Genomic DNA, 57,671 nt, shown 5'->3' on the forward strand with positions numbered 1-57,671 from the left:
TTTTACAACGCTCGTTATTACGATCCGGGGATCGCAAGGTTTACCAGTGCGGACACGGTCATCGATGGGGAGTGGGACACACAAGGGTGGAATCGATTCTCGTATGTGAAGGGAAATCCGATTGGGGCGAAGGATCCGACGGGGCATGATGCGATTGTTTTCCTTTGGGGAGCACAAAATGGTGTCGATGTAGGTCATGCTGGCATTGCTGTCGAAGAATATGATAGACAAAACAAAAGCAAAGGAACATATAAATATTACGGACTATGGCCAAAAAAGGGATATCAAAAAACAGACGACACAAGAATCACCCGAGAAGCGCAAATTGCGGAAATGACCCTTGCAAAGGATGATAAATCCCTTAAAGATTTTACAGAAAGAGAAGGGAGATCTGCCGATGCAATATATAGAATTAAAAGCAATCAGTCAAAAGATCGAATGACATTAAATACTCTTAACGCTTTTATTAAAAAGAACGAGGGTTACAATGCTGAAACCCAAAACTGTACAACATTCTGCGCGCTGGGTGCCAATAAAGCACTTGGAAAAACCTTAGTCACAAAAGAAACGATTGAACCTAACCAAAAGGGAGAATTAATACTTAGACTTCAAGGCCAAACAGGTAGAACATCCATTTCATTTGATAGCCCGACAAAGCTTAATGAATCTCTTAGAAATTCAAAAAATGTGGAAGTAGTTAAGGATCCAGGAGATAAAATGAAACCAATCTTAGAGACTTTAAGAAAGTAAATGATCAGAAAAAAAATAATAATAGTTTTAGCTCTATTTTGCATCATTATTGTGAATTCAATTGTTTCAGAAAAATTACCTCACGAAAGATTTGAACTCTCCCCTGTTTTCAACCCACTATTGACTACGATGAACTTTTTAAACGCTATAAGAGAAAGCAATATTGACGAAAACAGTTATCTTTTAGACAAGCCTAAGATCTTGAAAGACTTACGTTCGCGTCATACTTATTTAAATCAAATTGAATTTGAAGATAGATTTAATCTTTGTTTACTGGGAGGCAAAATATTTAAAGTACCCTACCCTGTAAAAATTAGAGATACATTGGATGTAACAATCAGCTATGAAGGACACAATGCGAAAGTCACTATAAATATTCATAACCGTCCCTTTGATTTTCTACTATCAAGAATTGATGGTAAAGAACCATGGAAAATTACCGGTGGCACCTACTTTGACTTAATTTGCAAAGAAGATTAATTAAAATTAAGCTAAGTCATCAAAACCTACTAAACCTTAAAGAAATTCTTTAATATATCAATTTTCAATAACGAATAAGCGACAAATATATCTCTCTAAACAAAATTCGTAGTAAGGTTTTCGAAAGAGAAGGGAAACGTGGTGGTGTTAGATAATTTGATTTTAAATAATATTACAAATATACTATGGATTCAAAGAATTTTTTTATTCAAACTGTAAGCCAATTTTTAAGATTTCTTAACAATGATTATAATTTCATAGGTCCTATCGTAGAAGAAAAAAAGGAAATTAATTTCGTAAATGTTTATTTTTTTAAAAAAAACCTTGCTATCGAATTAATTCTAGACTGCCGAGACGAAATCTTTGAATGCAAAATTTCTAAATTAATAGACGAAAGAATTCCAGAAAATTATGCACTTGACGACAAAGGAATGCTTGTTAGACAAAGCCTCAGCCAACTTTTAATGTTTCGCGGAGTAAGAAAGAATCTTCACACAAAGAGAAGCAATTTACCCTTTGATAAACGAATAAAAATCCAACTCCAAGATTATATTAAAATGTTAAAAGAATACGGATCCGATATCCCGGAAGACAAGTTAATTTCATTAGGGAAATAGAAGAAGTCAGGACGGTGCAAAGCTTCCTACCTTTCTCAACCATCCCCTCCCCCAATTCCTTGACACCCCGACGAATCTCTTCTACACATTCCCTATCGTGAAAAAAGTCATCCCGTGTTTGCTCCTGCTATTCGTCTTCTACTTTGTTTTGAGAGAAGGCGCGTCTTATTTGTATCAGTCCAAGGAAGAAGCGAGGGTTTACAACACGGGGTTTTACTGGCTTTCGAAATCCGATCTTTCGTCAAAGTATCAATCCGATTCGTTTCTCTTTCCGTATCTGCTATACAAACTCAATGCCGATTTTACGCCGGCGCAGTTTTCCAGGCTTTGCAATGATATACAAATCGGGGCGACACTTCTGTTGGTTTTTTATTTTGCTTTTGAGTTCGGCTGGCTCGCGGGGGTGTTTATCGGGCTTTTCGTTTTGTTTTCACCGCTCATTTTGATTCAGAAGGTTTGGATCGGATTTCCGGATCACCTAACGTATTTCTTTTCGGCGGCGACTTTGATTTTTCTGGATCGGGTTTCTAAAAATCGGTTTTGGTTCGGAGCCTTGTTCGTTGTTCTTTTGTTAGGCGCTTGGAATCATTTCTATCAGTTCAGTATCATCGTCTGTATGTTGGTCTTGGTCCAGGGGATCGTCGAAAAAAAGATCGAAGTCCGGACGATCGGGCTTATCTTTAGCACGCTGATGATCGCACGTATTCTTTCTCTCCTCTTCTTTTACTTCAAAGGAATTCCTTTCGAGGATTCTCGGTTTTCTACGATCCAGAACGAATCTTTTTCCAAATGGATCGAGATCAACACGACGGTTCCTCACTTGGCCCTATTCTCTTTTTTCTTCGGGAATTTTGTCTTTTTTGCGGAGAGGTTCTTTCGAAAGAATTTTTTAATATTGATTCCTTTCGGAATCTCTTTAGTCGTTACGTTTTTTACATACGATACTACGAGGGTCTTCGTCCACCTCTTCTATCCTTCTTGGATTTTTCTCTGGCTTTTGTCCTTTCGAAAGGAAAGAGAATTTTTTCATAAGAATCTAAAGTATTACTTTGTTCTGATATTGATTTCGCTTATCCTTTTAGTTTTGGTTCCTCGCTTCTTTATCGAGGCCGGCGGTGTAAATTATCTTCTTCCCTGAAGAAGTGTTTTCAAAAAAATCTTTTTTCACAACTCCGAAATTCTTTTTCCTTTTCACTATAAAAAGACCGATTTTAAATAAGAATTTGGGTTCCTCCGAAAAATCCTCCGTTGATTCCGGAGCCTAAGAAATAATTCCTTTTTTCAAAATCAATCACCGGAGAACCGCTTATGCCCTACGTCAATATTCGAATCACAAAAGAAGGAGCGACCAAGGAACAAAAGGCGCAGTTGATCGCAGGGACCACACAGCTTCTCAAGGACGTCCTTGGTAAAAATCCCCAGACTACTTTTGTAATCATCGACGAGGTGGATACGGATAATTGGGGAATCGGCTTTGATCAGGTTACGGAGCTTCGAAAGAAGGGGAATTGATTTCTCTTTTTGAATTCAAATGCGATTTCGCATTTCGGAATATTTTTTTTAAACGCAAGGATCTTTTGCATCTAATATCAACTCGCGTTAGACGACACAGGACAGGATTTTTCGGTTATCACGGGTAAAACATAGAAAAGTGCGTTTATCTTGCGTTATGGGATCGATGCGGAGTCAAAAAATTGCTTTTCGTCTCTGGCTTTCTCTTAGAATGAATTTTCTCAATTTTTTGACTGGAGCGGAGAGCCCGGTCCGAGCGCGTGAATCAAAAGAAAGTTTCGCGAGGAAACGCCCAAATTATTTTCTGCAGTTCATCTGATTTCGAATGATGGAACATTCTTTTTTCTTTTTTCCAATGCTCAAGAAACCTTCAGCACTTTCTCCGTCTTCGTAAAATCTTCCGCTAAAGACGGCGCCGCTTGCAAATCGATAGGTTCCGATTCCTGCTTTCTTATCGTTTTGAAAATTTCCTGAAAATCGGTCCCCGTCTTTGTAGAGAATATTTCCGCTTCCATGTCGCTTATCATTTTTGAAGGATCCGGAATAAACTTCGCCGGATCCATAGACATAGATTCCGTTTCCGTTTTTGCAATCTCCGTTTTTACATCCCTGTGAGGATCCGAGATAAGACGAGGGCGATTTGTTTTCTTTTTTCTTTGGTTCGTATCTTTCCGAAACTTCCGAACTTTCTTCCGGTTCCGAATATTTCTTGGGTTGTCCGAGCGCGTCTTCTTGGAAGAATTTTCTTTCCTTCAATTCGGGCTCCAACTCTAAGTCGTTCTTTTTGGATGCGCTCGTCTTTGGATTTTCTTTCTTGGGGGTCCCTTTATTTTTCTTTCCGCAATCCATTGCCGCAAAAGAAATCAGGAATATCATCCCTATCGTGATCGTAATTCGATTGGTTCCGAAAAGGACCATCGTTCGCCCTCCATTCTAAGTCCTTTCTTAGAATATCGGATTTAAGAATGCTCCGGAAAAGGTTCCTCTTTGAGAATCCTTCTTGGTCCTTTCTTTTTTTTGAGGGAGTTCCTACTTTTCGATTCTTGCAGACGCGCCCATTTTGTGGGAACTCCCTCGCTTTCCAGTCGGGAATCATTTGTTCCGACAAACTGACCCTTCCAAAAACTTCTTGAAGACGGACTTCAAGTCCGCCTCAAGGTACCATCGGAAGGAGTTCCTACTTTTTCGGTCTTTCCTGATTTGAGAATGATCCAACCTTCTTCAAGGCAGAACGTAAATCTTAAGATTCTTTCTTCAGCTGTATCACGCTGATTTCGGACGGAGCTCCGAGACGCAGAGGAGGCCCCCAATAACCGGTGCCCCGACTTACATAGATCCAGGTCGATTCGTGTCTGTGAAGTCCCGCGACAAATTTCTGTGCGAGATAGATCAAAATATTCCCCGGAAAATACTGACCTCCGTGTGTATGACCGGAAAGCTGAAGATCAAAGCCAGCCTTCGCACTTTCAAAAACGCTGTTGGGTTGATGCGCGAGAAGAATCTTGTAATCTCCATTCTCCCCACCACTCATCGCCTTATGAGGATCGGTCTTGTGTTCTTCTATGATCGATCCCGCCTTAAGATCGGTAACACCCGCGAGCGTAAGATGGGCGCCTCCGTGTTTTAGGATTTTGTTTTCGTTTAACAAAACTTGAATTCCGTGACCTCTCAGTTCTCGAATCCAAGAAAGTGCTCCGGAATAGTACTCGTGATTTCCGGTCACAAAAAAAGTCCCGTGTTTGGATTTAAGATCCGCAAGAGGAGTGATATGATGTCCGAGTTTACTCACCGGTCCGTCCACGAGATCTCCCGTGATCGCAATCAAATCCGGTTCGAGTTCGTTGACGGTTCTCACAACGGATTCTAAGAATTCTTTTTTGATCGTAGGTCCGATGTGAATGTCGGAAATCTGAACGATCCGAAAACCTTCCAAAGAAGAATGAAGATTCTTCTCTAAAACATCGACGGAAATCACTTTCAACTTTTTATGAGCCTGATAAAATCCAATCCCGGTCAATCCACCGGCAAGTCCCAAGACGGAAAAACTGAGAACCTGATTTAAAAAATCCCTTCTCTGGATCAGATCCGAGCCGTCTCCATTTTCGGCTCCGGAAACATTTGGAAAAACGCTCGTAAATCCGTGAAAGGAAGCCGTGGTTATGTCTTTCAAAATCACAAGGCTCAAAAGGATCGTAAAAAAACCCAGCCCAGTGAATGCGAGATAAGAAAAAGCGGTCTGAATTCTTTCCTCATTCGATGTAAGACTGATATAATAACTTACGGGAATGCTCAAGGTGAAGAGGAAAATCAATCCCCATGCAAGCCAAGAAACCCAACCCTGAGCTCCAAGCCCGGGAATCAATCGAAAACCCGTGTACGCATAACCCAATGCGATGATCAGGGTAAAGACCGAAAGAAAAACGAGGAACCGAGAAATCTGATTTTCCATTACTTTAATAAGACCGATTCAAATCTCCGAAGTTTCTCCCTTTTAAACTTTATAAAGCGAATCCCCTTTTTTTGAACAAAACGAAACACCTTTCTTCGCTTCCTCATATCGTTAAGCGAATTAAAAATTTTCAGTCTTTCGGAGATTTCCAAACCCTTGACGAACCTTCCATTTCCTGTAGGATTGACAGAAATCTCTATGACTCGCACTGATTTAGAATTTCAAAAATTGAAGAGTATTCTCAACACGAGTACGATCTTAAATGCCAATTTGGATCTTTATCAGCTCTTGCCCTTGATCATGCTCTATTCCAAGGATCTCTTGGAGGCAGAAGCGAGTTCTCTTTTTCTCCTAGACGAAACCGGAGAATTTTTGTTTTGCGAAGTCGCCCTCGGAGAGAAAGGCGAAATCATCCAAAAATACGGACGTTTGGATGTCGGGCAGGGAATCGCCGGCTGGGTCGCAAAAGAGAAAAAAGCCATCATTTTAGAAGACGCGTATTCGGATCCGAGATTCAATCAGGATTGGGATAAAAAGACCGGATACAGAACCCGTTCTCTTGTCTGCGTTCCCCTCTTCGTGGAAGATAAGATCATCGGAACTCTTGAAATTCTGAATAAAACGAAAGAACGGGCCTTTGATTCTTCCGATCTGAATTATCTTTCTTCTTTGTCCGAAGTGGCCGCAATCGCGATTCAGAACGCCAAAATTCACGACAATCTCAAAAAAAGAATCTTAGAGCTTTCCCTTCTCTACGAATTCGAAAAACTCATCGTTTCGGAAAAAAGCATTCACGAACTCGGAAACTGGGTTTTGGAAAAAATCTTAGAATTCTTAGAAGCAAGAACCGGAACGATCTATCTCGCGGACCACAAAAGTAAAACCCTGAGAATCCTCGCGGCCAAAGGAATTCCAAAAGAAGCGGTTCATTCGATCGTAGTACCTTTCGGAGAAGGAATCGCCGGCTGGGTCGCTCAGGAAAGAAAAAATCTTCTCATCCAAAACTTGGAAGAGGACAAACGATACAATCAAGACGCAAAGTATAAGTTCGAAGCGAACTCTTTGATCTCTTCCCCTCTGATCTACAGAGACGAACTTTTAGGAGTGATCAGCGTCAACAGTAAGAATTCCGGTTTTGCCTTTCACGGAAACGACCTCGAAATGTTAGGCGCGATTGCGAACCGACTTTCCGTAACGATTAAGAATGCGGATCTTTTTCACAGAGTTGTCGATTCCGATCGGGAATTGCAAAGAGCCAGAGAAGTGATGTCGAAGGTAATTCCGACCACGATCCCTTACATCAAGGGTTTGGAAGTCGGAGCTCAACATATCCCCTACTCCAATGTCGGAGGGGATTTTTATAGTATCTTTAAATTGGATACGGAGAGAACCGGTTTTCTCATCGCCGATGTTTCCGGTCACGGACTTTCCGCTTCGGTGATCGCCGCCGTGATGAATACGATCATCTCCACTTACGACAAAGAAACTCTTTCCAGTCCTTCCCGCTTTTTTACGGGTCTCAATCACGCTCTGAACAATAAGATGGCCGGGAACTTTGTGACCGCGTTTTACTGCGTGATCGATACCGAAAAAAATTCGATTCTTTTTTCAAACGCGGGTCACAACCACCCTCTTCTTTTACAAAATGCGACGGACACGATGATTCCTCTCGAGACAAAAGGAAAACTCATCGGAGTCATTCCGGATCTTTTCTTTGAGGAGAATTCGACTGCGTTCCGAACCGGAGATCGTCTCGTTCTTTACACCGACGGGCTTTCGGAACATTCTTCCGAAGATAGATCCAAACGATACAGCGAAGAATTGGTTTCTCTTTCGATACGGAAATCGGTTTCCAAAGAAGTAAAAGACGCTTCCGCACAGATCGTCGGAGACAGCGTCGATTACTGCAATCGTCCTAAGTTCGACGACGATGTTACTCTTCTTGTGATCGATCGAAAATAGAATTCTAAACTTCGCTTTCTTTCACAAAAAAATCCCGTTAAAACCTTTGAAAAAAGAATTTTAACTCGAATCCTTGTTTTAGATCTAAAGACTAAAAATTTTTCGTAGGGAATTGATCGCAATTCAGGATCGAAAATTCCGTCCCTCTAAGCCCAAACGAAGAATGAATTCAAATTTCAAAATCCTTTTTGTAAAATTTTTAGCGCTTCACAAAAAGAAAAATCGTGTCTTCTGAACTCGTCTTTCTTTTTCCCAAAAGAGAAAATAACAAATCATATTTTTATAATATTCTTTCTTTGTTTTTTTCCAAGAATTCTTATAACGAACTTCGTTCGCCCGTTCCTTCCGTTCATCCAATCCAAAGAATCGGTTTCTTTTTGAAAATTATTGATTTCAGTTTCAAACACGAAAAAGAGGAGAAACGTCATACGCCTTTGTAGGATCATTTTTTAATCCAAAGTTGTTAGGAGTTAAGTTGAACAAGCATTATATAATATATCGAATAAAATAAAATTCGTGAACCTTTTCGTAATCGTTGAGAACCCCTTCGAGTCTAACTAGATGAAATAAGGAGGGTTCACCATGAATGCAATCACGATCTTTGCGCTTGCGTTGTTGGCAGTTCCTGTTTTTGCCCGTTTTGCTCGGGTGACAAAAGAAGCGATGGGGAGATATCACCTGATCGGCTTGGGAGGTTTGTTTTTGATCTTGGGAGAAGCAACCCGGATGACGGCGGATAAAATCGCGCCGATCGCCACACTTCTTCCTTTCATTGACATTGTCACTGTGGTCTTAGCTTACGCGGGGGTTCTTTTCGGGACACTGTGGTTATCAGTGTATTATATAAAACACCCGAATGAAATTTGAAAATTCTTAAACAAGAATGACATTAAAAAAGGCGGGGCTATCCCGCCTTTTTTAATGTACGAAGAATCCAAGGAGAATTCGAAAATATTTTTTTTGGGGGAAAAGGAATTCTTCCGTGATTTTCTTTCGTTCGGATTTCTAGTTTGATTTTAAGTTTTTTTCCAAGAGCTTTTGGTTTGTCGGAAGAAAGGAAATCTTTCCCGACCTTGGGATCTTTGTTCTTCCCAGATCTTTCTCTGAAAAAGTAGGAACTCCCAAAAAACGAGCCGCCCGAGCTCCAAAAAAATCTCTAAAAAAGGCGAATTTTGCGGGAACTCCCGCACCAAACAGTTCTTCTTTCAAGCAAGGCTTTTCCGCGAAAAATGCGGGAACTCTTCGTTGAAAAGAAATCCTTCGGTGATACAATGAAAGTAGGAACTCCCAAAAAAGAATGGCCTTCCGCGCAATCCGAATCATCCTTTGGAAATCCAAACATTGAGGGAACTCCCTTGAACCAGAACGATTCTCTCCAGCATTCCATACTCTATGCCGCCGATCCTCTCTGCCCTTGGTCCTACGGCTTCGGCCCGGTCTTCGAAAAAATCCAACAAGAATACAAGGACAAGATTCGTTTTTCTCTGGTTCTCGGAGGACTTCGTTTTGGAGAAAGTGCAGTGCCGCTCACGTCCGAATTTTCCCGAGTATTAAAACACGAATGGAAAGACGCCGAGGCTCTCACCAAACAACCGTTTCAACTTGAAATTCTCGAAAAAAAAGAACTGAAATACGACTCTTTTCCCGCTTGTCGGGCGGTGATCAGCGCACAAAAAATCAGACCTGAAATCGCATTCCAATATTTGCATGGACTTTCCAAAAGCTTTTATCATGAGAATCGGGATCCGACTTCTCCGGAAACGTTCCTCGGACTCGCGGAAAAATTTGAGATCTCAAAAAAGGAATTCTTATCGGTCTTTGAAGACAAGGATACGGAGGCGGAAACCCTCAACGATTTCTATTTCGGTTTTTCTTTGGGAGTGAGCGCGTTTCCGAGTTTGGTATTTTCGGACGGAATGGAAAGCGGCATCCTTGCAAGAGGATACCATTCTTACGAACAACTGGATTCTATCTTAAAAGATTATTTTAGAGCGGTTCGATTCTAAATTTTTTTCTTTTCCTTTTTTCTTTCTCTGGACTCCGTCTTTCCCACATAGTTTGCAAGGACGAGAAGAATTCCTCCTAAGAACGCCGACCAAAAACCCGGAACCGAAAGGGTTCCGGGAAACCAATCCCCGATGATCAAGATCACCCAAGCGTTGATGATCAAACCGATCAAACCCAAACTTAGATAATAAAAAACGATTCCGATTCCAAGAGTCATGATGATCAAGATGAGTCTCATAATCGCATTGATAAAAACAAAGGCAAAGACGACGATGATGGAATTGATCCAACCGCCGACGACGTGGAAATTGGGATGAATCAATGGAAAAACGAATTCCACAACGAGAGACATCAGGATGAGAGAGAATAAAAGATGGGTCATAACACTTCCGCTTTAAACATAAACGTCGACATTCTTCCCGATGGAAGGAGGAGGAGAACCCGGAGGCACAACTTCGGAATCGGGGCTCTTCGTCTGATTATCCTGAGTTGCTACGATCTCCCTGGAAGAAGAACCGGTGGAAACCGGAGCAATGGAATCTGAAAACAAAATCTGTCTGGACCCGACCGCCATATAAGACATACCATCCCCCTTCCCTATCTTTAGAATGAATTCTAAAGGTTATTGTTTGAAAAAGCATCCTCTCTTAAAAGGAAAAATGAGGGATTTTTGTAAAAAACTTTCAAAAGAAGAATTCGCGCGATAAAGGATATCGCTCATTTTCTTCCGTAAGCGCCCGTAACGATGCCTCCGTACCAGCTGAATAGATTTACTTGGGAAAAAACCGAACGAAAGTTCGATTCGTCTTTTACGATGCTTCCATAAGAATCGATCGAATGAGACAAATATTTTTTTCCAACAAAGGGAAGTAGGAAGAATTTTCCCAATCCGGGAAGAAAATATCCGAAGTAGAAATTCCAGATAAAAGAAGACAATCCGTCTTTCGGTCTGGATAACTCGGTAAATACAAAAGTCCCCGAAGGTTTTAGAATCCGATACACCTCGGAAAAAAGAATCTTTCTCTCTTCCGCCGATAAAGACTTCAATCCGAACGTACAACTGACCGCATCGCAAGAGGCGGAGGAGACGGAAGAAAAAAGCGCGTTCTCCGCGAAATACGTCACATTGTTTTCTCCAAAACGAATCCTCGCTTTTTGAATCATTCTTTCGGAAATATCCACTCCGAGAATCCGGTTTGTACCGAATTTCTTTCGAATCATTCCGATAGTACTTCCATCCCCGCACATCAGATCACAAACGGTTTCACCTTCGGCTATCTTCAAAGTAGTGAGAGAACGTTTTCTCGTCAATGTCGCCAAACCGAACGAGAAAAAATTCAAAAGATGATAACTCGAAGAAAAACGATCGAAAAACTTTTTTTGAAAACGAACCCGATTCAAAAATCTCATATCGATCCGCCTTTATTCATCTTCATTCTCTTTCTTTTCAAGATTGAGTTTGATCTTTTCTAAAACGTGTTTGTGCATCTCGTCGATCAGATAATCCGACCATAACTTCCAGTAAAGTTTAGGGCCTAGACCGTTGACGTATCTTGTGGTCGCGACAATTTTCACTTCCTCCTCGGAGATGGGAACCAGACTAAATTCTCCGAAAGAAGCCCAGATCTTTCCTCGGATATGTTTCGGTTCCACCTTTCCATAAAAGGAAGTTTCCTTCATCGTAACCTGATGCGAAGGAAACGAAAACTTCATCGTTTTGTTTTCGATAAACTCTTGTATGATTGCGGAAGTGGATCCGTTCGTATAAACACAGTTCAAAAAGAAAACTCCGTTCTTTTGCACCACTTCCATCGATACGGGATACGAAACTCCATTGCGGAAGAAAAAATTCTCCGCCTCTCCGAATGTAAAAGGAGAAGTGATCCGTTTCCATATCTTAGGAGCGGAAGAACGAACTATGATCGAAGTTTTGATTTCATTTGTCCGAGAGGACGAATCGCTCCAATCAAAAACGTGAGCCGATATGTTGCAAAAAAGAACGATCAACACGACAAGATACTTCGACCAAACTCGATTTTGAATTTTATAACCGATCCAAGCGCCGATGAGAAGAGGAAGAAGCGCGAGAGGAAGCGCCATTAGAATACAGATAAAACCTTCCTTTCCGATAAAAAGAAAACCCAAAAGAAGAATCCCAACCGGAAAGACCGTGATCGAAAGAATTTCGCCGAACGTCGCTTTGTTGTGAAAGGCGCGGAGGAAGGCGATAAGAATTCCGATTGAAAAAGGGATCGCGACGAATAAAGCGACTCCGTAGGCTCCGCTCAAAGCAAAAAAAGGAGCCGAAATTAAAAAGAATAAAAGAAAAACGATCACAATTCCAAACATCCAAAAACCCAACTCGCGACGTGCGTAAAACGAGTTCTTCGGCGATTCCATAATACATTCTCCCTTTAAAAAAATTAAATCGAACCTAACGTAAAAAATCTTCCTTGTCAATCCATATTTTTGAACATGTTCAAAAATAAACTATAAAATCGAAGACTCAGCCCATTCTGCTAAAAAGTTTCGTTCCGCCGATTCTCAAAAGGATTTACCGTAGAATTCTTCGGGTGAGAATGGATTTGTCACACGGGATATTTTCTAAAAATGAAACTGCAACAAGCCTTAGAATTCGTAAAAAAGGGAAATCTTCCCGGAGCCAAAGAAGCGCTCGTTCAATATCTCAAAGAAAACCCGGAAGATCCGATCGGGAATTATCATCTCGCGATGTGCCATTCGTATCTGAATGAACTGGAACCCGCGGAAGAACGTTTTAGCAAAGCGATCTCACTCGACGATTCTTTCGTGTCCGCAAGAGTCGGACTCGGCGTTTTGTATGCGAAGAAAAAAGATAAACCGAAGGCGGAAATTCAATTCACAAAAGCGCTTGAGATCGACGAAAACAACGTAAATGCAAAGAAGAATCTGGCTTCGCTTTATACCGGAACCGGAAATTATAAAAAGGCTCTGGATCTATATCTTTCCACTCCGGAATCGGAAAGAAAGGACATCGTATCTTTGTATGCGATTTCATTTTGTTATCTGAAGTCGGACCAACTTCCCCAAGCTCGGAAGTTCTTTCAAGAATTGGAAAAACTCCCCGTACCCGATCCGATGAAAAAAGATATTTCCGAACTCAAAAGTCTGATCGAAGAAAAAAATATCGAATCCGAAGGAATCTGGACTCTTCTCAGGAAACCCGATTCTTCCGGCGAATCGACGTATAACGAGAAATCCTAATTCTTATCAGAAATCGAAAAGAGGACTTCGGTTTAAAAAATTCTTGTATTTTTTTCCGATCCTTTGCAGTCTGAGTTTATATATGTTTCGTAATCTTCTACCGGGCCTCAATAGTCTTGAGCTTCTTCTCCTCCTTAGTTAGGGGGAGCCGGTAGAGTTGTAAAAAAATACACGAGCCTGCTCCTCCTGGAGTGGGCTTTTTTGTTTTCGGAGAATTCTCTTTCGAAAAACCCGCTCCTGGATCCGGCCGGCAAAAGGAGAAAACAATGAATCAAGACTCGAAATCTGGAACCGTTGAATCAGTTCGAGAAATAACCTCTTTCGGAAACAAAAAGGAAATCCAATCCTTTTCCGAAATTTTACAAAACCCTCTTCCGAAACATCCGCCCTTCTTTATGGACGTGACCTTGAGAGACGGCAACCAAGCGCTTCGTAAACCTTGGAATCTTGATCAAAAGGAAACGATCTTTCGTCAGCTTTTGAAACTCGGAGTACAAGGAATCGAAGTCGGGTTTGCGTCCTCCAATGATCAAGAATTCGAAGCTTGCAGTTATCTTTCTTCTATCGCGCCTGAAAACGTAGTCATCTCTTCTCTTTCGAGAGCGGTTGAAAAGGAGATCGAAATTTCTTGGAAGGCGATCCAGAAAGCTCCGAAACCAAGAATTCATATCGTGTATCCGATCTCGGCGTTTACGATTGAAAACGTTTTGAAAACAACTCCGGAAAAAGTTTTGGAAAGAATTTCAGAATCCGTCGCTTACGCAAAGAGTCTCGTCGGTTCTCGCGGTGAGGTTCAATTTTCAGGAGAACACTTCGGCGATTCTCTGGAAAATTTGGATTTTGCCATAGAGGCCTTTCGCACCGCTTTGAACTTCGGTGCCGACGTAGTCAATCTTCCGAATACCGTGGAACGGTATCGTCCTTGGCTTTTTGTTTCGATGGTTAAGGCCGTGACAAACTCTCTTCCCGAAGACACAAAAATCTCCATCCACACTCACAACGACTTGGGAATGGCGACGGCAACCACCGTCGAATCCTACTTTTCAGGAGCCGTTCAACTGGAAACCGCCTTAAACGGATTAGGCGAAAGAGCGGGAAACACCAACACATACGAAGTCGCGATCGCACTTCACAACTGCGGAGTCAACGTTCCTCTGAATTTTTCGGCGATCTATGAAACTTCGCGTCTGGTTTCTTATCTTTCGGACGTACCCATCTACGAAAAAGCGCCTTTGATCGGAGAAGACGTGATCTCTCACAGATCCGGAATTCACCAGGATGGGGTCGCAAAGACCCGGCATCTTCAAAAAGGCGCCTATCGCGCGTTTGACGCCGGTTTAATCGGAAGACCCGAAGGGGATCGAATCGAATTTACGAGTCAGTCTGGGAGAAGCGCGGTATTTTGTATTTTAAGAGACGCCGGAGAAGAAATCACTCTCGAAGATGCGGGAAAACTGCAGCCGATCTTAAAAAAAATCTCGGAAGAATCCGGAAAGGGCGAACTGAGTTTGGAAGAGATTCAAGTGGAATGGAAAAAGATGAAAGCCCTACCTCAAAAAACTTCAGTAGAATGAAAATTCTTACTTCGCGATTTTAGCAGGTTCCGCCACCGAATTCATGATTCCGTAAAAAAGGATATGATGGATTTCCTGCTGTAACTGAATCATCGAGTAAGGAGAGTTGAGAAGAAGTTCCGGAGTCGCGGTCATCTCGATCGCGGAATTGATCAAAGCGGCAAAGATCGTAGTGTTTACGTCGCTCCGGATCTCTCCCCTTTCGATTCCTTGTCTGATTAGGGTTTGGATCGATTTCGAAATGGCTTCGGTCCTTACTTCTCTGATATAAGCGTAGTGGTCCGGAGCCTGGTCTCTGATCTCCAAAATGAACTCGTTGGCGCCTGCGGGGAATTGACTTACCTTGAATTCGTTGATCGCTTTTACTTTTTCATGGACAGACAGGGATTCGTCTTCGCTGATCTCCATGATCTTAGTGCTCATTTTTTTGTGTTTGGCGCTGAGAATTTCAAATAGGAGGTGGTTCTTATTTTCGAAGTGTTTGTAGAGAGTCTTTCTGGAAATTTTGAGAGTTCTCGCAATTTCCTCCATTCTTGTTTTCGCATAACCGTATCTTAGAAAAAGCTCAAGAGCCTTCTCCATGATTCGGAGTTTTACTTCGTCCTGCTCCATCACACTCATTGTTCCTAACTTCCACAATTTGAAACTCTTTTTTATATTCTAAACTTTCAAAAGTTCAACCGAGAATTATTGTGTTCGTGCGCTTTTGTAAACGCCATTTCTCGAATTCTCGGGGCTTTGATTCTTATACATCCGGATTCGGAGAATTTCTTCTCACGAATTGGTTCAACTTCTCAATGTAAGAAAAGGCCGCCGGAACCACTACCAGAGTTAGGATCGTGGAAGATATCAATCCTCCGATGATCGCAACTCCCATACTCGTTCTCTGACGAGAAGCTTCGTTCAGTCCGATCGCAATCGGAAGCATCCCGGCCACTAAGGCAAAGGAAGTCATAAGAATCGGTCGAAGTCTTTCTCTTCCGGCTTCCACGATCGCTTCTTTCATATCCATTCCCTTCTGCAAGAGTTGATTTGTAAAATCCACAAGAAGAATCGAATTCTTCGTCGCGACCCCGATCAACATGATGAGCCCGATCATGGAAAAAATATCCAATGATTTTTGAGTTAGAAAGAGCGCGATAAACGCTCCACAAAGCGCAAGAGGTAATACGAGCATGATCGCGATCGGTGTGATAAAACTTTCATAAAGAGAAGCAAGAACCATATAGATAAACAGTACTCCAAGCCCCATCGCGATCGCCATCGAAGTTCCCATCTCTTTGAAACTTTCAGCTTGTCCCGTATAACCGATCTTAACGCCGGCCGGTAGAGGAAGTTCGGTTTGTGTGATCTTTGCGACCTCTTCCATCGCTCCTCCCATTCCGGAGCCTTGGGGGTTGACGTCGGCGTAGATTTCAACGGACTTGTTTCGATTGAGACGGTTGATCGTCGCGAGCCCTGTGGTTTCTTCCGCCTTTGCAACGTTTTGAATCGGGATGAGTCGATTGTTGAAGTTCGGAACGAAGGAGCTATAAAAGTTTTCTTTGAGATCTCTCTGACCTTCTTTCAAACGAACGCGAATATCGTATTCCACTCCGTTCTCTCTGTAAACCGCGGGGGTCGTTCCTTCCACAAGAGTTCGAAGTTCGGTTCCGATGACGGTTCCGGGAACACCGAGAAGCACTTCCATCTGACGATTCGGAATCACCCTAAACTCGGGAGCTCCGGTTCGATAACTCGTATCGACGTCCAGAAGCGCCGGAGATTTTTGAAGACGTGCAAAAAGTTTTTTTGCATAGTCTTCCACAACTTCTCCTTTTTGCCCGCTTACGATCAGGGTAAAAGGTCGTTGTCCCCCTCCTACATTGTCGATATCTTTGACGATCGGATTCGCATAAGCGAAGATACTCAATTCTTTCCGAAGGAATTCTTTAAACTGCGTTGTGTTCATCTTGCGTTGTTTTGAAGGAACCATCTCAACGAACATATTCGTGTTTCGATTGGTATTAAACATCGCTACGAGTTTAATCTCTTTGTAAGAACGGATCTTTTGATCCACTTCCTGTGCGACTAACGCCATCTTTGCGACCGAAGTACCCGGAGGCATGTCCAGAGTTACCGAGAACTTACCTTCATCCTGTGCCGGAAGAAAGGTCTTCGGAATAAATTTGGTAAGACCCAAACTTACGATAAAAATCAAAACCGCACCCGAAAGAATCAAGATCGGTCGTTTTAGAGTAAATCTTAGAACGGACGCGTATCGATCCTCCAGCCAAGACTGAAATACATTAAAAATGCTTAAAATAGAATCGAGTCCCGTTTCAAGCTTACCAAGAAAGCCGAGGATCGGAGAAAAAATTCCAACAATCCATCCCTTGCTGATCTTATTCTGAGAACGAATTTTAGAATACGCGATTTCTTCCAGAGTAGTGGTCGCGACGCTCGTCTTTCCTTTTTTCTTACCCTTTTCGATCTGAGTCATAATCTCGGGAACTGATTCCGAAGCGGAAGAAGAATGTCCGTGATTTCCGATCTTTCCTCCGAAATAAGCGGACAACATTGGAGCGATGGTTAACGCATCGTAAAGAGAAATGAGAAGCGCGAAACAAACTGTGAGACCGAATTCTCTCAAGAACTGACCGACGACCCCGCTGATGAACGCGATCGGCATAAAGACTGCGATGACGGTCATCGTGGTAGCGACCACGGCGAGAGTTACTTCTTTGGTGCCTTCGATCGAAGCTTCTCTTGCGGTTTTACCCATTTCTCTATGTCTAAAAATATTTTCTCGGACTACGATCGCGTCGTCGATGAGAAGACCGACGGCCAGACTCAATGCAAGAAGAGTCATGATGTTTACCGTAAACCCCGCGATCGCCATAAGAATAAATGCGCCGAGAAGAGAGTTCGGTAACGCAAGACCGGTAATCAAAGTGGAACGGACGCTTCCTAAGAACAATAATACGACAATGATCGTAAGAATGATTCCTATGATGATCGTTTCTTTCACGTCATAGATATTGTTATCGATCGTGATGGAAGAATCGTTTGCGGTCGTGAGCTCAGGAGCCCCGTTTCTTTTGGCGAGATCGACGTTGATTTCGGAAACTCTCTTCTTTACAGCCTGAGCTACTGCGACCGTGTTGGAACCTGACTGTTTATAGACGAGGAGAAAGACCGCCTTCTTTCCGTTAAAGTATGCTCGGGAAGTTTCGTCTTCGACCGTATCTTTTACTTCACCGAGTTGACCGATTCTTATAGGAACTTCGTTTCCAAAAAGTGATATCGGAGTGTCTCTGATTTCTTGAGGAGAATGAAATTCATTGATCGTTCTATAGACGAGTTCTTTGTCGGTCTTGCTGACCTTTCCGGCCGGAATGTTCATTCCTCCCGATGCGAGACGATTGGAAACAACAGATGCGGGAATCATGTGCTCTTTCAACTTCTGACGATCCAATTCCACGTGAATCTCCCGTTTTCTTCCTCCGTAGATGTTTACGTTTCCTACGTCTTTGGTTGTTAGGAGAATTTGTTTGATTTCTTCGTTTGCGATATCGTAGAGTTCGGCTTCCGGAAGTTCGGCTTTGAGGGCGATGATAAGAATCGGTTGATCTGCGGGATCGATTCTTCGAATGACGGGTTCTTTGGCGTCATCGGGAAGTTTCGGTTTTACGCTGGAGACCTTATCTCGAACTTGTTGTTCCGCATATTTTACATCGGTTTCAAGAGTAAACTCCACGACGACGGTTCCCACTCCTTCGTTACAGATGGACTTTACTCTTTTTACTCCGGAAATTGTCGAGAGTTCGTCTTCAACGGGTTTCGCAATGAGAGTTTCGATTTCGTTGGGCGCCGCTCCCGGATAAGGAACCGTCACGGTCACAACCGGAATCGTGATGTTCGGGAATAAGTCCACTCCTAACTTGTTCAGAGAAAGATATCCCGCCACAAGAATCAGCAAAACAGTACAGGTTATAAAAATGGGTCTCTTGATCGAGAGTGAGGCAAAATTCATATTAGGAAACTCCTATCGGTATTGTATAAGTTCTGAAAGTATCAAAAACGAAATGATCCGTTTGTTCGGACTGCTTTAGAATTTCCTTCAGTTCCATCGTCTTTACGATCCCATCTTCACTCATAGAAGCGAGAACGTGTTGTTTTAAAAGAAGGATTCTTTGTATTTTAGAATATTTTATTTTTCTAATATTTTTTGTCAAAAAGGTGAATCCCTTCTGAACCGGTTTTTGTTGGAATCCCAGAACTTCCGAGAATTCAAGTTTTGCTCTCGGACAAGACGAGGATTCGTCAAGACGGAAAGATTTGGATGGAGAGATCTCGAAGAAGAAGCTTATCGTGAGGAAGAGAGAAAGGATATAAGGAGGAGTGCGGGAACTCTTCGGTTTTTGGGGGAGAGTTCGAGCTGGACCAGAAACAAAGAAAGTATATTTTGTTTCCATATTGGAAACAATTTTTGACTATTTTGTTTATAGTCAAGATAAATACACTCAAGGACCAAAGATTTTCAGTGAAAAAGCGGAGAGTTCCCGCGAAATCCCCGTTTCAGGGCGAAAAAAATCTCCTAAGGAGATTTCGAGACACAACGGAGATAACCCGAGGAATTCTTACCGGCCGTCAAATTCGTAGCGCCTGTGCTAAAATTCACCTTCCAAGCAAAGGATGCATTCAAAGGATCGCTTGAACTGGACCAAAACTCGATCGGGCTATTTGTAGGGATTCCCGGAAACCAATCCGTCCGAATCGTAGGAACCTCGAAAGCGTTTCCACAGGTTTGGGTATCCGAAGAATTCTTCAAATCTGTTCCGTTTGAACATGAAACGATCGACTTTAACTCCGAATGCGTGGGAACTCTCCAAGAACCCGTTATACTCGAAGAGCTAAAACCAGCGCAGGCATCAAAAGCAGGCCCGGAAGAAAGAACCCCACCGGAAGAACCTCCATTGCATTGATTGTCCAAGGTGGAACAATAAATGGGAGCCACGGAGATCGTAGAACAGGCATTTGATGAAGAGTCAAACGTTTGCCCCAGGGAACAACGCATCCAAGTAAGTCCGGTCTGGGGGAAAAAAATAACGTCCCCCTTAATCATAGGAGCTCCCGCAAACACCAAAAGAAGACCGAGAGGGGATTCTTTTTCCTCATCGGGAGAAATGAGATCTCTAAAATAGGGATTCAAATAACATCCTGAAAAAGAAAGAAGAAGAAAAAGGTAAAAAAGAATTCTAAAAAATAGATTCTGAAAAGTGAACATAGAATTGAATCTTCCTCAGTCTTGAAAGCGGACTCTCAAAACATCCGCACGTTTAAACGTCTTTTCCTGACCCTTGAAGAAAAGTTTCACACCTTCTCCGTCAATCCGAGTTACTTTTCCTTTCACAACTTCCCCTGATTTTAAGAAGAGGACCGAAAGATTCTTAGAATTTTTGATTTCCTTTTTCCAAATTGATTCCACCTCTGCCTCTTTTTCCGAAAAGAAACGTTCTTGAAATTCGTCTTTCCAATGTTTTTCATTCTGTTTTAGGAATTCTTCCTTCCACTTTGCGTTCTCAACCTTCACCTCGGATTTTTCACCGTCAATTGGAGGAATCTGAATCGGAGAAGAATCTTTTCCATCGCAACTTTCCACTTCAATCGTCTTTCTCGTAACCGAAGCCGCGATTCCTAAAAAAACGCTCAAAAGGCCGTCCAGCCAAGAAGTTCTGAGAGTGACTTTATAAACTTGATTGGAATTCGGAAGAATCTGTCCCGAATCCAATCGATTGATCGGTAAGGAACCGAAAAGAAAATACCATTGTGTCTGCTTCAAGACCGATTTGCAGGGAGAAGAATCCGGAACCTCCGACTCGTTTCTCATTGCGTTAGACGAACTCGCGTGATCCCCTCCCTTAACTCCGTTGAAGACTATACTTTTGCAGGAAAGAAAAAAAATAAGAATTAAGAATCCAAATTTAGAATGTTTCTGAAAATAAGGGTGCAAGCGTTCGAGTAGATTCTTCACTTTGTGATGAGCTCCGACCTTTAGAAATTATAGACACTTCGTATCTTTTTTTAAGAGAGTTCTAAAGGCCAGTTTTTTTCCATTTGAAGTTCCGATTTCAAAATCAAGTTATAAATCCCGAAAACTCTGAAGATAAAAAGAATAGAATTTTGTGATCTAAAAAGGCTTTTCTGAATCATTCCAAAATAACAAATGTTCCTATGTTAGAAAATCTCAGAACCAGAAAATTCAATCCAAAAGGAATTCTAAAATATCCATTTGTACAGACTGCACTTGCATCTCTGGCTTGGAATCTTCCCAAAGAAATGCCTTTTTTAGAAAATTCGAAAAAGCTAATTCTGGATGCGGGGAAGGGGGTAAAATTAGAAGGTTCTTTGAGCAAACAATGGGATGGAAAAAGAAAAGGACTTTTGATCCTTCTTCATGGTTGGGAAGGCAGCATTAATTCAACTTATATTCTGAGAACTTCTAATCATTTCTACAATCAAGGATATGACATCTTTCGTCTGAACTACAGAGATCACGGCGATACTCACCATCTCAATCCGGCGCCATTCAATGGAAGCCTTATAGAAGAGACCTATGAAGCGGTAAGAAAGGCCTCTTTTTTTGCAGAGAGAAATGTTCCCGTTTTTATAACCAGATTTTCGTTAGGCGGAAATTTTACCCTTAGAATTGCGAGAGTCCATTCTCAAACCGAGAAAAAAATAAATCAACTTAAACACTGCATTGCAATTTCCCCTGCCATTCATCCTAAGGATGCTACCGCTTTGATGGATAGAAAATTAATCATCGGTCGCTATTTTCTTAAGAAGTGGAAGCAATCGATCGAAAAAAAGAAGCTTCATTTTCCTACAAGTGTTCCTTATGAAAAAATTCTAAAAGAAAAATCCGTGATGAAAATGACGGAACAATTCATCGAGTCTTCCGATGATTTTCGAGATTTAGACCATTACTTTGGGACATATACTTTAGGAGAGCGGGAACTCTCCGAGATACTAACACCGACTACAATCGTCACTTCTAAAGATGATCCGATCATTCGGGGAGAAAGTTTTCTCTCCCTTCATCCTAACCGAAATGTGAGAATCTCAATCCAGGATTTCGGTGGCCATAACGGTTTTCTTGAAGATTGGAAAGGTTCTTGCTGGTATTTTAAAGTTTTAGAGGAGATTTTTTCTTAAAATTGGAGAGTTGTGGGAACTCCGCACCTTTCCTTTTTAAGAAAGAACTCTATAGATTAAAAAAAAATAAGTTTTTAAAAAAAAAGATCAAATTGCCACTCTTCCAAAACACTCGAAAGAACTGTAAAATGATGTGAGGGGAATCAAAAATCTTGACAAAAACGCAACGAGTTCCTTTTTAAAAGGACCAAAGATTACTTGCAGCCTTTTGATTCCTTCTGAGTTGATAAGAAAACTATCACAATCCGAAAGAAAAAACCTTGGAAAGAATATTGATTTTTTATTAAAACGTTACGGGAAAAAATTTAGAATTAATCAAAAAATTAATCAAAACGCCCTAACAATCAAATATCAAAAAGCAGGAAATTCTTTGATAAAGATAAACTCGAGAATTTTACCTGAGGAATGGGCGACGCTAAGTATATTAGCTTCCGCTCATGGAATTTCAAGGTGCTTTCTTTATTGCATTCTACTTCAGATTTTCATTTCTGATCGATCTAAGGCCTATTCGAAAATGCATCCATATATCCCATCTCTCAAAATAGAATCTTTTATTTGGTCAATGGATCTAAAAACGAAAACGATAAAAAGAATTTTTTATCAGGAAAATTCATTCGATTTCTTATAACAAATTTCCTCATTACGAGATTTCTCTTTTACTTTGTAGATTCTCACTTTATGCGTTAGACTCTTTTTGCTACTGACTTCCTAATATTCTCGCCAAGCTCCAATTTTTGTGAAAACTTTTTTCCATCTCGAAGTTGTCTTTTTTATTGATCGGTAAGATTTGCCACCTTTGTGAGATCAGGATCCTATAATATAGAATCTTTCGAGAAGAGTTCCCGCGAAAATCACTCTATTACGGACCAAACCTGCCGCAGGGATGCGAAGGGCTTGGTCCGTAAGGACCGAGCGGGTCTCCGCGAGCCCGAAGCAAGCCCGACCCTCCTGCGCCTAACTCCGAATCGCGTTCATTACCGTAGAATTCGCAGGAGGGTGCGGCCCAATCCCCTCCCTTCCACGAGAGTTCACACGCAAAAAGAATTGCAAACTCCTCCCCATTCCCAAAATAGAAACTGGAACACTCAAATTCACTAAACAGTTGTTCAATTCAATCGAAAAGGGAATGAATTCACAACGAGGTAAAAAAATGTCAAACGCCTATGTAATCGATGCCGTTCGAACTCCAAGAGGAAAAGGGAAAAAAAGAGGAACTCTTGCTTCCATTCATCCGCAAGAACTTTCCGCCGCAACCTTAAATGCTATCCAAGAAAGAAACGGAATCAAACCGGAAATTGTAGAAGAAGTCGTAATGGGATGTGTATCTCAAGTTGACGATCAAGCGGCATGTATCGCGCGTTATGCGGTCATGGCGGCGCTCTGGCCGAATTCGGTTCCGGGATATACTGTGAATCGCTTCTGCGGTTCAGGACTCCAAGCGGTAAACAACGCGGCCAATCACGTTCAATCCGGTTCCATGCAAGTGGCGTTAGGCGGCGGAGTTGAATCCATGTCCCGAGTGAAGATGGGAGCGGATATGGGCGGAAGAGATTTCAATGTAGGAAATCCTAATATTCAAAAACACTATAACTTAGTGCCTCAAGGAATCTCTGCGGACCTTATCGCGACTAAATTCGGAATTTCCCGCGAAGAAGCGGATCGTTTTGCAGAGTCTTCTCAAATCAAAGCTGAAAACGCGATTAAATCTGGTTATTTCAAAAAATCAATCATTCCCGTAAGAACCGAAGACGGAACGATCGTTGATAGCGACGAGAACCCTCGTATCGAATCCACTTTCGAATGGCTCTCGGAACTCGGTCCGGTTTTTAAAACGATCGGAGAGAAAGAGTTGGATGCAATCGCTCTGAAATCCTATCCAGAAATTTCTAAGATCAATCATATCCATACTTTAGGAAATTCTTCGGGAATCGTGGACGGCGCCGCGTCCGTCCTTATCGCTTCCGACGAAGGAATCAAAAAATACGGACTCAAACCTCGGGCTCGCATCGTAGCAATGGCTTCTACAGGTGAAGATCCAACGATCATGCTTACCGGCCCGGTTTCCGCTTCTAAAAAGGCTCTCGCGATGGCGGGACTCAAAGCGGAAGACATCGATCTTTGGGAAATCAATGAAGCGTTCGCCTCCGTCGTGCTCTACACGCAAAAATCTCTCGGAATCCCTTCCGAAAAGATCAACGTCAATGGAGGAGCAATCGCATTAGGTCACCCTCTTGGAGCAACCGGAGCGATTCTTCTTGGAACTGCGTTAGACGAACTGGAGCGTAGGCAACAACGTTATGCGCTCATGACGCTCTGTATCGGCGGCGGCATGGGAATCGCTACCATTATAGAAAGAATCTAACAGCGATTAAACCCCAAGCGGCCTTTCGCTTGGGGTTCTTGACCCATTCTCCCCTTCATTCCCAATCCTTTGTATTTCATTCCTCTTTTTTTTGACAAATTAATCTTATTTTTTTGAAAAAATAGGCAAGAAATTCCTTCCACCAGGTTATAAATTTCAGAAAGAAAAAGCATCCGTCAGACACAAATTTCTCGGAGGCATGGAACAAAACGATGGAAGATATTACATTAGCACAAATCGTCCTGGAAAAGATTAAGAAGGAAAACGAGAATCATCAACTGCCGACTAACACGGATTTGTTTTATCATTTCCGCTCCACTCTCAATCTCTCTGAAAGGAAAATCTCCAAAATCCTAAGCTTCCTCAAAGAGTCGAATTGTATCTTTATTCTAAATCTAAAAAAACAAAATCCTAACTTTTCCGTCCCTGGTCTCGACGCTTATGTAATTTCCGACGCATATTTAATCGACGCTCTCTTTTCTAAATATCAGAAAAATCTCGAACTCCAATACAATGCGATGTATCGTAAATCTCTCGGTTACCAGCAGATTCTGGCAAAGGTCTTGGATGAAATTTCGACGATTCAAAATCAGACAGTCCTCGAACTTTTCTCTTTTTGTATCATCTTGGAAGACATTAGAAAAATAATGAAAACCAATCCGGAACGTTATGAGGAATCTTCTCGTATCTCCGCTCTAAAAGACCTGATCCGAGAATCAGAAACCCCGCTTTCATTCAATCCGGAAAGAAATTATTCTTCGGCGGAAACGGTTTCTATTTCTACCATTTACGAACCGGAAAGTCAGGAAGAAAAATCGATCGACTTCGAATCCAAACCAAAGTTGAAAACGAAATGGGAATTGATGGCGGAACTCTACTCGGTTCCCTTCCTTCTTAGAATTCACTTTAGAAAAAAAGAATATGCAATCATTCAACAGCTTCTCCTTTCTTCTAAAATCAAAACCTCGGAGGATTTGAAGATGGTCGCGGTGAGCTGTTCCAATCTTCTTTCAAAAAATTCGCTCGAAGCCAGTCTAAGATTAGAACTGAGCAATCTTCGCAACCTCGCGATGAAAAAGTTGCTCGAAGAAGTAAAATCTCCCATCTTCGACGATCTTCAACTCGTAATGTAAGAATTTCTTTACAAGATCGGAATCAGACGATTCCGATCTTTCGATCCTTTTTTTTAAATTTCTTCTTCCACTTTAAACATTGCTGTTCGTTCTTTATAATAGGATTCAAAAAAGAATCTGAGAACACGGATTCTAAAATTTTATTCAAGAATCGGAGGGGAAATTTAGAGGAGCTCCTACAAAAACCGCCGATTTCACAGTTTTTCTTTCTTCTCGAGATGAGCCACCTGAGTCAAAGCTTAGGAGTTCCCGCGTTTTTTCACGTTTTCGGCTAGACTTTACACCTTCCAATAGATCTTCCGTCTGTCCAATAGGCTCAAGATCCCCCACCAGAAAAGAATTTGTATCAAAGCATAACTCAGAGAAGCGTCATAGGAATTAAAAATTAAATTCAATTTCCAATAAAAGAATGTCTTAACCGGAATCGTCTTTCCGTTTTCCGCAGATATCAGCCAGAGATTGAAAATTCGCGCGACCAATCCAGAAGCCGCAAAGACAAGAATCGCATTCTTTCCAAAAACGAGAAAGGGTTGAAAGATATTCTCAAGCGGAACTCTTTGAATCGGATTCCTTCGCGCCCAAACATCCAAGGATTCAAAAAAGAATACCGACAAAAACGCAAGTCCTCCCGTAAAAACCGCGTAACTTCCCGTCCAGAGACTTTTATTCATCGGAAGAAAACGATCCCATACAAGACCGCATAACGTAAAAAGCCCCCCTAACGCCAAAAGAAGCGTGATTTTTCTCGAAGTGTTCTCTTCGTTTAACAAAATTCTTCCGCAAATCATTCCCATCAAAGAACTTGCTACCGCTCCGAAACCGCTGAAAAAACCTTCAGGATCCCATGTTTTTGAAAATTTCCAGATGTGTTTTTCGCCCAAAATTACACGATCCAGCCAGGCTCCGATATCCTTCCCCTCTTCCAGAGAAACGGAGATTGCACCCGGCGGGACAACGTTCGTTAAAATCCAAGAATGAAAAAATAAAACGAAGATCAAAAATGGAAAAATTCTTCCTTCGAAAATTTTCCAAAACGAAGAATCGGGATTCCTTCCTTCGCTCGGATCGGCGTTCGAACTCAAGAACAAATAAAAGGTTGATACGATAAAATAAACGAACGCGATTCTTTGTAAAACTCCTGGAATTCTTAAATTCTCCAAAGACCATTCTCCGAAAAAATTGAGAAAGAGTCCGATTGCAAAAAGGAGAAAACTTCGTTTTAAGATTCGAACCCAAATTCTTCCTTTAGAAGTTTCCTTCTTAGAATTCAACGCGATCGGAATGGATGCGCCTACCGCAAAAAGAAAAAAAGGAAACACTAAATCGGTCGGAGTACATCCATTCCATTTTGCGTGTTTTAGGGGAGCGTAGATAAAGGACCAGGAACCGGGATTGTTTACAAGAATCATCCCGGCCACGGTCATTCCTCGGAAAAGATCCAAGGATAGTATTCTTTTCTTTTTAACTTCTGAGTTTTCCAACGATGGAGCCTTTTTTACTTCAGGAAAATAATTCTAACCTAACTATCTTTCTTTTTCCTAGGATTTCCTAGCTGGATTTTAGGAAATGATTTTGAGTATATAATCGAGACGGATTTTTTCACCATCTTCAAGAACGGCGAACTCTTCGCGGTTCATGGAAGTAAGGTCCAGGATTCTTACGTTCTCCATCTTTCGTGGTTGAGCTTCAGAATTCTCTGAGACTTCCAAGGAAACCTTACGTTGCCTGATGACGAGTTCCTCCAGTCGATCATAAAATTCGCAGGAGACCGGGACATATACATTCATAATTCTTAATATTATTTTCTTTCCGAAAGAATTCTACCAGAGCGATCGATGAAACTCGGTAAAACCGTAGACGTTCCGAAAAGAAACTTCCTTTCCTTTTACCGGTTTGAACCTTCCTGAAAATTTTCCCACAAATTGTCTGAAATACAATTTAGAAAAAATCAGATTCATCTTATCCTTTCTTTCTCCCTCGGGAATAAAATCCAATTCCACCAGACCTTCTTCGTCGTATATCTTCCAAGGTTTGTAAGGATCTTTTTGCGAGAAATCAAAGATCAACCGGGGAACTCTTTGTCTTTCATGATTGATCCAATAGGCGTTCTCTGAAAAGAAAGATTCGTTCACGAGCGCCGCAAAGTTGGCTCCGATCGTGGTTTTATCCGGAAGAATGGAGCTGAAGGCTGCCCAATACCAATTGGTTTCCCTCCTTAGATATCCCCCGGACCAGTCATAAAGAACTGTGACTTTTTTCGGATCAAAAACGAGAGGTCGGTCTTGAAAAGATAGTTCGAGAGAACTCGGCAACAACGGCGAACACTTCTCTGTAAACGTCCAGTGGGTCGGTTCGGACGGATTCAAAACCCTCAATGGAGAATGGGTTTTCAGACCGTATTCTGCGGAAAATTTAAACCGAAGTTTTTTTCCGAGAAATGCATCCACTAAAAGTTTTCCTTTCGAGTGCGATTTCTCAATCGAAAGAAAAGACGCGCCCTTCTTAAACTGAATTTTATATTCGTCGGGGTTTGCCGGAAACTCAAGGGAACTTCCCAGATCCAATCCTTTGGTATCGAACTCGTAGAGAATTCCGTCTTTATAGTGATAAAGATAGGCGAACACGTTATACACGTAGCCGAGACTCACGGCGGCAAATCCGATCAAAAATTCCTCGGTTATGATTCCGATATAGTTGAATCTTTTAAAAGCAAAACGCTTCTTTAAACCGCTTATCTCTTTTCCAAAGAAGTCCAGAAGTTGAAATTCCTTATAATTGAATTCAACGGGACCATCGAAAACACCGTAATTGACTTTATTTTCGGAACCGATTATTTTCATCTCGATCGGGTAAATTACGGAAGAAGCATTAAAAAGCAATGTAAATATAAGTCGCTCGGCAATTTCGCTTTACTTTTCTTTTTTTCAAGTCAGCATTGGCATACCAATCGTTCCAAAAAGAAGCCCATGGCAGAAGCACAAAGCCAGAACCCTCCAAAGTCTACGAATCTTGACGAGTCAGATCTTAAGATTCTCAAATCGAAAAAAACTTCCCGCGAACTTTCAGTTCTTCTCTACCGAGTCCTTTATAGGACCGACGAGGTCAGACAAGGCGCAGTTAAGGTTCTTAAGGAAACTTTTTTGAGAACCCATACCAATCATCCGGAACTCTTTCCGATCCTGGATCGGACGAAGTTTACAAAGGATATGGTGAACCTTTATAAAACTACTTCTACACTTTCTCCGGAAAAATTAGAGATGTTTTTTAGTGGGGTCCACGCTTCCTTTCAAAACGAAATCCGTTATTTCGTAGGAAAGTCTACGCAGTTCTCTTTTGATATCATCTTTCTCGTAATCGAAACGATCTTAAACGAGATGAATCTTCCCGAAAACGAAAGAAGCGTGAACATGAAAGACAGGGAAAGTATCCTTAAGAATTTCAAGGCCTACAACGATCTTTCGAAAATATTCAATAAAATAGGAAACACGAAAGTTGTCATCGACAAGAAGGACGAAATCATCACCGAGATCTCGATCCTTCACAAAGATATTACGATCACTTCCATAGAAAGTATGTTCCGGCACATTTTGGCCCAACTCCTTCTTTCCAAAAAATACAACTGCGGAAATTTAATCGAAAAATGGGCGCAAGAATATGGGATGGAAGACAACGCCTCTTCTATGAAACGAGTGATCGTTGAGGCGACACCCCTTACGGAGTTCAGAGTCCAATTTACGAATGCGGTTAAGATTCTAAAGGACGAAAACGAATTGGATCTGATGTTCTTAAGAACTCTCGCGAACTACTACGCGTCTTGGGTGACGCAGGTTTCCGAACAGATTCCTTCCTAATCTTAGAATATTCGTAATTTAGAATATTCTAAGATTCCAAGAAGAATTTCTAACTCAGCCTTTTTATTGAAACACCGAGAGAATAAACTGCGATCGCAAGAACGATGTGAAAGATATCCACATTTAAGATCGGTCCTCTGGATCCCGTCGTCCCGATCACAAGCCCCGCAAGAATAAAAAGAATCGCTCCTAAAATTCCGTACAATGCCGGAACTTTTGTCGCGCCCGAATTTTTTCGGATACAGGCGAAGATTGCGGTTACCATCGCGATCCCTCCCAAAACTGTGGATAAGAGCGGAAACACGAAGACGTAAGAAAAAACGATGTAAACAAGAAGAAGAATTCCCGCGATCGGATAAAGAAGTTTCTTCTCCAACTTCCGAATTCCAAGATGAAAGAATCCGGTTCCGATCAAAGGTACTCCCGCAAATCCAGCAACCCCCACCATAAAACGATAAAGCGGATCCATGAAAGTAATTCCGAGAAAATGAACACTCCCTAAACCGGCAGGAATTCCTATCAAAAGAAATCCGAGAAAACCCGCAGATTTAGAATAAGAGGTTGAATTTTTCAGCTGAAGTGCCGTAAAAATGGAAACGATACAGAGAATAAAATCTGAAAATACTGTACTCAATTGCATGGTGGATGATAGTTCCTACCGAAATGAAATTTGCAATTCTTTCCTTGATCAAAATCAAAAAAAGATTCCCTTTTCACTATAATTCCAACTCTATCAAAGAACTTAAACGTCAAAGTATCATAGGAATTTTATATGCCGCAAAATGCTCTCAATCAATCCGTAACTCTCAACAACGGAGTTGCAATGCCCATCTTCGGACTCGGAGTCTGGAAAACAAAATCCGGAAAAGAATGCACCGAAGCAGTTCTCTCCGCTTTGGAAGCAGGATACAGACATATTGATACCGCAAAAATTTATTCCAACGAGGAGGACGTAGGAAAGGCGATTCGAGAAAGTGGAATTCCTAGAAAGGAAATTTTTATCACCACTAAACTATGGAATGCGGATCAAGGAGCTCAAAAGACGAGAAAGGCATTGGAACAAAGTTTGGAGAAACTCGGGATCGATCAAGTGGATCTTTATCTCATTCATTTTCCTGTTACTTCCAAAAGATTGGATTCTTGGAAAGAATTGGAAAAAGCCTATCAGGATAAACTCTGCCGTGCGATCGGTGTCAGCAATTATATGATCCCTCATTTAACGGAATTGTTAAACGAATCAAATATAACTCCTGCTGTAAATCAGGTCGAGTTTCATCCTTTCTTGAATCAGATCGAACTTTTGGAATCCTGTAAAAAACATAAGATTCAACTCGAAGCCTATAGCCCGCTCGCTCACGGACAAAAAGTCGACGACGGCCAAATCGCTTCAATCGCAAAAAAATACGGAAAAACTCCCGCTCAAATCCTAATCCGCTGGGCGATCGAACAAAATATAGTCGTCATTCCGAAATCAACCCGAAAGGAAAGAATCGTGGAAAACGCGAACGTCTTTGATTTTAAAATTTCCGCGGAGGATATGAAAACCTTAAACGGCTTGGACGAGAATTTTAGGACTTGTTGGGATCCATCGGAAGTCGCTTAATAAAATTAGATTTCGGCTCTAAGCATCAATCGTTTTACGAGCATCGTCGCATATGCCCCCGAGGGAAGTCGAAAGGTTATCTTTACTTTTTTTCTTCCTGGATGCAGATCGTCGGTCTCGAATTCTTCCATCGCAAAATCCTCAGGGATAACTTTTAGATTTCTTTCGAAAGATTTCATTTTAACTTTAGAAAAGGGTGATTTTTCAAATACGGATTCTTCCAAAGATAGCCTAACAAGGACATAACTAAGAAAGTTCATTTCTTTATTTGAATATTCTAATGTTTTAATTCCCGGCGCTCCTGGAACGGGAAGATTATAATCCGGCGGAAAAGTTCGGGTCAAAGATTCTTCGGAGAAAAATAGAGAACCGGATTTTGTTTTGATCCAAACTCCGGAAGAACTTTCCGAGGAAAGAAGTTCGGAAACGAATTCATTCCAGACGAGAGATTGGAGGGAAGAAAGAAGCATCAACAATTCTTCTTCCGGAAAGAGAGAAATCGATTCGGAATATACTTTTTGTGTTAGATTTTTTTCTCTTTTCAAGAGAGAGAAGATCCGACTTTCCAATTTTGTTCCTGACAACTTCTCGCACGCGCCCCAATTTCCCCAGAGTTTTTGAAGTTCTTTCTTTCGATCTCGGGCTTGTTTTTTTTCACCCGGGAATGGATCCGTCAGAAGAAGTTTTAAAGAAGTTTCAGGATCTCCCTGCAAATAAGGAAAGATCGGAAGTCGGAACTCCGGATGAAAGCGGCTAAAACGTTGGGAGTCATAGTAGTTTATAAAACCGGAAATTGATACTTTTTCGAAATTTCTCCGAATCATATCCTCTTCTCTTTCAATCAGATTTCTTAACGTTAGGACAAACCGATTTCCGGCATTTGCTTCCGGGGTAAGCGGTCTCGTGCCCCGTCCGATGGTTTCGAGTTTCAAAACCGAACTCAACTCTTTTGGAACCTGAAGAATTTGTTCGGCGCTGATATGTTGGATCGTTGTCGCGTGTCGGTCTTTTTTCCCGGCGTAACCGATCTCGTTCAGGGAAACATGGGATTCTTTTGCGATTCCCTGGAGCGCGTCGAGGGTGTTCCAACCGGACTTTTTGAGTCGGAAGATCGTCCATTTTCCCGATTCTTTTAGCCAATCCGGCTTGAGGATCTCTTCTACCTGGAAGTCTTCCGGACTTTGTTTGAGTTCGTAGACCAAAAAACCGCTAAAAGGTCGTTCTGACACGATTTCCAGAATGTGGGAACTCCCCTATCGAACAATCTCGAAAAGAAAAAACTCATTGCAGAATTTACTCGTCTAAGAAATAATAGTTTAAGTTCAAAGTATATGGGAACCCACTACAAAGGAAACAAACGAGAGAAAGCGGTCTTGGATGCTTTTATCAAGCTTAGCCGTTGTTCCGACTCTATCCGCCAATTGGAGGATAAGGTTTTCACAAAGTATGGGCTCACGAACGGACAGTTCGGTTGTTTGGAAACCCTTCATCACCTGGGTCCGATGTGTCAGAAAGAAATTGGACAAAAACTTTTTTCCTGCGAAGGAAACATCACTCAGATTATCGATAATTTAGAAAAGCGAAAACTGGTCCAAAGGGTTCGAAGCGAAGAGGATCGACGTTATATCATCATTCACCTTACAACAGAAGGGAGTGAACTTGTCCAAAAGGCCTTTCCGGACCTACTTCAGAACCTGGTTCAAAAATTCGATCCCCTGACGGAAGATCGACTTCTCAACTTAGGCGATTCTCTCAAAGAGGTTGGATTTAAAATCGTATGATTTCTTTTTTATTCTTACATACTTTGAACATAAATTATTTACCATCAAATTATCGAAATCCCTCTGAGGGAGTTCCCACATTCATCTAAGACTTCGGTAAAATCCAGATCCAATGCAAAGCCCATATACTTTATATTCAAATCATTTAGCATCAAAGATTGGCTAAATATAAACTTGGAATCATTTTAGGAGGAAATTCAAATGTTTCAAAAATTTTTTAAGACCGATTCAGACTTAGGATCTCTCATTCTCAGAGTAGTAGCAGGCGTGGTCATGTTCCCACATGGCGCCCAGAAAGTTTTAGGTTGGTTCGGCGGTTACGGTTTTAGCGGAACCTTAGGTTATTTAGTCGGTTTAGGAATTCCGACCCCAATAGCGGTTCTAGTAATCTTCGGAGAATTCTTAGGAGCTCTCGGTTTGATTTTTGGATTCTTGACAAGGCTTTCGGCTCTCGGAATTGGAATCATTATGATCGGTGCGGCTTCTTTCCACATTCCCAACGGATTTTTCATCAATTGGGCCGGAAGCCAGCAAGGAGAAGGATACGAGTTTCATCTTCTTATGATCGCAATTTCCGTAGTTCTGTTTATCAAAGGTGCGGGAAAAGCTTCCATAGATTCCTTGATTGAAGAAAAACTCGATTAAGACGGAATTTCCTTCCGGATGACCGTGGACTTTGATCCACGGTTTTCCTAGAATATTCGTATATTAGAATATTCTAATTACTTCTTCTTTGATTTCGAAGTTGTTTTTTTCTTAGGGGAGATAGTTTTTGTTTTCACGAGGAGGTTCGCGATTCCCCATTTTTTTTCGAATTTAAAACTGAGAACTTCTTTATCCTTAAGAGGAACAAAAGACATGGCCCTCTCCGAAAGGGCGGTTATGGTCAAACTAGGATTCACTCCTAAATTCGCCGGAATCATAGAACCATCGCAGATTCTCAAATTTTGATAACCGAACACACGATTTTGAAGATCAACCACTCCCTCTTCCGGCGTTTCAGCAATACTACATCCGCCCAAAATATGCGCGGTCGCAGGAATATCCAGTAGAGCTTCGTTGATGCTGCTTCTCGCGACTCCATTCGTGATTTTTGCGAGTCTTCTTGCAAATTCGTTAGCAATCGGAATGTAAGTCGGAATTTTTTCTCCGGTTTCTTGCGTCGAAGAAAGCGATTTTTGAAACGGCCAAATCCATCGTCTCTTCCGAATGATTTCTATACTATTGTCGACGGTCTGCATGACCAGAAGAATGATCGTTCTTCTAGCAAATCCGATCGGATTCAAAAGACTTATGCTATGAACCGGATGTTTGAGAACCTCAATCAAAAAACGAAGTTGTCTCGGAATACTTCCGCCGCCGTCCACGATCACTCCTGCCGCGAGACCGTTCATCGCATCGGATCCGCTTGAATATCTTACGGGTTCGATATGAGTATGCTCATCAGGAAAAACACTCGATGTAATCGCAATTCCACGGGAAAGATCAGTTTTTTTATCCTTGAGAGTAACTCCGATCAAAGACTCACTGTTGGTTCTTACGATATGCCCCAGACGTTCGGAAAGTTTCGGAAGAACCCCTTCTTCCTTCATCTTCAATAAAAGTCCTAAGGTTCCCAAAACTCCGGCCGAAAGAACGACACCTTTCGTTTTATACGATCTATTTGGAGATCCGAAAAAAGAAGTGGTTCTCTCCGTTCGAAGTTCGTAACCTTCCGATCCGTCTTCGTTCAAAGGAATAAGACGACTTACCTTCGTTTCAGGAACGACCACCGCGCCCGCCTTCTCCGCAAAGTAAAGATAATTCTTATCCAACGTATTCTTTGCATTGAATCTACAGCCGACCATACAACCACCGCAGTCATTGCAGGAATTTCTTTCCGGTCCTTCTCCACCAAAGAACGGATCGACTCCACTTTTTCCGAAGTGAACTCCCACTGGAGTTTTGATAAACGAATTCTCGATCCCGAAGGTCTTAGCAGTTTCCTGCATATACTTGTCCGAATCCCAAGTTCTCGGATTTTCCACGACGCCTAACATTCTTTTTGCGAGTTCGTAAAAAGGAAGAATCGAATTTTTACCGCCCATCCTTTCAACGACGGCCTTCTTCCAAAAAGGCTCCGGCGGAACATACAACGTGTTTGCATACACGAGACTACCGCCGCCGACCCCGGCTCCGGTAAGAACCATTACGTCGTTTAAGAAGTTGATCCTTTGAATTCCGAAACAGAAAAGTTTCGGAAACCAGAGAAACTTCCGTAAATTCCAATTCGTTTTAGGAAAATCGGCGCTATTCCAACGTTTTCCGGATTCTATAACCGCGACCTTATATCCTTTTTGTGAAAGTCGGAGTGCGGAAACACTTCCTCCAAAACCGGAACCTACGACGATATAATCGAAATCATACAGTATTTCTGTCTTTTGAGAAGAGGATCCTTGTTTCATATACTTTCCTGCAGGAGTTTTTAGTGGTTTAGAATTTTTAAAATATCACAATTGAAAAGTCAAAATTCGTTTTCTCTTGATTAATTCAGTTCTCCTTCTGAAAGTTGAAGAATGAATTCTGAAGTCATTCACTCGGAAGAAGAGTTAAAATTTTATACGATTTTCGACGGCATCGAATCCCATCTTTTTTATAGGGACGAGGGAAAGGTCTGGGATTTGATTTCAACGTATGTTCCCTCAGAACTAAGAGGTAAAGGAATCGCCGCCGATCTCGTTAAAACGACATTGGACAAGGCAAGGTCTTTGAATAAAAAGATAATACCGAGCTGCTCTTACGTGGTAACCTTTTTGGAAAGACATCCCGGTTATCAGGAACTTGTCGCGAAATGATCCATCATATCGCGATCGGCACCCCAAACTTAAAGATACTCTCCGATTTTTACGCGACTCTTCCCGGACTCAAAAAAATTAAAGACCACTGGAACGAAGATAATTCTTTACGTTCAACGTGGTTTCAAGCCGGAGACACGATTCTTATGTTAGAATCGGATACGACGGTCAAGGGCCCCAAGGCCCTGATCTTTTCCGCCGCAAGTTTAGAGCCCTCTACGATCAACTGTCTCCCAAAATGGATTCAAGAAACGGAATATACGAAATACTTTAAAGACCCGGACGAAAATCTGATCGGATATTCTTCCTATCCCGACTCCTGGCCTTTTTGAATCGAAGATTGGATTCCTCGGGCGGCGATATAGGAAGTAGTCCAAGCGTTCTGAAAATTAAATCCTCCGGTGACTCCGTCCACGTCTAAAACTTCCCCCGCAAAGTAGAGCCCGGGGACAACTTTGCTTTCCATCGTTTTGAAGTTCACCTCTTTCCGGCTTACCCCGCCGCAAGTGACGAACTCATCTTTAAATTCCCCTTTTCCCAAGATCTGAAATTTTCCGTCAGTTAACTCTTCGGTCAACAAATGTAGATCTTTAGAGGATAAACCCGACCAGGCTTTGGAGGATATAGAATGAATTTCTAATATTCTTTCCCAATATCTCCTCGGAATACCCAAAATCGGAGTATTGCTTATAAGTTTAGCGGGGTGTAATTCTTTTTCCTTTTCGATTTTTTTTCTAACTTCTTCCTTCCTCATTCCTGGCAGCAGATTGACTTTCAGGATCGTGTTGTATTCTATTTCGAACAGTTCTCTCGCACCTTTTGCGGACAACTTCAGAATCGCCGGACCGCTCAAACCCCAGTGTGTAATTAACAAAGGACCGATTTGCGAATAACCGAAATCCACGAGGGAACATTCGACCTTTTCAAAAGCGAGCCCAGAAAGATCCTCGAGTCTAAGATCCGAAATTTTGAAAGTGAACAAGGAAGGAACAGGTTCCAGGATCGTATGACCCATCGCTTGTAGCCAATTCCAAGCTTTGCGGCCGGAACCGGTCGCAAAAAGAATTTTATCGAATTCTAATATTTCATCTGATTTTAATTTGATTTCGAATTTAGAATTTTTTTTCAGGGTTACGGAATGAATTTCAATTCCAGTTACGAGTTTAACTCCGACTCTTTTAGCCTCTTGAAAGAGGGTCTGAAGAATCGTTTCGGAAGAATCAGTGACTGGAAACATTCTTCCGTCGGTTTCGGTTTTTAATAACACTCCTCTTTCCTCGTACCACCGAATCGTATCCTTAGGTCCGAAGGTCTCAAATGCCCAACGGAGTTCTCTTTCACCCCTCGGGTAGTGTTTGCTCAAAAGTTCGGGATCCAGGCAATGGTGAGTAACGTTGCATCTTCCTCCTCCGGAAATTCTCACCTTGGAAAGAAATTGTTTTCCTTTTTCGAGAAGAGTAACCGAACAATTCTTTCCTTCGGCGATTTGAATCGCGCCGAAAAAACCGGCAGCGCCTCCGCCGATCACGGCGACATTTATCTGCTGTGTTGATTTCAAATTCATGGTTAGGAAGATCGTTTTGGATTTGCGGAAAAAGGTTCCGGTTTTCCATACAACAGGGCGGCGTCGATTTTGCACTCGGTATTTCGTTTTGTAAATTCAAATGGAATACCTTTGCGGAAAAAGACGCCGAACTTCAGCTTTCGGATGTTAAGCGACAAGGTAGAATGGAGATAAATATCTCCATTCTACCTTGCGCGTCATTATACGCTTTTGTGAGTTTCGATATAGTAGTCGGCCGAAATTCTTCCAGAACCGTAGAGTGAAAAGTGAAAGAGTAGAAGAAGAATCATCGCGGCGTAAGGCAGATTCGATCCCGGCGCCATAAAACCTTCCTTCCCATGAATGAACAAAACGGCTCCGATCAGAACGGGAACTTGAAGAACTGCCGCAAAACGAGTCAACAATCCGGACAGTAAAAGAATCCCGCCGCAGATATGTGCGATCACAATGTAATGAGCGAGTAACGCGGATGCCATAGGTGCGTTATTCATCTCCATCAAACGAATCAGTCCGTCCGTATTCGATAGGAACTCAAGACCTTTGTATATCAAAACTCCTCCCAGATAGATCCGCAAGAAGTCCACCAACCAATCCCGATGTTCTTGAAGCCATTGATTCCAGCGATCCATAGCTCACCTCCAGATTTTTAGGTTTGAAATTTCATCATATCCCTTTCCAAAACTTTTGCAAGGTAAGAATCGATTAAAAACGTTAAAACGAAGACTACAAAACGATCTCCCAATCAGCTCTTCTGGCCTTTTCCGGACCCATCGAACGAGGTTCGACTCCCATTCCTCGGATGAAAATAGAATCCTTAGGAAACTTCCATTTCCCGCACAAATATCTTCGAATTTTTTTTGCCCGTTCCAATGACAATCTTCGATTGGTCGCGGGGCTTCCAAAACGATCCGTCCAACCTTGAATCTTAAGATTCCACCCCTTTGTTTCTTTTAAATTTTTAGCCAAAAGATCCAAGGATTGAAAAAACTCGGATTCAATTTCGGAAGAACCGGCCCCGAAGTAGATCGAGCCGGATCGGGCGAAATTCGTTTTTTCCTCTACGATCTTTTTTTGAGAAAGGGGTCGATTTCCATTCTTAACATTCCGAACAGAGTTCGACTTTGTATCGATTCTTAAAAAAACGAATCCGTAAACCGAGGCGGCAAAAATCAAACTCGGAATCAGCCAAAACCAAAAAGAATCGGGAAATATAAAGTTCATACTTTCAAAACTCAGCGATCGTAAAGAAACGTTCCCCTTTCCAACCCGACTTCGAATTCTATATTAGAATAGAATTTTTTACGAATGTATGGTCCCCATTTTTCCGGCTTGAAAATCGTTAAAGGCCTGATAGATTTCGTCCTGAGTGTTCATAACGAACGGACCGTATCTCGCGACTGGTTCTTCCACCGGTTTTCCGCCGATCAAAAGAAATTCCCAGTTACTCGCGGAGTTTTCAGGAAGAGAAAATTTTACACTACCCTTTCCTCTTTCAAACCAAACCATGTCCCCTTCTTTTACCGGCTTTTGACCTTCTTCCGTGTGCAAAATTCCGTCTCCCGAAAACGGATACGCAAACACGTTGTATGTTTCAGGAACCGGAATCGTAATATCGGCTCCAGGTAGAAGTCGAACGTGGTAATAAAGAATCGGAATTTTGGTTTCGATGACCGCCTTGGTATCGAAGACCTCTCCAGCAATCACTCGAATTTTAGTTTTACGATCGGGCGATTCCACATCCGGAATTTTCTCCGAAGGTGTGTCCTGATAACGAGGATCGCTCATTTTTTGAGAAGAAGGAAGATTTACCCAGAGTTGAAAGCCGTGCATACGTCCGCCGTTTTTCTGAAACTCATCGGAAGGAAGTTCGGAATGAACCAAACCGGAACCCGCGGTCATCCATTGGACGTCTCCCGCTTTTAATTTTCCATAATTTCCCCAAGAATCGCGGTGTTCCATTTCACCAGTCAATAAATAAGTGACCGTTTCGAACCCCCTGTGAGGATGTTCGGGCGCACCAATTGCTTTTCCCGGCTGGTATTCTACCGGTCCCATCTCGTCTAATAACAAAAACGGATCCAGCTGAATTAAGTCTTGAACGGGGAAAGGTCTTCTTACCGGAAATCCTCCTCCCTCCATTGTTCGTAACGAAGGCCGAACCGTTTTAACTTTTCTTAGATTCATAAATCGAACTCTCCTTTTTGTCTCTGGTCACGGTGTAAATTCTTATCCATATAAAAGAATCGGATTCTACCATGATAACAACTACTGTAACTTTTTTTGTTTCATATTCTTTAGACGATACGTTCCGTTTTGTGGCGGACTTTAGAAACTTAATACGCTGGGGTGATCGAATTTCGGAAGTAAATCCGATTCCGTTTCGAACTGCAAATCTCCCCGTCTTTGAAATACTCTATTCTTTCGGGCCTATCAAACTCAAGGCAAATTATGAGGCAAAAGAATGGATTCCGAATTCAAGAATGATCATGGAGTCAGGCAATTCTTTCCTGGATTTCCGCGATATCTATACGTTTCAAAATTCCGATAAAGGAACAAAAATAACTTTTACAAATCATTCAAAACTCAAATTCCCCTATAGCTCCGGTGAACGATTTTTTGTTTCAGGCATTCGTAGCAGAATCTGTAGAGAAATGAGGCAACTTCAAAACTGTTTGTATCACTGCGATTCCAAATTCCCGAAACATTTTCACGTGATTCGAAATTAGAAGTTGTTCGAAATTACTCTTGCATTAATTTATTTTTTAAAAAAGAATATGATCGGTTTTAATTGAGTGAAATTTCCCAAAAAACACCTAACACACGTTCCTGCAAACGAAGACGCACGACTCAAAGCCTTACGGTCCTATCAGATTTTAGATACTGCGTCCGAAGAAAAATTCGACTCTTTGACTCAGATCGCCGCATTTATCTGTGATTCTTCGATCGCGCTCATATCTCTCATCGACTCCGATCGCCAGTGGTTCAAGGCTAAGGTGGGATTAGAGGAGATTGAAACGCCCAGAAATATTTCCTTCTGTCAATATGCGATTCTTCACGACGAACTTTTCGAAGTCGAAGACGCACTCGACGACGATCGTTTTAAAAACAATCCGTTGGTTATAGGTCCGCCTTTTATCCGTTTTTATGCAGGAGCTCCTCTCAAAACACCGGAAGGTTATAATATCGGAACACTCTGTGTGATCGATTCTAAGCCGAAAAAACTGGACACAAAACAGAAAAAAATACTGAAAGTTCTTTCCAATCAAGTTATCACCAACCTGGAATTGGTCAAAAAGAACAGAGAACTCACTCTGCTGCACGAAAAAGAAGAAGAACTACAAAGTTCTAAAAGCCAATTTTTTGCGAATATGAGCCACGAGATCCGAACTCCCGTTCACGGAATTTTAGGGGTCACGGATCTTCTAGCGGAAACCGAATTGTTATCCGAACAAAAGGACTACGTCGAAACGATCCGTAAAAGCGGAAGCCTTCTTCTCAATCTTCTGAATGATATTTTAGATTTTTCTAAATTAGAATCCGGCAATATGAAGATCGAAAACATCGCCTTTGATCTTATGGAATTATTGAGGGAGGTTTTTTCTTTATTCGAGATGGATGCAAGAACTAAAAATATAGAATTCAAATTGGAAAGCGGATCGACCCAATCCTTTATCGTCTCAACCGACCCCAACCGTCTCAAACAAATCCTCGTCAATCTGGTCTCAAACGCTTTTAAATTTACGGAAAAAGGAAGTGTAGTCGTAGAATTCACGACGAAGCCGGTTTCCAAAGAAAGGGCCGAAATCGAAATCAGAGTCAAAGATACCGGAATCGGGATTCCTGAAACGAAGTTAAACGAGCTCTTTCAAGCCTACACGCAGGCGGATAATACGGTTTCCAGAAAATATGGAGGCACCGGACTCGGACTTGCGATCAGCAAAAATCTCGGCGATCTGATGAATTTAGAACTCAAAGCTCAGAGCGTAATGAATCGAGGAAGTGTCTTTGAAATTTCTGGACTCATACCTTTGGCAGAAAGATCGGAGATCTACATAGAACCTCAAAAGACGATATTTCATTTAAGCGATAATCTTTCTCCGAATCTGAAAGTACTGGTGGCCGAAGACAATGAAATCAACCAGATGCTTATCAAAAGAGTTTTGGAAAAACTGGGTTATACGCCAACGATCGTTTCCAACGGAATCGAAGCGTTACATCATATCGAAATGTTCGGTGCAGACGTTCTTTTTCTGGACATTCAAATGCCGGAGCTGAGCGGGATCGACACCGCAAAAATTCTCACCCAACATACCAATCAATCGATACGACCTTATATCATAGCAATTACGGCTAACGCGAATCAAACGGACCGAGAGGCGTGTTTAGCCGCCGGAATGGATCATTATATCAGTAAACCTTTTCAAAAGGAAGAGATCGCCATTCTTCTCAACAATTATATTCTTACAAAAAGGAAAACGGCACCGTAATAACCTTTGAAACCAAAGCCGGGAAAAAACCGGCGTTAGTCCTATCTCAGAAAATTTTCGATCATCTTTTTTCCATATTCGGTTGCAAAGGATTCCGGATGAAACTGAACTCCTTCTACGGGAAGAATTTTGTGTCTTACACCCATTAGCGCCGGAACTTCCCTCTCCACTTTTGCGGTGATCTCCAGACATTCCGGTAAAGATTCCTGAACCGCCTCCAGAGAGTGATAACGCATAACGTTGATCGTATCGGAGATTCCTAAAAAAATCCCTTTTTGATTGTGAGAAATCCGAGAGGTTTTCCCGTGATGCGGAACTTTCGATCTGCGAAGACTTCCACCGAATGAAGTGACAATTCCCTGCATACCGAGACAAACACCCAAAATTTTGATATAGGGATTTTGAAGCCTTAAGATCGACTCTGAAACTCCGAAGTATTCGGGATCTTCCGGATGTCCCGGACCCGGGGAAAGAAGAATATGGGTCGGATTTACTGATAGAATATCGTTTAAACCGACTTGGTCCTGTCTAAAAACGGAAAGCCTAAATTTTTGAGAATACGAACTCAGACTTTCCTCCAATAGATGAACGAGGTTATATGTAAAAGAATCGTAATGGTCGACGACTACGCAGTTTTTCATACAATAAATTCCTCAATAGATTTTTGAATCGCTTTTAGTTTATTTAGAATTTCTTGATATTCTAAATCTTCTACCGAATCCAAAACGATACCCGAAGCCGCCCTAGAATACGCGGACGATCCCATCCGAAAAAGACTTCGAATCAAAATGCAGAATTGCGAACTGCCGTCTAACGAATAATATCCGAGAACTCCGCCGTAGAGCCCTCGTTCATCCTTTTCCGTTTTCTGAATCCATTTGATCGATTCCACCTTCGGAGCCCCCGTCAGAGTTCCGGCGGGAAAAACGGAAGCGAGACCTGAAAATGAATTTTCGTTCTCCTTTAAAATGCCTACGACTTCGCTCTTGATATGCTGAACGTGGGTGAATTTCAGAATTTCGAATTCTTTTTTTAATCTGACTGTTCCTATTTCGCAAACTCGGCTAAGATCGTTTCTGTGAAGGTCTATCAGCATCGAATGTTCCGCGAGTTCCTTCTCGTCGTTTAACAATTTTTTTGTCAGTGTTTGATCCTCGTAGAAAGTTCTTCCCCGGGGATAGGTTCCAGCGAGCGGATAGGTCTCAACGATCCGATCTCGATGTGAAATCAACAATTCGGGACTGGAACCGAACGTCTCCAATTCTTGATCCTTATAGAAGAAAAGATAGGGGGAAGGATTGTTCCTTTTGAGAGATTGATAAATCGGAATCAAACTGCCTTCGATTTGAAACCGTTCCTCAAACCCTATCTGGCACTGAAAAGTGTTTCCGGCCAATATCTCCTCTTTTGTTTTTTGAAACATATTAGAATATTCTTCTTTTGTTTTAGAATATCCCAAAGGACGGATTTGAGTTGTTCCCTCCGATTCGTTCCTTTCGAGAATCAAAGTCAGCAACTCCTCGACTCGATTTTCCGAATAATAAAAGTATTCAGTTTCTCCGGTAAGGTGATCGATTACTATTCCGTCCAAATACAATCCGAAGGAAAAGAGAGGGTATCCTTCCCTCGGTTTCAAGTTCGTAACCGGTTCAAAAAGGGAGACAGCGTCGTAGGCAAGAAACCCGACCAGACCGCCCAAATATTTCTTCGAGTTTTTTCGATTAGGAAACAATTCTTTGAGAGTTTCGTAAGGATTTTTTGTGGAATGATCTTGTCCGTTTAAGACGAGTCTGCCGGGATATCCGCGGAACTGGAAGGATGGAGAAAATCCAAGATACGAATAACGGTAGTTATCCGGGTATCCCGGATGACTTTCCAAAAGAAAACATCCGGAACACTTTTTTGTTAAACGAAGTAAAAGATCATCGATCCCGCCTTCAAGAAGTGAAAACGGTAAGCTCCTCGGCCTTTCCGGAAGAGCGTTTAGATATTGTTTCAGATTCTGGATCCGACTCGACATAGTGGACTCCTGTAATTTCCGGAATCGTCCGGAATAAGTTCAGAATTTTCTCCGGTTGCCCGGTGTGGATTGTAATGATAAGATCCTGGGTTTTATTTTCGATGTTGCGCCAAAGGCGCCAATCCTTCCAGTCTATGGATTTGCGGGACAAAATTCCGATAAGGCGAAGAATGGAGGCGGGCCCCTCCTCCGAAGCTAAATAAAACGAAAATTCTTTTTTTTCATTCGAATCCATCAAAATCATTTTAGTATTCTCCTATATTCTAAAATATCAATGTATCATTTCTCGATTCGCTTTTCCCGGGGGAACCATAGGAAGCACGTGAAGCCCCGGAGAAACCTTCAATACGATAAACGAAGGCCCTTTTTTTCCGAAAACTTCGCTTAACAATTCGGACGCCGACGATTCTTCTCCGAGCTCGTAAGAAGGAATCCCGAATGAGGATGCAATTTTTATAAAGTCCGTCGGCGTAACGAACTGCGAAGCGGAAAATCTCGAGGAGAAAAACAGCTCCTGTTGTTGACGTACAAGGCCGAGGTGTCCGTTATTCATCAAAAGGATCGTAACGTCCAAATCCAGTTCCCGAAGAGTGTCCAGTTCCTGGATGTTCATTAAAATCGATCCGTCGCCCGAAACACAAACGATCCTCTTGCCGGGAGAAACCAGAGCGGCGCCGATCGCGGAAGGAAGACCGAATCCCATCGTCCCCAATCCTCCCGAAGTCAAAAGACTTCCTTGTGTTTGAAAGGAATAGTATTGAGCGACCCACATCTGATGTTGACCTACGTCCGTAGTAACGATCGCTTGGTCGCCTAAAATTTCGGAAATCTTACGAATTACCGAAAACGGATGGTGTGTATCGTCCTCGCTCGGAAGAGGAAGTCCGTATAAAACTTTTAACGTGGAAATTCGCTCCTTCCATCCTTCTAAAGCGCAGATTTGATAAGAAATCTGAACTTCCAAGATTTGTCTGAGAAAATCCTCCACTTCGCACTTCAGAGAAAGATTAGGAATTTTTAATTTACCAATTTCGGTCGCATCGATGTCGACGTGAATGATCTTTGAGTTCGGACAAAACTCGCTCAACTTTCCGGTTGCGCGGTCGTCAAAACGGACTCCGAGCGCGATCAAAAGATCAGCTTCTTCCAATGCCATGTTAGCGGCTCTGGAACCGTGCATTCCGAGCATTCCTAAAAACAAAGGGTTTTGATCTTCACAAATCCCCAAACCCATCAAAGTCGAAACTACCGGGAACTCCAGTCTTTCCTGAAGAACACGGAATAATCCCGCGGATAAAGGTCGATTTAATCCGCCGCCTATATAAAAGATGGGCTTCTCCGCTTCGGCGATCATATCCCGGAAACGATCGATCCAATCCGGATCAATTTTTTTAGAAATTTCCTCTTTTTGAATATTCCAATATTTTGATTCTTTTTCCGGATCCCAATCGATTTTTCCGGACGCGACGTCTTTGGGAACGTCGATCCAAACGGGACCGGGTCTCCCTTCGACGGAAGTAATCCAGGCCTGAGGAAGAATTTTGATTAGGTCTTCCGTTTTTTTTACAAGATAACTTCTTTTGGTAATCGGAATTGAAAGACTCAAAGTATCGATCTCTTGAAATGCATCGGTTCCGATCAGCGAGACTGAAACCTGGCCCGTAATTGCGATCAAAGGTACGGAATCCATCTTCGCGTCTGCCACTGCGGTGATAAGGTTTGTTACCCCCGGTCCGGAAGAGGCCAGGCAGACCGCGGGTTTCCCGCACGCACGAGCCATTCCACCCGCAATAAAACCGGCGCCTTGTTCGTGTTTGGCGAGGATATGACGAATTTTACTTTCGTGTAAAGCGTCATAGATGGGAAGACTGGCTCCACCGGGAATTCCCGTAACAATTTCAACGCCGGCGTATTCTAAAAATCGAACGATCAACTCCGCTCCGCTTAATTCCATTCTTTGATATCCTTCTAAAAAATCTTTACAACGAACCGCTCATCGACTCAGGAATGTCCTTAAAATAAAAAAGCCTCCCCGGCTTTACACCGGAAGAGGCTTTTCTTAGGATTGCGCCTGAAAGAAATCTCTACAGCGTAAAGCAAGGTCCCGGTGGTCGGACGACCACCACAAGCACGAGCCACAGCATGACCGTGTTGAGATTGAATGGATTGTTTACACGATTGAGATTCATAAAACGAGTTCTTTGACCAGCTTGTTTTCATCTTCGATCGGAATGCAAGCGATTTTTAAGAGGACATATAAAATTGGATCCGAGTGAAAGCGGTTCGACTTTCGGATTGGATATAAATTCTTGCACAATCAAAAAAGAAAACCTTTCGAAGAGAAAGAATTCCGACGCCGAAAGGGAAAGTTTGCTTTCAAGTCCGGATTCTTTCATTAGGATTGGATCTTATTCATATCCAAAAAGGACTCTTAGGAAAACAAAATGGCACAAGTTACACTCAAAGGAAATCCGGTTCCGCTCGAAGGGAAAATTCCCGCGCTCGGGGAAAAGGCCCCCGAATTTAAAGCGATCAAACAGGATCTCTCCGAATTCGGTTTAAAAGACTACGCGGGCAAAGTGAAAATTCTAGTCGCAGTCCCAAGTCTCGACACCTCCGTCTGCGCGATGGAAACCAAGGTTTTTAACGAAAAAGCCGCTGGTCTAAACGGAATTTCCACTCTGATCATTTCCGGAGATCTTCCCTTTGCGATGAAACGGTTTTGTTCCATCGAAGGAATCGATTCCCCAAACCTAGTCACCGGTTCGCAATACAGAGATTTTTCCTTTTCCAAAGCTTATGGAACTCATATCGCAGAGGGCCCGTTAAAAGGACTTTCCGCAAGAGCGGTTTTTGTAGTGGATAAAAACGACGTTGTGCGTTATGTGGAACTTGTTCCCGAGATAGGATCCGAGCCGAACTACGAGGCGGCCCTTGCCGCGGCAAACGCGGCTCTCTAACTTTACTCTTATCTTATCCGATCCGGAGACGGATCGGATATTAGAAAAATAAAATATTACAACTTTTGAATTAGTTTTAGAATTTTGGACGAGACCGTCTTTTCATCTTTCTGCCAGAGTTTTGTGTGTTCTCCTCCGGGGATTCCCACAAATTCCTTCGGCTCTTTTGCCGCATTGCCCAACCTAACTCCGTGTTCGTAAGGAACTCCGTTGTCGGCGTCTCCGTGAAAGATCAAAACCGGTCTCGGAGAAATTTTTCCGATAACTTTTTCCGGAGACAACTCGTCGGTTTCCAATCCGCCTCGAAGTTCGTAAAAGAAGACCACCAAGGGCAAAAGCGGATACTTGGGCAGTCCGAAATCTTTTTTTGCGTTGTATGCGATCACGTCCGTAAAGTCGGCAAATCCGGAATCAAAAATTCCGACCTTGACTTCCGGATTCTCCGCCATAAAAAGAATGGAAGTCGAAGAACCCATTGAAAAACCTAGAATGCCGAAAGACTTCATCCCTCTTTGTTTTGCAAACTCGAGAGTTGCGAGAAGATCCTTTCTTTCGTGATAACCCATCGAACTAAAAGATTTTTCACTTTTTCCACAATCCCTTAGGTCAGGAAGAATGAGGTTGATTCCCTGGTCGTGGAACAATCTCACATAACGTAGACCTTCTCTTCTCGTAGCGCCACGGCCGTGAATCGAAAGAATCACCTTATCCGATTTTTTGGCGGCGGGTATCCACCAAGCCGAAATTTTCAACCCGTCTCTCGTTTTGTATTCTATATTCTCGAAATCCAATCCTAAGTCCGACTTTGGATCTTCGCAAAAAATGTAATGTTCCCGAGTGCAACGATGCGGTTTCGGACTCATCAAAACTCCTGAAAAATACCAAGCGCCTCCGATGAGAAGAAGAATGGAGAAGATGACAATTCCGAGAAGAGTTTTTAGAATTCTTTGTTTCATGATTTTCCAACCGGCGAAGAGAAGTCCGCGTTGTTCGAGCGGACAAGATTCTTATCAACCCGAGTTGTTTCGATAAGAATCCGTTTGTTTCCACACACGCCGGAGAAGAATCTGAGGATTATCAAAGAAGGCAAGAACAAATCTCGCATCTAACGTCTTTCAATGACCACCTTCGGTCCCGGATCCAACAACGCTTCCGGTGCATCCTTCCAAGAAGCGGTCAACGTTGTAACCTTACACGGACAGAAATGAGGATGTTCCGCTAAATGCAAGAGATCGTGCAGAGTAGGTTGAACGTTCACTCTTCCCGTTTGAAACGTTACTCCCCTTCCATACATCTCCAATAGAGGAATGGAAGTTTTTCTTTTGTAATAGATTCCGACGCTAGTGCAGTGACCTCCGGGAAGAAGAGATCGGAGTGCAAATGCGAGTCCGTCTTCGTTCGCACTCGCGTCGACCGTGATCGGATATTGAACCGAAGGATCGGGATATTTTTCCGAGACGACCAGAGCACCGAAACTTTCGGCGATTTGGTTTCGCTGAGGGTCGTCGTCCACGTAGGTCACGGGTGAACCCATCGCACGAGCGATCATCACGGAATACAGTCCGACACTCTTCGCGCCGCCTCCGACAACCAGAACGGAACTCCCCGGATTTTGTTTTAAGAACGGTCCGACCGTTCTGTAACCGTCCGGAATATTATCGCTCATACTCGCTGCGTCTGCAGGTGAAAGGGAACCGGGAAGCGGAATGAGCATATAATCCGCAAAAGGAACTCGAACCAAATCCGAAAATGCTCCCCCCCATTGTTTTCCACCCAGATCGCCGAATCCATACATGGAACGAGGCGGAACGGATGCGCAGCTGTTCGTCAATCCCATCTTACAACGGGCACATTTTCCGCAAGCGATCTGAAACGAGACGATGACTTGATCTCCCGGCTTTACGTTTTTAACCCGATCTCCTACAGTTTTGACTTTTGCGACGAACTCGTGACCGAACGGATAAGGGCCTCTGAACGGAGCCTTTCCTAAAGCGGTGTTTGAAATCAAACTGTATGCATGATTTCTAATAAAGTGAAGTAGCTTTCCTTTAAAGGGGGCTTCTCCGAGCAAAATCCCCAAATCCAAATCACATCTTGCGACCGCGATTGGTTCCACCAAAGCGTCTTCGTCCGATTCCAGACGAGGCTGCGGAACATCCCACCATTCCAACTTCCCAGGACGAAGGAACATAAGCTGTTGCATAAAACTCTCCATAGACCAACTGGTCTATTTTAAGAAAATAAAAACAGACAACTCTGTCTACTTTATTTTTCTGAAAAACCTCCTTAGAAGGGAAATTCGAACCGATCTTTCCAGACTCGCCTCTGAACCTGGCCTACAGATTGAATTGAATTTAAGAAGAATTTGTCGGAACTCCGACGGTTCTACCGTAAAAGTCGCGGCCCCACCCAAATTTTGGGTGGCGGGGCGGGTGGTGGAAAAAATCCGGAGGACTTTGCTATATCACAAAATTCTAATTTCGCAAGCACAAATCCCCATGTAGGAACTCCTAAAAACTCCTTCTTAGGACGATTCTTGCTCCCAAGCTCGCTTTCAACCTGCAAACTTGCGGGGTCAGGATTGCTGGTAGGATTTTTCCCACTCCAGTTCTCTTCTAACGTTTGGAAAAGATTTCGCTTACGGTCACGAAAGAAGTTTTTTACCAAAAAGGGTGAAGCGGAAAATGTGGGAACTCCTCATTTTGGATGACGGACGGATCGATCTCACAAAGTGAACCTTGTTGAAATCGATGGACCACCTTTTCGAAAAATCCTCGAAATTTCTTTTTCATCTCCGGAAGAAAGGTCTCAAACGAGAATAAGAAAACCGCAAACGATCCGATTGGAAAAGAGAAAAAAATCGGCCGTCGCAACCGCTGAAAAGAATACGAACTCTTCTTTCGATTCCAAATCGATCCTTGATCGAAATCAAATCCCACACAAAAGTTTTTCCCGTTTTAAAGTTCGCTTCGGCTTCGAACCAGACTCGGAAATAAAAAATCCCCTGGAGGTCCGACCGAAGCCCGATTCCAGAGGATTTCTTTGAAACAAAAGAAAAGTCGGATTCTAAATTCTTAGATCAAAAAGCTCTTCGTAAAAGCAACGAGTCTTTTCACAAAATTGGTGTAAGGCGGATACATCAATCCTATCGAACTCAAAGGAGACTGATGCAGAACGGAACGTTCGTGCGAGAATGCCTTAAACCCGAAAAAGCCGTGATAACTTCCATGTCCGGAATGATTGACCCCGCCGAACGGAAGATTTGGGTTTACAAGGTGAAGGATCACGTCGTTTACCGCCACTCCCCCGGAGGAAGTTTCTTTCAGGATTTTTTTGATCGAACGATTTTTCTTTCCGAAGATGTAAAGCGCGAGAGGTTTCGGTTTGGAATTGATCTTCTCGATCGCATCGTCCAGAGTCGTGTAAGGAATCAGAGGAAGAACGGGTCCAAAAATTTCATCTTCCATAATATTCGCATTTTCAGGTACGTTGCTGAGGATCGTAGGTTCGATGTAATTCTGAGAAGCGTCCGTGTCTCCACCCATCTCGATCTTAGCGCCTTTTTCCACCGCCTCGTGGATATAACCGGAAACCCGATTGAAGTTACGATCGTTTACGATTCTGCAAAAGTCGAGATTGTCTTTGAGAGCCTTCCCGTTTTTTGTATAAAATTCTTTTACTACCGCTTTCGCCTCGTCTACGAAGGGTTTTACGAGATCGTTCGGAATGAGGAGATAATCCGGCGCCACACAGGTTTGCCCGGCGTTCAACACCTTTCCCCAAACCAGTTTTTTCGCCGCTTTCTTGATGTCAGCACTTCGGTCCAGAATCGCGGGGGACTTACCGCCTAACTCAAGCGTAACGGAAGTCAGATGTTTAGCGGCCGCAGTCATAACGATCTTTCCAACGTGGGTGCTTCCCGTAAAAAAGATATGATCCAAAGGAAGTTCCATAAGCGCGCTGGAAACTTGATAATCCCCTTCGAACACCGCCACTTCTTCTTTTGGAAAAACTTCGGAAACGATCCTTTGAACCAAGTTAGACGTCACAGGGGTAAATTCGGAAGGTTTGATGAGAACCGTATTTCCCGCCGCAATCGCAGCCGCGAGAGGAGCCATGGTCAGATAGAACGGATAGTTCCAAGGTCCGATGATCAAAACCACACCCCGCGGTTCGTAGAGGATTTGACTTTTCGCTCCGAAAAGTGTCATCGGAGTTTTTACGTTCAAAGGTTTCATCCATCTTCGAACGTGATGAATCGCATCGTTAATTTCGGAGATGGAAGGCATAATTTCTGTGATATCGACTTCCCTTTCGTTCTTACGAAAATCGGCGTTCACCGCTTTTTCGATTTCAGGAGTGTATTTGATAATCGCGGCCTTGAGTTTTTTCAAACGCTGAATTCGTTCATTGGCGTTGGTCAGTTTCATGACCTTTTGAAAATGTTGTTTCTGCAGTTTAAACACACGTTCAATTTCAGCCTTGTCCACTGCAGGTAGGGACGGAGTCGGGTTAGAATTCGGTTTTTTTACCGGAGATTCCTGTAAAGTTGGCATCGGAAGTAGCTCCTTCAATCTATCTAGTTACAAAAGTATTCTTTAGGGAATAAGCCCGATCGGGCGGCCTCATTCTATCATCGGGGAAAGGGAAAGCAATTCTTTTTATCCGTCTTTTTCCATCGATTCATTCCTTTGAGACCGTTTGCCAAGGAAGAATCGTTCCGAAACGATTTATAAGAATCAGATGTTTCCTTCCTTATAAAAGCGTTCCTAAGCCGGAATCGAACCCTTGTAAGCGAGTTTGTGCTCTTTTTTTATACACGACACAAGAAACCGCAGACGATCCGATGCGTGACGGATTTTTCAAAAAAAGTCGCCTTCCTGCGCGTTAGGCGTTCATTCCCTATCCTTTTTCATGTTCAGAATCCGGTCGAACCGTATGGAAAGGGAATTTCTCCGCGTCGAATTTTGCTAAAGCGAAAAGGATTCATTGATAAGAATTCGGTTTTTTTGTAATTCGGAATGCGACGGAATAAAGTTAAAAAACTAAAACAAAGAAATCTTATAATTGTGATAAAAGTGAAATAGAATTAGGAAATATTTTTCCAAGAAATCAAGCGAAGAATTCTTGATGACTTGACAAGAAAAGAAGACGCCCGGAAGAATTAAAGAATATGAGCCAGACCAAAACATTAGAATTGCATCACCACCAAGATCTCGGCTTTTACAGCAATCTCAAAGACCTCAACGACCCGGTCCAAGAAAACGCACCCATCCACTACAAATTTCACAATCTTACGGAAAACGTGGATTCCATCATCAGCAGAACCTTGGATCGTTATCTTCTACAGCTCGACATCATCTACGTTCGCGATTCCGTCTTCTCTGCGTTAAGAGAAACGATCGCCAATTCCATCAAAGCCAATATCAAAAGAATTTATTTCAGAGAACTCGAAGCCGATATTCAAAATCCGGAAATCTACAAACAAAAGATTTTGGGGTTTAAGAAAAAGTATCTGGACAATAAGGAAAAATACGAAGAACTCCTTCTTCGCAACAACTTCGTCGTACTCGTATCCTTTATCCACAACAAGGACATGATTCGAATTCGAGTGATGAACAACGTAAAACTCAGTCCTACCGAAGTGGAACGTATCAATCAGAGAATCGAAAAGGCAAAACAATACAACGACCTTGCCGAAGCCTTTCTCGAAGCGGGAGATGAAACCGAAGGAGCCGGACTTGGATTGATCATGTCTTTGATGATGCTTAAAAACGACGGACTCGCGGCGTCCTCTTATAAGATCGAAAGTCAAGGTAACAATACGAGCGTAATCATCGACATCCCTCTCAACATCAGCAAAGAGAATCTCCAACTTCAGAAAACGGAAGACATCCTAAAGAATATCGATGCACTTCCGACCTTTCCGAAATCGATCCAGGACATTCAAGCGATGATCGAAAGACCGAACTCCTCCATCAGCCAAATCGCCGAGGTTATCAAAAAGGACGTAGCCCTTTCCGCGAATATTCTAAAACTTGCAAATTCGGCAGCGTTTATCCGTGCCAACAAAGTGGAATCTCTGGACAGAGCGATCCAGCTCATCGGTCTCAAAGAACTCAATCAGCTCCTCTATTCCCTCGGAACAAAACAAATTCTCGAAGATAAGTTTCCCGCGTTTCTTACGATCTGGGAGAAATCGAATCAGTGCGCTTTTTATTGTAAACTCATCGCGAACCGTATGGCACTTCCGAAAGACACGATCAGCAATCTTATGTCGGCCGCGTTGTTACACGATATCGGAGAGATCATTCTTCTTTCGCTGGAGGAAAGAACGATGAAGAGCATCGGTAAAATCGCCGCTTCCAAAGAAATCGCCTCTGCGGTTTCCATGGAGGAAGCAGCATTAGGAATCACTCATACAAAAGTCGGAGCTCTCATCGCCGAAAAATGGAATTTCCCTGAGGTCTATGCAAAGGCAATGGAATATCATCATAGAGCGTTGCTCGTCGACGAGGAATTTCAACCTTACGTATTTCCGATCTACTTAGCGGACATGATGATCAAAATCAACAACGAAGAAGCGAAATACAGCGAGATTCCCGAAAAAATTCTTCAGTATTGCAAGTTCAACTCCTCCGGAGATTTCCATTCTTTCCGGACCAAGTCTCTCGAGAATTTTTTAGCGACGGCTCGTTGATAAAAATTCTCGTCGATGGGCGACGTAACAAAATCGATTTTGATACGATTTTGCATTCATTCTTTTATTGATTAAAGGTTCGGAATTGGTCATTTAACGCGATTTTTTTCCATGTCGTTTTATACCTGTTCGCTTAACAAAATAAACATTTCGGTCTATTGTTGTTCTTCCTTACCCATGCGAGAATAAGACTCGTTGAGGCGAAAGTCGGAGGGACGTATGAGAGGTTTTCCAAAAATAGCGGGTTTGATTCTTACTGGGATTCTTCTTTTAGGATTCAATGCCTGCACGAACTCTCAGGATCCGAATCTTCTTTGGTTGTTGAGCGCGACTACTCCGAGCCCTTCTCCGGCACCGGACGGAGAACAACCGTTCAGCATCGTGATCAACGACGAAACCGCTCCTCTGGATTTTGTTTTCGATACAACCAAAACCGTAAACGTAAACATCCAAGTTTTGAGTCCGGAGTCTCCGATTTCCGGAAGTTTAGTTCAAATCTTTAATATCGACAACACGGCTCAAAAATCGGTCTTTCGGGCCGCAACCTCGGAAAACGGAGAAGTAAAAGGAAGTTTCACCGTCGACGAAGCGACTCGAAAGGTGGTTCTGAAAGTGGAAGCCTTCGGTCAACTCTACGAAGCCGAAATTGAAATTATAAATTCGTTCAGCATTACGCGCAAAATCACCGTGATCATCAAAGGAAATAATGTGATTCTTCCCGACAGCGACGGAGACGGAATCGTGGACCGAGACGATACCTATCCGAACGACCCGACCCGTGCGAGTACGTTTCGGTATCCGGCTAGCGGCTATTATACGATCTCCTACGAAGACTTGTTTCCCAATCAAGGAGACGCGGACTTTAACGATTACAACGTAAGGGTCGTTTTTGAAGAAGACTGGAACGCAAAAGGACAGGTTTCAAGAATCCGCGCCAAATATACTCACGTCGCCAAAGGTGCGGGATACAATCACACTTTGCATCTTACGATCCCGGGAGCGACCGTTTCGTCTTATTCCTTAACTCGTTACGCTTATGACGGAACCACGGTGGAAAATACTTTTTCCGCCGCGGATACGACGATCCAAGCCCTCGAAATTCTTCCAAAGTCCGGCCTTACGATTCCTTCTTCGAACACTTCCCGATCCAACACAACTTTCAAGATCGGAAAGTCCGCCAGCTTAGAAGTCATTTTACAAAGTGCAATCAATCGGGTAACCTTGGGCGCGGCTCCTTACGATACGTTCATCAAGGTCATCAATACGAACCAAGAGATTCACTTTCCGAGAAGATACTTTGATTCGAACGGAAAGGATCTTTATCTGGATTCCACCGGATTTCCATGGGCGCTTTTGATTCCCGGAAATTTTCTCTGGCCTTATGAAAGTACGGACATTCGAAAATCGTATCCGTCTTTTAAACCTTGGTATGAATCGATGGGAAATCTCAACGCGGATTGGTATCTTTCCCCTGTCCTGTCCGAAGTTTTCCCTCCTTCCAACTGAACTCATTTTCCCCCGGGATTTTCTTTCCGGGGTTTCTTTTTTTCTTTGCTTTCTTTCGATCGCGTGAGATGCTCTGAACCTCGTATGTCCGATTTGAAAGTTAAGAATCAAAAACTCTCAGCTTCCGCTTCTTTGGAATCGGGACTTTCTCCCAAATTCTTTCTCAATCTTCTGAGAGAAATCGCTCCGATCGTCGCGATCGATGATAAGCGGACGATCCTTTTTGCGAATGAATCCTTTCGTAAGGAATTTGTGGGAAGTTCCCGAAGTGTCATCGGAAAGAATTTATTTCGTGTTTTTGGGTTGAACCCTGTGGATCAGGAAGAAATGGATTCCAACATCCATCTTTCCAAAAGAGGAAAGGTTCAAAATCAGGAGTTTAGAAAACAAAAAACGTATTACGGTTATTCCGTGTTTCGTTTCGGGGAAAGTATCGGTATCATTCTTAAAAACATCACCGAAAACAAACGTCTCGAAAAAAAGATCGCAAACCTTCACACAAAACTACTGCAATCGCAGGAAGAAGAAAGAATCCGACTTTCTCGGGAATTACACGACGGAGTCGGTCAGACGATTCTCGCGGCAAAACTCAACTTCCAAGCCTTCAATCGAAATCCGAAAATCTACGAGGCACAGTTTGATACGGGACTTCTTTTGATCGATAAAGCGAGTCAGGAACTCAGAGACATTTATACAAACCTACATCCTTCCACACTTCGTGAAATCGGTTTGGAAGCCGCGATTCGATCCTTGAGTTCGGATTTATTTCCTCCGATGGATGTGGAATCGGAATTGGAACTCAACTTAAAACAGGAACTACAACCGACCGTTGCGAATCAAGTTTTCAGAATCGTTCAGGAAATTTTTCAAAACGTGACCAAACATTCTCAGGCAAAAAAAATTTCACTCAAGATTCAAATCAAAGGAAGACAGTTGTATTTGGATGCAAAGGACAATGGAATCGGATTTCAAGAAAGAAAAGTAAGGGCCCGCTCTTCCGGATTTGGACTTGAAAATATACGAAGAAGAGTGGAAGATTTAAACGGTAAATTTAAGATTGATTCTTCCGCGGGAAAAGGGACTAAGTTTATCATTCGGATTCCTTTGGAAAAAAGCAAAAATACAACTGCAAAAAAAATATGAAACCTCTAACTAAAATATTCTTAGTCGATGATCACGCCATTCTCAGAGAAGGGCTTAAGATGATTCTTTCCGGACAACCCGGATTGGAAATTTGCGGAGAATCCGGAGACGCCGAAAAAGCTCTGGATCAAATCGGAAAGTTGAATCCTGATCTTGTCATCACGGATATTTCCATGCCGGGTTTAAGCGGAATTGACTTGGTGAAAAATCTAAGAAAACATTATCCGAACATTCGAACCATCATTCTCTCTCGTCATGATAACAAGGAATACGTTCAGAAATTACTCGAACTCGGGATCAACGGGTACGTTCTCAAAGACGACGCCGGAAACGATCTCTTACGCGCGATCGAAGCCGTTCACAAAGGAGAAACGTATTTAAGTCCCGGAATCACTGCTCATTTTCTTTCTGGTTTTGTGGGTTCCGGAAAACCGGGAGAAGACAACCAAGACGCGAAGAAGGCTTTTTCGGTTCTTTCGGATCGGGAAAGAGAAATTTTAAAATTGGTCGCGGAAGGCAACTCCAACGAATCGATCGGGAAAATTTTGAGAATTTCTCCCGCAACCGTAAAGGTCCACCGCGCGAACATCATGAAAAAATTAGACCTTCATAAAGTTGCGGATTTAGTAATGTATGCGATCCGCGCGGGTTTGATCGAGTCGTAGAATGAAAACTTCGGAATCAAACATTCTCCTCCTTCCGTAAGAATTCAATTCGTGGAGATTTGTCTCTTGTCTTTTTTCCTTTCCAAACGGGATCGAAATTTGGACCATTTCAAAATAAATCTTTCGTGTCTTCCCTTTGCGATGATATCGACTTCATCTCGAACCAGAACCGACCATTCGACCTTAGGACCTTGAACTTTTGAAATTTCGACCTCAACGGTAACTTTCATTCCGGGAGGAGTCGGCGCCTCGTGACTGATGTCGATATGAATTCCTAAACTACCCTCTTGTGGCCCGACCGTTTTTTCCAAATGCCGGATGCACGCGGCTTCGATCAATCCGACTAAAAAACCGGTCGCAAAAACCTCCGGCAGATACAAAGAATCTTCTTTTAGATCGGGAAAAATATAAGGAACTGTCTTCTCCAAGGGAACCACATATTCGAATCCGAAACGTTCTCCCACCGATAAATTCTGTTTCATCGTCTCCTCCGGAAAGAAACCCTTTCAATCAACTTTGGAATTGTTTCTAAAACCTACAAATCGGCTCCAAGGATTCAAACAGAATTGTCTTTTCCCCGCAAATCTGAGATTTATCGTCATCGGATTTTGATATTTTTTTTAGAATGGATAAGAAAAAGTTGATCCTTTGTTTTAAAAACAAATCTTATGAAAGCGAACCTTTTCTTCAAAAATTTCTTTGTCCCAATCAGGATTTCAAAATGAAAACTAAATCCGATATAAATCCGGATGAAATATTAAAGTATTATTCTTTTCTAATGTATTTACCCGAAAAAATCCTCAAAGAATTGGATCTAAGCGTGCTCAAAATTCCTTCGTCCGGACAAAGAGAAAAAATCCGAGAATTGGAGAAAAAAACCATGTCCTTTGTGGCTCTTTACAAAAAGAATTACGAACCGAAGGGAAAACATCTTTGTAAAACGATCCGATCCGCAGCACTGGATCCGGAAGCTTTGGAGTTGGTTTTTCAAATGGAAAAGAGAATCCAAAAGGAAAACGAAACGATCTTGGTCGCGTATCACAATCCGATTCTCTATTTCGATGAAGAACAAGCTTTGATCCGGATTTCGGATCCTTAATTTTTGCTCCTTTTTCGGTTCCTCACTCCCCTCTTGGGTTCTCTTCTTCCGAAGTTATGAAAAAACGAAAGAATTACCGACTTCCTTTGTTAAAGAAAAGTATATCTTTTACGGGTTGTGATCCATTTTTTTTAAGTCAAGCACCTGAGTGCTCGATCCTGGACACTCA

General features: G+C 42.4%; 57 protein-coding genes. 28 read left to right on the forward strand and 29 right to left on the reverse strand.

The features are described 5' to 3' along the window. The 5 genes from JWG45_RS20805 to JWG45_RS20825 all read left to right on the forward strand — a co-directional run. A partial coding sequence (locus tag JWG45_RS20805; protein ID WP_332476860.1) for an RHS repeat protein occupies nt 1–750 on the forward strand: 750 nt, incomplete at its 5' end. Continuing rightward, a complete protein-coding gene (locus JWG45_RS20810) occupies nt 751–1,230 on the forward strand; it encodes a hypothetical protein (RefSeq protein WP_205281529.1) in 480 nt (159 codons plus the stop codon). It abuts the gene before it with no gap. A gap of 185 nt (nt 1,231–1,415) precedes the next feature. Next, nucleotides 1,416–1,847, forward strand: coding sequence for a hypothetical protein (locus JWG45_RS20815; RefSeq protein WP_205281530.1), 432 nt, complete (start codon nt 1,416–1,418; stop codon nt 1,845–1,847). Nucleotides 1,848–1,965: 118 nt separating this feature from the next. Beyond that, nucleotides 1,966–2,985, forward strand: a complete 1,020-nt coding sequence (locus tag JWG45_RS20820; protein WP_205281531.1) for a hypothetical protein — start codon at nt 1,966–1,968, stop codon at nt 2,983–2,985. A gap of 170 nt (nt 2,986–3,155) precedes the next feature. After that, on the forward strand, nt 3,156–3,359 hold the full coding sequence (locus JWG45_RS20825) for a 2-hydroxymuconate tautomerase family protein (protein ID WP_069608231.1): 204 nt from the start codon (nt 3,156–3,158) through the stop codon (nt 3,357–3,359). A 297-nt stretch (nt 3,360–3,656) separates the two neighbouring features. Here JWG45_RS20825 and JWG45_RS20830 read toward each other — a convergent pair whose 3' ends face one another. Together JWG45_RS20830 and JWG45_RS20835 are read right to left on the reverse strand one after the other, a co-directional pair. Next, the gene (locus JWG45_RS20830) at nt 3,657–4,277 is read right to left on the reverse strand and encodes an MORN repeat-containing protein (protein WP_205281532.1); all 621 of its coding nucleotides are present in this window, start codon (nt 4,275–4,277) and stop codon (nt 3,657–3,659) included. A gap of 322 nt (nt 4,278–4,599) precedes the next feature. Then, nucleotides 4,600–5,808, reverse strand: a complete 1,209-nt coding sequence (locus tag JWG45_RS20835; protein ID WP_205281533.1) for a metallophosphoesterase — start codon at nt 5,806–5,808, stop codon at nt 4,600–4,602. A 198-nt stretch (nt 5,809–6,006) separates the two neighbouring features. Here JWG45_RS20835 and JWG45_RS20840 point away from each other — a divergent pair, with 198 nt between their 5' ends. From JWG45_RS20840 to JWG45_RS20850, 3 genes are all read left to right on the forward strand, one after another. Beyond that, the gene (locus tag JWG45_RS20840; protein WP_205281534.1) at nt 6,007–7,770 is read left to right on the forward strand and encodes a GAF domain-containing SpoIIE family protein phosphatase; all 1,764 of its coding nucleotides are present in this window, start codon (nt 6,007–6,009) and stop codon (nt 7,768–7,770) included. 582 nt (nt 7,771–8,352) lie between these two features. Next, nucleotides 8,353–8,637 carry an LIC10816 family protein gene (locus tag JWG45_RS20845; RefSeq protein WP_205281535.1) on the forward strand — a complete coding sequence of 95 codons (285 nt, stop codon included), beginning with the start codon at nt 8,353–8,355 and terminating at the stop codon, nt 8,635–8,637. A 488-nt stretch (nt 8,638–9,125) separates the two neighbouring features. After that, complete coding sequence (locus JWG45_RS20850; RefSeq protein ID WP_205281589.1) at nt 9,126–9,776, forward strand: DsbA family protein; 651 nt, start codon at nt 9,126–9,128, stop codon at nt 9,774–9,776. Here JWG45_RS20850 and JWG45_RS20855 read toward each other — a convergent pair. The 4 genes from JWG45_RS20855 to JWG45_RS20870 all read right to left on the reverse strand — a co-directional run bounded on the left by JWG45_RS20855 (nt 9,773) and on the right by JWG45_RS20870 (nt 12,177). Then, nucleotides 9,773–10,159, reverse strand: coding sequence for a phage holin family protein (locus JWG45_RS20855; RefSeq protein ID WP_205281536.1), 387 nt, complete (start codon nt 10,157–10,159; stop codon nt 9,773–9,775). The genes JWG45_RS20850 and JWG45_RS20855 overlap by 4 nt on opposite strands. A 12-nt stretch (nt 10,160–10,171) precedes the next feature. Continuing rightward, nucleotides 10,172–10,360, reverse strand: coding sequence for a hypothetical protein (locus JWG45_RS20860; protein ID WP_205276865.1), 189 nt, complete (start codon nt 10,358–10,360; stop codon nt 10,172–10,174). Nucleotides 10,361–10,494: 134 nt separating this feature from the next. After that, the gene (locus JWG45_RS20865) at nt 10,495–11,187 is read right to left on the reverse strand and encodes a class I SAM-dependent methyltransferase (protein WP_205281537.1); all 693 of its coding nucleotides are present in this window, start codon (nt 11,185–11,187) and stop codon (nt 10,495–10,497) included. Between the two features lie 12 nt (nt 11,188–11,199). Further along, nucleotides 11,200–12,177: a hypothetical protein gene (locus JWG45_RS20870; RefSeq protein WP_205281538.1), complete on the reverse strand. Its 978-nt coding sequence runs from the start codon at nt 12,175–12,177 to the stop codon at nt 11,200–11,202. A gap of 210 nt (nt 12,178–12,387) precedes the next feature. On the opposite strand from JWG45_RS20870, the gene JWG45_RS20875 reads away from it, so the two are divergent. Beyond that, nucleotides 12,388–13,020, forward strand: a complete 633-nt coding sequence (locus JWG45_RS20875; protein WP_205281539.1) for a tetratricopeptide repeat protein — start codon at nt 12,388–12,390, stop codon at nt 13,018–13,020. 191 nt (nt 13,021–13,211) lie between these two features. Continuing rightward, nucleotides 13,212–14,594 carry a 2-isopropylmalate synthase LeuA2 gene (gene leuA2, locus JWG45_RS20880; protein WP_205281540.1) on the forward strand — a complete coding sequence of 461 codons (1,383 nt, stop codon included), beginning with the start codon at nt 13,212–13,214 and terminating at the stop codon, nt 14,592–14,594. 6 nt (nt 14,595–14,600) lie between these two features. Here leuA2 and JWG45_RS20885 read toward each other — a convergent pair whose 3' ends face one another. The 5 genes from JWG45_RS20885 to JWG45_RS20905 form a co-directional block, all read right to left on the reverse strand. Continuing rightward, complete coding sequence (locus tag JWG45_RS20885) at nt 14,601–15,215, reverse strand: TetR/AcrR family transcriptional regulator (protein ID WP_205281541.1); 615 nt, start codon at nt 15,213–15,215, stop codon at nt 14,601–14,603. Nucleotides 15,216–15,339: 124 nt separating this feature from the next. Then, nucleotides 15,340–18,609: an efflux RND transporter permease subunit gene (locus JWG45_RS20890; RefSeq protein WP_205281542.1), complete on the reverse strand. Its 3,270-nt coding sequence runs from the start codon at nt 18,607–18,609 to the stop codon at nt 15,340–15,342. A 1-nt stretch (nt 18,610) separates the two neighbouring features. Continuing rightward, on the reverse strand, nt 18,611–18,811 hold the full coding sequence (locus tag JWG45_RS20895; protein WP_205281543.1) for a hypothetical protein: 201 nt from the start codon (nt 18,809–18,811) through the stop codon (nt 18,611–18,613). A gap of 362 nt (nt 18,812–19,173) precedes the next feature. Then, nucleotides 19,174–19,863 carry an Lcl C-terminal domain-containing protein gene (locus JWG45_RS20900; RefSeq protein ID WP_205281544.1) on the reverse strand — a complete coding sequence of 230 codons (690 nt, stop codon included), beginning with the start codon at nt 19,861–19,863 and terminating at the stop codon, nt 19,174–19,176. A 15-nt stretch (nt 19,864–19,878) separates the two neighbouring features. Beyond that, nucleotides 19,879–20,610 (reverse strand): LIC_13076 family protein, encoded by a 732-nt coding sequence (locus JWG45_RS20905; protein WP_205281545.1) that lies wholly within the window; start codon nt 20,608–20,610, stop codon nt 19,879–19,881. A 200-nt stretch (nt 20,611–20,810) separates the two neighbouring features. Here JWG45_RS20905 and JWG45_RS20910 point away from each other — a divergent pair, with 200 nt between their 5' ends. From JWG45_RS20910 to JWG45_RS20925, 4 genes are all read left to right on the forward strand, one after another. Further along, nucleotides 20,811–21,794 (forward strand): YheT family hydrolase, encoded by a 984-nt coding sequence (locus JWG45_RS20910; protein WP_205281546.1) that lies wholly within the window; start codon nt 20,811–20,813, stop codon nt 21,792–21,794. A gap of 133 nt (nt 21,795–21,927) precedes the next feature. Then, complete coding sequence (locus JWG45_RS22645) at nt 21,928–22,422, forward strand: DUF1564 family protein (protein ID WP_205281547.1); 495 nt, start codon at nt 21,928–21,930, stop codon at nt 22,420–22,422. A 522-nt stretch (nt 22,423–22,944) separates the two neighbouring features. After that, complete coding sequence (locus tag JWG45_RS20920) at nt 22,945–24,156, forward strand: acetyl-CoA C-acetyltransferase (RefSeq protein ID WP_205281590.1); 1,212 nt, start codon at nt 22,945–22,947, stop codon at nt 24,154–24,156. Nucleotides 24,157–24,368: 212 nt separating this feature from the next. After that, nucleotides 24,369–25,289: a hypothetical protein gene (locus JWG45_RS20925; protein ID WP_205281548.1), complete on the forward strand. Its 921-nt coding sequence runs from the start codon at nt 24,369–24,371 to the stop codon at nt 25,287–25,289. A gap of 278 nt (nt 25,290–25,567) precedes the next feature. Here JWG45_RS20925 and JWG45_RS20930 read toward each other — a convergent pair whose 3' ends face one another. The 3 genes from JWG45_RS20930 to JWG45_RS20940 form a co-directional block, all read right to left on the reverse strand. Beyond that, nucleotides 25,568–26,770 carry an acyltransferase family protein gene (locus JWG45_RS20930; RefSeq protein ID WP_205281549.1) on the reverse strand — a complete coding sequence of 401 codons (1,203 nt, stop codon included), beginning with the start codon at nt 26,768–26,770 and terminating at the stop codon, nt 25,568–25,570. Nucleotides 26,771–26,848: 78 nt separating this feature from the next. After that, nucleotides 26,849–27,076 (reverse strand): hypothetical protein, encoded by a 228-nt coding sequence (locus JWG45_RS20935; protein ID WP_205281550.1) that lies wholly within the window; start codon nt 27,074–27,076, stop codon nt 26,849–26,851. Nucleotides 27,077–27,109: 33 nt separating this feature from the next. Continuing rightward, complete coding sequence (locus JWG45_RS20940; RefSeq protein ID WP_205281551.1) at nt 27,110–28,129, reverse strand: DUF2804 domain-containing protein; 1,020 nt, start codon at nt 28,127–28,129, stop codon at nt 27,110–27,112. A gap of 126 nt (nt 28,130–28,255) precedes the next feature. Here JWG45_RS20940 and JWG45_RS20945 point away from each other — a divergent pair, with 126 nt between their 5' ends. Then, nucleotides 28,256–29,140 carry an LIC_13029 family protein gene (locus JWG45_RS20945; protein WP_205281552.1) on the forward strand — a complete coding sequence of 295 codons (885 nt, stop codon included), beginning with the start codon at nt 28,256–28,258 and terminating at the stop codon, nt 29,138–29,140. A 49-nt stretch (nt 29,141–29,189) separates the two neighbouring features. Here the strand turns inward: JWG45_RS20945 and JWG45_RS20950 are convergent, their stop codons facing one another. Beyond that, a complete protein-coding gene (locus JWG45_RS20950) occupies nt 29,190–29,780 on the reverse strand; it encodes a hypothetical protein (RefSeq protein ID WP_205281553.1) in 591 nt (196 codons plus the stop codon). Between the two features lie 132 nt (nt 29,781–29,912). On the opposite strand from JWG45_RS20950, the gene JWG45_RS20955 reads away from it, so the two are divergent. After that, the gene (locus JWG45_RS20955) at nt 29,913–30,743 is read left to right on the forward strand and encodes an aldo/keto reductase (protein ID WP_205281554.1); all 831 of its coding nucleotides are present in this window, start codon (nt 29,913–29,915) and stop codon (nt 30,741–30,743) included. Nucleotides 30,744–30,748: 5 nt separating this feature from the next. On the opposite strand, the gene truD is transcribed toward JWG45_RS20955, so the two are convergent. Next, on the reverse strand, nt 30,749–31,981 hold the full coding sequence (gene truD, locus JWG45_RS20960) for a tRNA pseudouridine(13) synthase TruD (protein ID WP_205281591.1): 1,233 nt from the start codon (nt 31,979–31,981) through the stop codon (nt 30,749–30,751). 93 nt (nt 31,982–32,074) lie between these two features. On the opposite strand from truD, the gene JWG45_RS20965 reads away from it, so the two are divergent. Next, nucleotides 32,075–32,524, forward strand: a complete 450-nt coding sequence (locus JWG45_RS20965; RefSeq protein WP_205281592.1) for a MarR family winged helix-turn-helix transcriptional regulator — start codon at nt 32,075–32,077, stop codon at nt 32,522–32,524. A 201-nt stretch (nt 32,525–32,725) separates the two neighbouring features. Continuing rightward, the gene (locus JWG45_RS20970; protein WP_205281555.1) at nt 32,726–33,169 is read left to right on the forward strand and encodes a DoxX family protein; all 444 of its coding nucleotides are present in this window, start codon (nt 32,726–32,728) and stop codon (nt 33,167–33,169) included. Between the two features lie 77 nt (nt 33,170–33,246). On the opposite strand, the gene JWG45_RS20975 is transcribed toward JWG45_RS20970, so the two are convergent. Then, on the reverse strand, nt 33,247–34,968 hold the full coding sequence (locus JWG45_RS20975; RefSeq protein WP_205281556.1) for a GMC family oxidoreductase: 1,722 nt from the start codon (nt 34,966–34,968) through the stop codon (nt 33,247–33,249). A gap of 111 nt (nt 34,969–35,079) precedes the next feature. Here JWG45_RS20975 and JWG45_RS20980 point away from each other — a divergent pair, with 111 nt between their 5' ends. Both JWG45_RS20980 and JWG45_RS20985 read left to right on the forward strand, forming a co-directional pair. Beyond that, nucleotides 35,080–35,358 (forward strand): GNAT family N-acetyltransferase, encoded by a 279-nt coding sequence (locus JWG45_RS20980; protein ID WP_205281557.1) that lies wholly within the window; start codon nt 35,080–35,082, stop codon nt 35,356–35,358. Beyond that, nucleotides 35,355–35,690 carry a VOC family protein gene (locus tag JWG45_RS20985; protein WP_205281558.1) on the forward strand — a complete coding sequence of 112 codons (336 nt, stop codon included), beginning with the start codon at nt 35,355–35,357 and terminating at the stop codon, nt 35,688–35,690. Before JWG45_RS20980 ends, JWG45_RS20985 begins: the two co-directional genes overlap by 4 nt. On the opposite strand, the gene JWG45_RS20990 is transcribed toward JWG45_RS20985, so the two are convergent. The 4 genes from JWG45_RS20990 to JWG45_RS21005 form a co-directional block, all read right to left on the reverse strand. Beyond that, nucleotides 35,666–36,922, reverse strand: coding sequence for a BaiN/RdsA family NAD(P)/FAD-dependent oxidoreductase (locus tag JWG45_RS20990; RefSeq protein WP_205281559.1), 1,257 nt, complete (start codon nt 36,920–36,922; stop codon nt 35,666–35,668). The two genes, JWG45_RS20985 and JWG45_RS20990, sit on opposite strands and share 25 nt — an antisense overlap. A 200-nt stretch (nt 36,923–37,122) precedes the next feature. Continuing rightward, nucleotides 37,123–37,551, reverse strand: coding sequence for a DoxX family protein (locus tag JWG45_RS20995; RefSeq protein ID WP_205281560.1), 429 nt, complete (start codon nt 37,549–37,551; stop codon nt 37,123–37,125). 94 nt (nt 37,552–37,645) lie between these two features. After that, nucleotides 37,646–38,143, reverse strand: a complete 498-nt coding sequence (locus tag JWG45_RS21000) for an OmpA family protein (RefSeq protein ID WP_205281561.1) — start codon at nt 38,141–38,143, stop codon at nt 37,646–37,648. Between the two features lie 78 nt (nt 38,144–38,221). Beyond that, complete coding sequence (locus JWG45_RS21005; RefSeq protein WP_205281562.1) at nt 38,222–39,106, reverse strand: pirin family protein; 885 nt, start codon at nt 39,104–39,106, stop codon at nt 38,222–38,224. Between the two features lie 71 nt (nt 39,107–39,177). On the opposite strand from JWG45_RS21005, the gene JWG45_RS21010 reads away from it, so the two are divergent. Continuing rightward, nucleotides 39,178–39,648, forward strand: coding sequence for an LIC13081 family protein (locus JWG45_RS21010; protein WP_205281563.1), 471 nt, complete (start codon nt 39,178–39,180; stop codon nt 39,646–39,648). Nucleotides 39,649–39,714: 66 nt separating this feature from the next. Next, nucleotides 39,715–41,409, forward strand: coding sequence for a GAF domain-containing hybrid sensor histidine kinase/response regulator (locus tag JWG45_RS21015; protein WP_205281564.1), 1,695 nt, complete (start codon nt 39,715–39,717; stop codon nt 41,407–41,409). Nucleotides 41,410–41,450: 41 nt separating this feature from the next. On the opposite strand, the gene JWG45_RS21020 is transcribed toward JWG45_RS21015, so the two are convergent. Genes JWG45_RS21020 through ilvB form a run of 4 tightly spaced genes read right to left on the reverse strand, consistent with a single transcriptional unit; the run spans nt 41,451 to nt 45,383 of the window. Next, the gene (locus JWG45_RS21020; RefSeq protein ID WP_205281565.1) at nt 41,451–42,050 is read right to left on the reverse strand and encodes an anthranilate synthase component II; all 600 of its coding nucleotides are present in this window, start codon (nt 42,048–42,050) and stop codon (nt 41,451–41,453) included. Further along, nucleotides 42,047–43,429: an anthranilate synthase component I family protein gene (locus JWG45_RS21025; RefSeq protein ID WP_205281566.1), complete on the reverse strand. Its 1,383-nt coding sequence runs from the start codon at nt 43,427–43,429 to the stop codon at nt 42,047–42,049. Before JWG45_RS21025 ends, JWG45_RS21020 begins: the two co-directional genes overlap by 4 nt. Continuing rightward, nucleotides 43,347–43,673, reverse strand: a complete 327-nt coding sequence (locus tag JWG45_RS22350) for a hypothetical protein (RefSeq protein WP_232380809.1) — start codon at nt 43,671–43,673, stop codon at nt 43,347–43,349. The genes JWG45_RS21025 and JWG45_RS22350 overlap by 83 nt, the downstream gene beginning before the upstream one ends. Before the next feature lie 27 nt (nt 43,674–43,700). After that, nucleotides 43,701–45,383 carry a biosynthetic-type acetolactate synthase large subunit gene (gene ilvB, locus JWG45_RS21030; RefSeq protein WP_205281567.1) on the reverse strand — a complete coding sequence of 561 codons (1,683 nt, stop codon included), beginning with the start codon at nt 45,381–45,383 and terminating at the stop codon, nt 43,701–43,703. Nucleotides 45,384–45,873: 490 nt separating this feature from the next. Between ilvB and tpx the strand changes: the two genes are divergently transcribed. Then, nucleotides 45,874–46,389, forward strand: coding sequence for a thiol peroxidase (tpx, locus tag JWG45_RS21035; RefSeq protein ID WP_205281568.1), 516 nt, complete (start codon nt 45,874–45,876; stop codon nt 46,387–46,389). 56 nt (nt 46,390–46,445) lie between these two features. Here tpx and JWG45_RS21040 read toward each other — a convergent pair whose 3' ends face one another. The 3 genes from JWG45_RS21040 to JWG45_RS21050 all read right to left on the reverse strand — a co-directional run bounded on the left by JWG45_RS21040 (nt 46,446) and on the right by JWG45_RS21050 (nt 50,945). Next, complete coding sequence (locus tag JWG45_RS21040; protein ID WP_205281569.1) at nt 46,446–47,345, reverse strand: alpha/beta hydrolase; 900 nt, start codon at nt 47,343–47,345, stop codon at nt 46,446–46,448. A gap of 149 nt (nt 47,346–47,494) precedes the next feature. Continuing rightward, nucleotides 47,495–48,592: a zinc-dependent alcohol dehydrogenase gene (locus tag JWG45_RS21045; protein WP_205281570.1), complete on the reverse strand. Its 1,098-nt coding sequence runs from the start codon at nt 48,590–48,592 to the stop codon at nt 47,495–47,497. Between the two features lie 871 nt (nt 48,593–49,463). Next, a complete protein-coding gene (locus JWG45_RS21050) occupies nt 49,464–50,945 on the reverse strand; it encodes an aldehyde dehydrogenase family protein (RefSeq protein WP_205281571.1) in 1,482 nt (493 codons plus the stop codon). Between the two features lie 617 nt (nt 50,946–51,562). Between JWG45_RS21050 and JWG45_RS21055 the strand changes: the two genes are divergently transcribed. The 4 genes from JWG45_RS21055 to JWG45_RS21070 all read left to right on the forward strand — a co-directional run bounded on the left by JWG45_RS21055 (nt 51,563) and on the right by JWG45_RS21070 (nt 56,403). Further along, nucleotides 51,563–53,089, forward strand: coding sequence for an HDOD domain-containing protein (locus JWG45_RS21055; protein WP_205281572.1), 1,527 nt, complete (start codon nt 51,563–51,565; stop codon nt 53,087–53,089). Nucleotides 53,090–53,308: 219 nt separating this feature from the next. Next, nucleotides 53,309–54,595 (forward strand): LruC domain-containing protein, encoded by a 1,287-nt coding sequence (locus tag JWG45_RS21060; protein WP_205281573.1) that lies wholly within the window; start codon nt 53,309–53,311, stop codon nt 54,593–54,595. Between the two features lie 84 nt (nt 54,596–54,679). Beyond that, nucleotides 54,680–55,738, forward strand: coding sequence for a sensor histidine kinase (locus tag JWG45_RS21065; RefSeq protein WP_205281574.1), 1,059 nt, complete (start codon nt 54,680–54,682; stop codon nt 55,736–55,738). Then, a complete protein-coding gene (locus JWG45_RS21070; RefSeq protein ID WP_205276905.1) occupies nt 55,735–56,403 on the forward strand; it encodes a response regulator in 669 nt (222 codons plus the stop codon). Before JWG45_RS21065 ends, JWG45_RS21070 begins: the two co-directional genes overlap by 4 nt. Before the next feature lie 44 nt (nt 56,404–56,447). Here JWG45_RS21070 and JWG45_RS21075 read toward each other — a convergent pair whose 3' ends face one another. After that, on the reverse strand, nt 56,448–56,885 hold the full coding sequence (locus tag JWG45_RS21075; protein ID WP_205281575.1) for a thioesterase family protein: 438 nt from the start codon (nt 56,883–56,885) through the stop codon (nt 56,448–56,450). A 239-nt stretch (nt 56,886–57,124) separates the two neighbouring features. Here JWG45_RS21075 and JWG45_RS21080 point away from each other — a divergent pair, with 239 nt between their 5' ends. After that, nucleotides 57,125–57,502: a hypothetical protein gene (locus JWG45_RS21080; RefSeq protein ID WP_205281576.1), complete on the forward strand. Its 378-nt coding sequence runs from the start codon at nt 57,125–57,127 to the stop codon at nt 57,500–57,502. The last annotated feature ends 169 nt before the right edge of the window (nt 57,503–57,671 follow it).

Source organism: Leptospira ainlahdjerensis (genome assembly GCF_016919175.1).
Lineage (GTDB): Bacteria > Spirochaetota > Leptospiria > Leptospirales > Leptospiraceae > Leptospira > Leptospira ainlahdjerensis.

Coding starts and splice junctions, on each gene's coding strand:
- JWG45_RS20845 (WP_205281535.1), top strand. CDS start 8,353: ATGAATGCAATCACGATCTTTGCGCTTGCGTTGTTGGCAGTTCCTGTT.
- JWG45_RS20855 (WP_205281536.1), bottom strand. CDS start 10,159: ATGACCCATCTTTTATTCTCTCTCATCCTGATGTCTCTCGTTGTGGAA.
- JWG45_RS20870 (WP_205281538.1), bottom strand. CDS start 12,177: ATGGAATCGCCGAAGAACTCGTTTTACGCACGTCGCGAGTTGGGTTTT.
- JWG45_RS20935 (WP_205281550.1), bottom strand. CDS start 27,076: ATGAATGTATATGTCCCGGTCTCCTGCGAATTTTATGATCGACTGGAG.
- JWG45_RS21025 (WP_205281566.1), bottom strand. CDS start 43,429: ATGTCGAGTCGGATCCAGAATCTGAAACAATATCTAAACGCTCTTCCG.
- JWG45_RS20875 (WP_205281539.1), top strand. CDS start 12,388: ATGAAACTGCAACAAGCCTTAGAATTCGTAAAAAAGGGAAATCTTCCC.
- JWG45_RS21000 (WP_205281561.1), bottom strand. CDS start 38,143: ATGAACTTTATATTTCCCGATTCTTTTTGGTTTTGGCTGATTCCGAGT.
- JWG45_RS20830 (WP_205281532.1), bottom strand. CDS start 4,277: ATGGTCCTTTTCGGAACCAATCGAATTACGATCACGATAGGGATGATA.
- JWG45_RS20980 (WP_205281557.1), top strand. CDS start 35,080: ATGAATTCTGAAGTCATTCACTCGGAAGAAGAGTTAAAATTTTATACG.
- JWG45_RS20925 (WP_205281548.1), top strand. CDS start 24,369: ATGGAAGATATTACATTAGCACAAATCGTCCTGGAAAAGATTAAGAAG.
- JWG45_RS20950 (WP_205281553.1), bottom strand. CDS start 29,780: ATGCAATTGAGTACAGTATTTTCAGATTTTATTCTCTGTATCGTTTCC.
- JWG45_RS20885 (WP_205281541.1), bottom strand. CDS start 15,215: ATGAGTGTGATGGAGCAGGACGAAGTAAAACTCCGAATCATGGAGAAG.
- JWG45_RS20990 (WP_205281559.1), bottom strand. CDS start 36,922: ATGAATTTGAAATCAACACAGCAGATAAATGTCGCCGTGATCGGCGGA.
- JWG45_RS20865 (WP_205281537.1), bottom strand. CDS start 11,187: ATGAGATTTTTGAATCGGGTTCGTTTTCAAAAAAAGTTTTTCGATCGT.
- JWG45_RS20975 (WP_205281556.1), bottom strand. CDS start 34,968: ATGAAACAAGGATCCTCTTCTCAAAAGACAGAAATACTGTATGATTTC.
- JWG45_RS20810 (WP_205281529.1), top strand. CDS start 751: ATGATCAGAAAAAAAATAATAATAGTTTTAGCTCTATTTTGCATCATT.
- JWG45_RS21075 (WP_205281575.1), bottom strand. CDS start 56,885: ATGAAACAGAATTTATCGGTGGGAGAACGTTTCGGATTCGAATATGTG.
- JWG45_RS21070 (WP_205276905.1), top strand. CDS start 55,735: ATGAAACCTCTAACTAAAATATTCTTAGTCGATGATCACGCCATTCTC.
- JWG45_RS20985 (WP_205281558.1), top strand. CDS start 35,355: ATGATCCATCATATCGCGATCGGCACCCCAAACTTAAAGATACTCTCC.
- JWG45_RS21020 (WP_205281565.1), bottom strand. CDS start 42,050: ATGAAAAACTGCGTAGTCGTCGACCATTACGATTCTTTTACATATAAC.
- JWG45_RS20955 (WP_205281554.1), top strand. CDS start 29,913: ATGCCGCAAAATGCTCTCAATCAATCCGTAACTCTCAACAACGGAGTT.
- JWG45_RS20970 (WP_205281555.1), top strand. CDS start 32,726: ATGTTTCAAAAATTTTTTAAGACCGATTCAGACTTAGGATCTCTCATT.
- JWG45_RS21080 (WP_205281576.1), top strand. CDS start 57,125: ATGAAAACTAAATCCGATATAAATCCGGATGAAATATTAAAGTATTAT.
- JWG45_RS20995 (WP_205281560.1), bottom strand. CDS start 37,551: ATGGATCGCTGGAATCAATGGCTTCAAGAACATCGGGATTGGTTGGTG.
- JWG45_RS20890 (WP_205281542.1), bottom strand. CDS start 18,609: ATGAATTTTGCCTCACTCTCGATCAAGAGACCCATTTTTATAACCTGT.
- JWG45_RS20860 (WP_205276865.1), bottom strand. CDS start 10,360: ATGTCTTATATGGCGGTCGGGTCCAGACAGATTTTGTTTTCAGATTCC.
- JWG45_RS21005 (WP_205281562.1), bottom strand. CDS start 39,106: ATGAATCTAAGAAAAGTTAAAACGGTTCGGCCTTCGTTACGAACAATG.
- JWG45_RS21040 (WP_205281569.1), bottom strand. CDS start 47,345: ATGAAACAAAGAATTCTAAAAACTCTTCTCGGAATTGTCATCTTCTCC.
- ilvB (WP_205281567.1), bottom strand. CDS start 45,383: ATGGAATTAAGCGGAGCGGAGTTGATCGTTCGATTTTTAGAATACGCC.
- JWG45_RS21060 (WP_205281573.1), top strand. CDS start 53,309: ATGAGAGGTTTTCCAAAAATAGCGGGTTTGATTCTTACTGGGATTCTT.
- JWG45_RS21050 (WP_205281571.1), bottom strand. CDS start 50,945: ATGCCAACTTTACAGGAATCTCCGGTAAAAAAACCGAATTCTAACCCG.
- JWG45_RS21045 (WP_205281570.1), bottom strand. CDS start 48,592: ATGCAACAGCTTATGTTCCTTCGTCCTGGGAAGTTGGAATGGTGGGAT.
- JWG45_RS21010 (WP_205281563.1), top strand. CDS start 39,178: ATGATAACAACTACTGTAACTTTTTTTGTTTCATATTCTTTAGACGAT.
- JWG45_RS20835 (WP_205281533.1), bottom strand. CDS start 5,808: ATGGAAAATCAGATTTCTCGGTTCCTCGTTTTTCTTTCGGTCTTTACC.
- JWG45_RS20945 (WP_205281552.1), top strand. CDS start 28,256: ATGGCAGAAGCACAAAGCCAGAACCCTCCAAAGTCTACGAATCTTGAC.
- tpx (WP_205281568.1), top strand. CDS start 45,874: ATGGCACAAGTTACACTCAAAGGAAATCCGGTTCCGCTCGAAGGGAAA.
- JWG45_RS20965 (WP_205281592.1), top strand. CDS start 32,075: ATGGGAACCCACTACAAAGGAAACAAACGAGAGAAAGCGGTCTTGGAT.
- JWG45_RS20815 (WP_205281530.1), top strand. CDS start 1,416: ATGGATTCAAAGAATTTTTTTATTCAAACTGTAAGCCAATTTTTAAGA.
- JWG45_RS21065 (WP_205281574.1), top strand. CDS start 54,680: ATGTCCGATTTGAAAGTTAAGAATCAAAAACTCTCAGCTTCCGCTTCT.
- JWG45_RS20900 (WP_205281544.1), bottom strand. CDS start 19,863: ATGTTCACTTTTCAGAATCTATTTTTTAGAATTCTTTTTTACCTTTTT.
- JWG45_RS20840 (WP_205281534.1), top strand. CDS start 6,007: ATGACTCGCACTGATTTAGAATTTCAAAAATTGAAGAGTATTCTCAAC.
- JWG45_RS21055 (WP_205281572.1), top strand. CDS start 51,563: ATGAGCCAGACCAAAACATTAGAATTGCATCACCACCAAGATCTCGGC.
- JWG45_RS20910 (WP_205281546.1), top strand. CDS start 20,811: ATGTTAGAAAATCTCAGAACCAGAAAATTCAATCCAAAAGGAATTCTA.
- JWG45_RS20920 (WP_205281590.1), top strand. CDS start 22,945: ATGTCAAACGCCTATGTAATCGATGCCGTTCGAACTCCAAGAGGAAAA.
- JWG45_RS20940 (WP_205281551.1), bottom strand. CDS start 28,129: ATGAAAATAATCGGTTCCGAAAATAAAGTCAATTACGGTGTTTTCGAT.
- JWG45_RS20825 (WP_069608231.1), top strand. CDS start 3,156: ATGCCCTACGTCAATATTCGAATCACAAAAGAAGGAGCGACCAAGGAA.
- JWG45_RS22350 (WP_232380809.1), bottom strand. CDS start 43,673: ATGATTTTGATGGATTCGAATGAAAAAAAAGAATTTTCGTTTTATTTA.